Genomic DNA, 57,671 nt, shown 5'->3' with positions numbered 1-57,671 from the left:
TAAAGGGTTTTTCTTTGTTTTTATAATTTAAGCCAGACTTATAATAGCAACATGGGTATTGGTGTCATAAAAAATTATAAATTTGAGAAGACTTGAAGCATCATTATGTTATTAAAAAAAACACTATTACTTTTTTTTCTTTTCTATTGTTCCATTTTATGTGCACAGCAGCTTCCTAAAAACCAATTGTTAGATAGTGTTTATTTTTACAGAGCATTATCGGATAATGAGGACTATAATTTAAACGAGCGAGAGGCTTTTGTAAGGAAAGCTATTGAGTTTTCTAAAAAAACCAAGGAGGATTCCATAATTTTAAAATCAAAACGGCAATTAGCTACTTTATTTTTGCGCCAATTTGCAGTAGATTCACTTTTCGACCTAAATCATGAAAATCTGAAACTGGCAAAAAAACTTAATGATACCTTAGCGTTAGCTTATATAAACAACGTTTTGGGTTGGTATCATTCTGAAAAATATCAAGTAGATAGCTCGTATTCATACTATTATAATGCTTCAAAATATTTTGAAACCTTAAACATGGTTAAAGATCAGGCAAGTGCTGTGTCTTCCATGGCTAATATTCAGTTTGAAGAGCGCGATTATGTTGGATGCGAAAGTAATGCGTTTCGAGCTATTCGTTTATACAAACAGTTGCCAAAAACAGATGCAGTTTACGATAATTTATGGGGTTTGTATAATTTGGTGGCTATTGCAGCCGATGAGTTAAAGTTATATGACAATGCCATTCAATATCATAATGAAGCACTATCATACAGCAATAAAATTGAAGATAATTTTCTGTATACACTATACTCTAAAAGTAACATTGCGCTTATTTATAAAGAACTGAAGCAGTACGATAAAGCACTTGAAATTTATCAGGCACTATTTACAAAAGAGGATATTTTAAAACAAGAGCCAGAAAACTATGCGCTTATTCTAGGTGATTATGCGTTATTAAAACACCGTTCAGAAGGTTTTGATAATCAAGAAATAAAAGAGATGTTGCTAAAGGCTTATCGTATTAGCGATAGTGCCGACAATGAATTAAGTCGTATGTCTGTGGCCTTAAACGCTTCAGAATATTATCTAGACACAGGTGTTTTAGATTCTGCGCTAACGTTTGCTAATATAGCTTACAGTCAAGGAAAAGCATCTTTAATTAACGATGTAACATTAAATGCCTTATTACTGAAATCTAAAATTGAAAACCCTAAAAAGTCTGTAAATTATTTAAACGAATACATTCATCTTAACGATAGTTTAATAAATAAAGAACGTGCCATAAGGAATAAATTTGCGCGAATTGAATTTGAAACTGAACAGGTTGAGCTTGAAAACAGACAAATTTCTAGAGAACGTTTGTGGCTCATGATTTTATCTGCTGGTTTAATAATTACCTTGGTTTTATTGTACATAATTATAACGCAGCGTGCTAAAAACAAAGAATTGAAACTCATGCAACAACAGCAAGAGGCCAATGAAGAAATTTATAACCTGATGCTTACCCAACAAGATAAGGTAGATGAGGCACGATCAATAGAGAAAAAACGAATTTCTCAAGATTTACATGATGGCATCCTTGGCCGACTTTTTGGAACGCGTTTAAGTTTAGATAGTTTAAATATGAGTTCAACAGAGGAAGCTATCCAAACTCGTGAAAGCTATATTCAGGAACTAAAAATTATTGAGCAAGACATCCGTGAAGTATCACACGAATTAAATACAGATTTTATTTCTAATTCGGGATATCCAGATATTATTGAAACCCTTGTAGAGACTCAAACAACTGCCTACGGTTTAAAATTTACATTGCATAGCGATCCTGATATTTCTTGGGATGAGATATCTAATAAAACTAAAATTCATATTTACAGGATGTTGCAAGAGTCACTTCAAAATATTTATAAACATGCTCAAGCTAATCACGTAGATATTAGCTTTAATATGAAAAAAAATGTAATTTGGTTTGCCATTTCAGATGATGGTTCTGGTTTCGATCTTCAAAAAGCGAAAAAAGGAATCGGTTTGAAAAACATGAATTCACGTGTATCAGAGTTTGAAGGAGAATTAGATATCATTTCTGAAAAAGATAAAGGCACAACCATTACCATAAAAATCCCAATCTAACCGAAACATATCAATCATGGAAGAAACTATTCGTATTTTAATGACTGACGATCATCCAATTATTATTGAAGGCTATCAAAACACATTAATTGCGACCAAAAAAGAAAATCAAGTATTAAAAATTGATATAGCCAATACCTGCGATCAATCTATAAGTTTTATGCAACAAGCGGTTGATAGAGAGTTGCCCTATCATGTTTTATTTATGGATATCAGTTTGCCGCCTTCTAGTGACGGTGAGTTTATGTCTGGTGAAGATTTAGCAAAATATGCCAGACGCATCATGCCAAAAGCAAAAATAATTATGCTTACCATGTTTAACGAACCTTACCGAATTCATAATATTATAAAAGATATTGATCCTGAAGGGTTTTTAATAAAAAGCGATTTGACATCGCGTGAACTTGCCAGCGCATTTCAAGCGGTTATGTTTAAACCGCCATTTTATAGTGCCAGCGTGAGCACCATTATCAGGAAAACAATAACCAATGATATTAAATTGGATGATATAGATAGAAAAATTCTCTATCTGCTATCACAAGGCATTCGAACCAAAAGTTTAAAGGACCATTTTGAAATATCCTTAAGCGCTATTGAAAAACGAAAAAAACAATTAAAAGTTATTTTTGATGTGAGCGATGGTAGTGATGAAAGTTTACTAGCTGTGGCTAAAAAATCAGGATTTATATAGTGCATTAATGGGATTAGTGTTAAAATTTGATATTTTTTCATTTTTTTTTCATCTGCAAACGCTTATTATAACTGGTAATTACGGTTTTCCCGTAAAGGTGTTACGGTTTTCCCACAACAAGAAGTTAATTGTTATGGCTACATTTGAAATATCAACGACAAATTAATCCCTCATAAAATAAATTTGTTGAATTAATAGCATTTACACTAACCTCGTGGTTTTTCATTTTTAAATTGGAAGCCATGAGGTTTCTTCTTTTATATAGAAAATAGCTCTGATTTGTAGTCCCAAACCGTCCATAGAAAGAAGCCTAAATAAATAACCGCTACAACAAATTTAATAAAAGTGCCTGCTACAAATCCTAAAAACGATCCGAATGCGGCTTTTACAGCTATTTTGGAATCCGCTTTATGTATCATTTCGCCAATAAATGCACCAATAAATGGCCAAATTATGATACCTATAGGTCCAAAAACTGGGAATACTATAGCAACAATAAGACCTAATGTAGTACCAATAACGCCTTTTTTGCTACCGCCAAATCGTTTGGTTCCCATAGCTGGAATAATATAATCTAATACAAAAACAAGTAAAGCTACTATTAGGGTTATACCTAAAAACCACCAATCGTTTGGGATAGCTTGAGTTAAATAGAGTAGTAATAAGCCAATCCAACTTAATGGTGGTCCTGGTAAAACAGGTAAAAAACTCCCTACAATACCAATTAGCATAAAAATAAAGCCTAAAACGACTAATAATATGTCCATATATTTTTTCTTGTTAGACGAAGATATTTAAATAATGTTACAAATTTTAAACTAAAAAATTAGTTTAAACTAAAATATTAGTTATATTTGTTGAACTAAAGAGTTAGTTAAATAATAATTCGCAATAAAAATCATGATCCAAAAAAAGCCATTAACTAAAGCCGAAGAAGAAATAATGCAAGTATTGTGGCAATTAGAAAAAGCTGCCGTAAAACAAATTATTGCCGAGTTGCCAAAACCTAAACCAGCGTATAATACAGTTTCAACCATAGTCCGAATTTTAGAGAGCAAAGGATTTGTAGATTATGAAAAGCAGGGAAAAGGACATGTGTATTTTCCATTAATTAAAAAACAGGATTATAGTAATCAAAGTATAAATTCGTTGGTAGACAATTATTTTCAAGGGTCTTTTAAAAGTATGGTGTCGTTTTTTATGAAGAAAAATGATATTAGTTTACAGGAATTAGAATCTGTTTTAAAGGAGATTCATAAAGACAAAAAATCATGATACACTATATCCTTCAAGTCATTGCGTTTCAGTTGTTCTTTCTATTCATTTACGATTTGTTTTTAAGGAAAGAAACGTTTTTTAATTGGAATCGTGCGTATTTATTAGTTACAGTTATGCTTTCAGTGATTCTGCCATTTATTAAAGTATCTGGTTTTAAGGAAGCTATTCCAAAAGAATTTGTACTTAATTTACCACTCATACTGTCTCAAACACCTAATACTATTTACCTTGAAGAGGTCGTGATTACTGGTAGCAATACATCTCACAGCTTTTTATGGTATTTCTCATTGCTTTTAGTAGTTGGAAGTGCGTTAGCCGTATCATTTTTCAGTCTGCGTTTATTTAAAATTATAAAACTTATTTATCAAAACCCTAGGCAAAAAGATGGGGCTGTTTATTATGTGCATTTATTAAAAAGTAGGCTCGCATTTTCATTTTTCAACTATGTATTTTTAGGTGAAAACATAAAAGAAACCGAACGTGAGCAAATTGTTAAGCACGAATTGATTCATGTAAACCAAAAACACACTTGGGATTTACTATTTTTCGAGTTGTTTCGTATTGTATTTTGGTTTAATCCGCTTGTGTATATGTATCAAAATCGCATGGCAGATTTACATGAATTTATTGCGGATTCACAAGCCGTGAAACAGAATAAAAATCAATATTATGAAAATCTTTTAGCGCAAATTTTCGATACAAATCCAGTATCATTCATCAATCCATTTTTCAAACAATCATTAATCAAAAAACGAATTATTATGTTACAAAAAACAAAATCAAAACAAGTACAATTAATCAAGTACACTCTATTAATCCCTACAGTACTCGGAATGTTGTTGTATTCATCATGCTCTGAAGAAGCCACGCAACCGGAAGTCATTGAAGTAGTGGAGCAGGAGCTAACAATCCAAGACCAAATAGACATGCTAAAAAATTCTATTGAAGCAAAAGGAGATTTGTCAGAATCTGAAAAAGAAGCCTTGAAAAATATTTTAGCAAAAACATCTAACGGTGAGATTATAGAAGTTGTGGAGGTGGCTTCTTTAGCGTCTGATGTTGAGGTGCCAATCCATATGGTTGAAAAAGTCCCAACTTTTCCTGGCTGCGAAACTGAAACTTCTAACAAAGAAGACAAGTTATGCATGAGTAAAAAACTGAATGCGTTTGTAGCCAAAAATTTTAATACGGAATTAGCCAAAAGCTTAAATTTATCTGGTGTTGCCCAAATTAGAGTCTTCTTTAAAATAAATGAATTAGGTGAAGTTGTAGATATTAAGGCTAGAGCGCCTCATCCTGAATTGGAAGTCGAAGCCAAACGCGTTTTAAATATGCTTCCTAATTTAATTCCAGGAGAATACCAAGGTAAAAAAGTAACGGTTCCGTATTACCTACCTATAAAGTTTAAAATAAATGACTAGATTTATTGCGCTAATTAGTATTCTAGTAAGTTTTAAAACCGAAGCTCAAACTTCGGTTTTAAACGTTGCAGATAGTTTGTTTGTTAACGGTAATTATTCCGAGGCCATTAAAGCTTATGAATCTTATAATAATTTAAATGATGTCGCCTATATGTTGGCCAAATCCTACCAAGCAATTGGTAATTACGATAAAGCTTTACAGCATCTAGAAAGCAGTATTAACGCATTTTCAAACGATGCCTTGGTAAAATATGATTATGCCAAATTACTTTCTAAAACTAAAAATTATCAAACGGCTGCAGCTACTTTTAAACAACTAATTGCAACAGATTCCCTTAATCCAAATTACCATTATGAGTTGGGTTTGGTTTATGAACAATTACGAGATTCATTATCACGTAACGAATTTAAAACAAGCTTTCTTTTAGACAAGGGGCATCAAAAAGCCATTTTTAAATTAGCAAAACGGCACTTACAAAAACGCGAGTTCGATTCCGTAGATTATTATACAGATATAGGTTTAAAAACATACGAGAACAACGCAGAACTTATCAGTCTAAAAGCACAAAATTATTATTGGAAAAATGATTATCAAACGGCTTCAAAATGGTTTGAAAAATTGTTGGTTTTAGGTGAAGATTCTCAATTTGTTCATGAAAAATTAAGCTATTGTTATTCTGAAATGTCTGAAGTTGAAAAAGCCATTGAACAGCAAAAATTAGCGGTTGCTAAAGAACCCAGAAATTTCGATAATTTATTTATTCTAGGTCAGTTATATACACGAATGAGCAATTATGAACAGGCTGAATTGTACATCAGTAAAGCTATAGAATTAGTAGATTTACCATTGGATAAGGAGTTCATGACGTTAGGAACCATTCAAAATCATCGGAAAAATCATCAAGCAGCCATTCAATCTTTTGAGCGTGCATTAAAAGAAAACCCGAACAATATATATGCTGCTTTTTATCTGGTTTACACCAAGGATGATTATTATAAAGATGTCGATACCAAAATTAAGTTGTATGAAGACTTCGTGGCTAAATATCCTGAAAATCCGTTTTTATTTAAAGCTAAAAGTAGATTAAGTGAACTGAAACAAGAAAAATTTATGAATACTGATTAATGCCATTTCGTATCTTCCTGAATAGCAAAAAAAACATTCTTTTTTCTTTCCCACTTAATCTGTATATTTTTTAGAAAGATTTACAGTCATTCTACCCAAGATATGGTATAAAATATAAAAATATTGTATTTTTCGACTTCATAACAACCTATGAAACAGCTATATTTTATTTTAATGTGTTTGGCAGTTACTTCCTGTAATTATTTCGATGCTAAAAAAACATCGTCTGACGTTATTTTGGAAAATGAACTGTTAACATTTAATTGGAATGAAGTGGATGAATATCCCACCTTTGATAGCTGTGATGAAAACGCAACACAAGATGATAAAAAGCGTTGTTTTCAAAATACCTTAACGGAGATTATTACTCAAAAATTACAACAGGATACACTTATTGTTAAGCAAGACATCAATGACACGGTTTACATGAATTTTGAAATATCCAAAGACGGATTGCTTTCGCTTATAACCATAGAAGCCGATTCTATAACGCTTCAGGAAATTCCAAATATGAAAGAATTACTGCATAAAAGTGTAGATTCCTTACCAAAAATTTATCCAGCAATCAGACGCAGTCAACAAGTGAAAACAGCGTTTACCTTGCCGGTGATTATTCAGGTTAATTAGGTTTCTAAATTGTTATAAATCTTTAAATAATGTTAGGTTGGAAGCCGTTGAAACGTTATTTTATTTATCAAGTTCTGAAACGTATAAGTGATAGATTTTCGGGTTTAAATTCCGGTTATAACACCTTTAAAACCGAATTGCGAGTTTCCGCATGAGTCGTAATATTTCTGCATACAGCCAAATTAACGTCACCAATAATCCCCAAGTTGCTAGCCATTCTTTTTCTTTTGGCGCTTTATTTTTATGACGTTCTATATAATCAAAATCCAACAGCAAGGCTAATGATGCAAAAACAGCAGCTACTACGTTAAATCCAATAGCTAGCCATGATGTTCCCCAAAGAAAACTTTTTATCCCGAAGAAACTTAATATCCACGAAATAAGATACGTTACAAAAATGGTAGTACAAGCAGTAATAATAACACTTCGTAGCTTTTTAGTTACTATAATAATTCGGGTTTGATAGAGCATTAATACTACGACAAACGTAATGATTGTGACTCCAATAGCCTGGAACGGCAAATTAGGAAATTGTGCTTGAGCATAGCTGGTTATACCTCCTAGAAAAAAGCCTTTAGCAATAGCGTAAAGTGGTACTAAAAATTTGGCCCATTGCTTTCTGACAGAAATTATTAAACTAATAATAATTGCGGCAATCATGCCTCCTGTAGTAAACCATTTTATGTTGTTTCCATTGCTGTAATAATACCAAATAACTACTGTAATTCCCGCAACAATAGCAATGCAGAAAAACGATTTAATGAGGATGCCAGTCACCGTCATTTTTTTAGAGGATGTAGTGTTATCATCCCAAAAGTAATTGGAGAAAGCTGGATTGGATGTTTGGTTTAAACGCACTATAAATTCATCTTAAAGCCTAAAGCAAAATCAATTGGGAAATTATCGCTATTATCACTAAAAAGTGCATAAATATCATGATATGCAAAGGTGATATACCCATTTTCGGTGACACGAAAATCAGCTCCAATTCCTAAAATAAATGGAATATCAATTCCAGAAAATGAATCCTCATAAGTGCCAATTTCAGGTAGATTAGATGTGTATGTAGCGTTTCCAAAATCGTAGGTTACTAATTTTAAATTACCATACAAATTAAAACGATCTTTATTAATAACGCGATAGCGATACCCAATAGCAATTTGTGTGGATGTGTACTCAAAATCATCAGCTTCTAAAGCATGTCTGAAATGAAAAAACATCGCATGACGTGGAAGTTTGGTTGCCTCAAAGAGTTCAAATTCCAATCCAAAAAATGGCACACTAGCATTGTTAGGGTTTTCTACTAAAGGTTGATTGGTAATTCCTCCAAAAATGCCCAAACGTGTTTGTAATTTAGCACGAGGTTCATAATTATAGCTTAAATCGGTTGTAGCGTTGTAAGTGTTGAAAAAATCTTCCAAGCTATAAAGTGTTAAATTTACCTGGTCTGTTGGAACGCCATAGCCTTCAGTAAGTGCATTTAGTACCGATTTGTACTCTTCTTGATATTTACGCGTTTCCGCATTTTTAGTATTCACTAATTCTTGAATGTCACCTGAATTTGTTTTTACAAAATAGCGGTATGTACCGTTATCAATAGTCCAAAGTAAATCCAGATTGCCTTCTACAGCTGTATCCAGCTCCAACGTTTCATCATTTATAGTGTAAGATTGTTGTGAAAAGCTAAAAAATCCTAAAGATAAAAATCCAAACAAAAAGAAAGCCTTTTTCATGATATATGTAAAATTGGTTACTTGTAAAGCTAAAAAAATTAAATGATATCTAGGATAATATCGCCTTTATTTCTTGAATGTTCTACCTTTCCAAGTATAGCTTCTAAAAAACGAAATACTAATGATATATAGTGTAAAAAATGGGTAAAAAACACTAGATACAAGAAACGAAGTTAAAACGGATTCTTGATTTAAAAAGCGACTGGTTTTAAAAATGAGCAGAAAGTCAATTCCCATTTTAATTAGTAGTATATAGATGAAATCATTTAAATTCATGACGCCAAATGAAACAACTGGAATTAGGATAATGATAAGGAAATTCATTAGGAATACAACAAGACCCGTAATGATAGCAAAGAAGCTTTTGTAATTAGTGGCTTTTGCAGCCCATCTTAACCGTTGAGAAACTAATTGATCCCAGTTTCTTTGTGGTTTTGTCTCTACAGTGGCGTCAATGGATTTTAAATAGCAGACATCATCAGAATTATATTTTACGGCCTTTTGAAGTAGGAACACATCATCTCCACTGGCTATTTCTGTAGAACCATCAAAACCTGATAGCTCTGAAAATAGCGTTTTTTGATATGCTAAATTAGCACCATTGGCAAGAAATGGTTCCTTAATTCCAAAACCGCCAATAGTAGTTCCCATTAAACTTAATAAATCTAGGGTTTGAAAACGGTCTAGAAAGGAGGCTATATCATAATAATTTACAGGAGCAGCTATTAAGCGTAAATGGGTTTTTTGAATTATGTTATCAAAGCTTTTTAACCACAGTTTTGGAACGCGGCAATCGGCATCAGTTGTAATCACCCAATCGTATTGTGCGTTTTTAATGGCTTTGGCTATAGCTGCTTTTTTAGGAGATGAACTTTTTACTGTATTTTTTAAAATGGTTACATGTTTTAATCCATTTTCAATAAAGGTTTTAATAACGCGTACCGATTGATCTTCCGAGTGATCATCCACTAAAATAATTTCATACAAATCCGTTGGGTAGTCTAAATCTTTAATGGATTTTAAAAGTTGAGGCAAATTATTTTCTTCATTTCTGAAAGGAACAATAAGCGAGAATGCTGTTTTTGGAGGTGTATTGTCCAACTTAAATCTAGGTACCTTTTCAAACCCATAAATCAACACACCTATTAAAAGTAGGTATGCCAATGTGATTGATATGGCAATAATAAAAACCATAGTTAAGATTTATGTAGTTTAAATTTCAAAACAAATATACTACCAAAAACACTAGGAATCACCACATTTAATAGCCACATAATTGTTACAGTGCTTAAAACAGTAAAAGCATTCACTCCCACAATAGCAAAAAGGTAAACGGCTACACTTCCTTTTATAATCACATCGAAAATAAAAAGAGATGGAATAACAGATGCTAAAAAATACATACTGGTAATAATAATAAGCGCATTATAATAAGAAGCGCTCACGCCAAAAAGGGTTAAAATATAATAAAACTGAAAGGAGAAGATAGCATACCGAATTACGGCAAAAATAAATACGATACTGTAAATTTTAAAAGGTAATTGCCTAAAGTAGTTAGTTATTTTTTGTATTGAAAACCCTTTAAATAATACCTGACTTTTTGAAATAGCAATATAACCAACAACCGCAATAAATAAGATAATTACTCCAAAGCGCGCAATCTTGTGGTAGTTAATATCTGTTTCATATTCATTTAAAAATAAATATAAGCCAACACTACCTAGGAGAACAGTAACCAGCATTTGTAAGCCATTACCTAATAAATTGAGAGCCACCATGCGTTTGCGTTCTGGTGGGCTATAATACATGGCTTTTACGCCATATTCGCCAATACGGTTTGGTGTTAATAAGGACGCGGTTAACGAACTTAAACTTTGCTCCATAGCTTTATAAAATGAAATTTTTTTTAAGGATGATGCGAGAGCCTGCCATTTTAAAATTTCGAAAAACCAGTTTAAAAAACTTAAAATGATTAAAAAACTGATTGTTTTTAGTGAAAACTGATTGGCTTCTGCCAGATAATTCACAAAATCCTGAAAATTTAAATCAGGATTTGAAGTTAATTTGTTATAAATAAAATAAAAAGCACCAACAACGATGCTCAATTTAATAAGTACAAAAAAGAATTGTTTAGTTTTGTGTGGAATCTTTCCAAACATATTTTGCTATGGTTCGTTATCTAGGTAATAATACAAATTAAAACTTTAAATTTTTATGCATATAGTTTTTAAACAAATTAAGTTAGTAGGATTGGCAACAGTTTTATTTTTTTTGGTTGCAAACAGTTTTGCCCAAAGTGAAGCTAGTCGGTGGAAAGCTCAATTTACCGTAGGTATTAATAGCCCTAGTTCCAATGGTTTTGTCACAGGTTTTGAGGGTAAGTCTGTTAATTTTCCAACCATTCAGTTGGGTGTTCAACGGATGTTTAAGCCACAATATGGCGTAAAATTGGATTACGGATTTAATCGTTTGGAACAGGATTCAGGTTCGCCGTATTTTAAAATTAATTATTCAAGAATTAATGCCCAATTTGTTTATGATATAACACCTATAGCTAATTTTTTACCACCACATTTAGGTGTTGTAGCGCATGCAGGTCCTGGGTTTTCAATGGTAAAACCCTTGAGTGGTTATTCTGAAAACAACACCTCATTTTTAAATGCCATGGCAGGATTGGAGTTTCATTATACAGTTTCACGTACACTTTCTGTGTTTTTTGATACCTCATATATTTACGGATTTAGCTCCGAGTTTTCACCAATTTCTGATGGATTTGGGTCTTTTAACGGCAACCTATTTACAGCAACTGTAGGCGTTTCCGTGTCATTAAGTGGCTGCTATTATTGCGATTAATGGGTAAAGAAAAAATAATATTAGGAATTGATCCAGGCACAACCATTATGGGATTTGGGCTGATAAAAGTGGTGGGTAAAACTATGACTTTTATGCAGTTAAATGAATTGGATTTAAAAAAATACAGCGATCATTACTTAAAACTCAAACTCATTTTTGAGCGAACCATTGAGCTAATCGATACCCACCATCCAGACGAAATAGCTATTGAAGCCCCTTTTTTTGGGAAGAATGTGCAGAGTATGCTTAAGTTAGGTCGCGCACAAGGTGTGGCAATGGCTGCTGGATTAAGTCGGGAGATTCCCATTACGGAATATGCACCAAAAAAAATAAAAATGGCTATCACAGGAAATGGTAGCGCTAGTAAAGAGCAAGTTGCTAGAATGCTTCAAAGTTTATTAGGGCTTAAAACCTTACCAAAAAATTTAGATTCTATGGATGGTTTGGCTGCAGCCGTTTGTCATTTTTATAATGAAGGCCGCATAGAAATAGGGAAAAGTTATTCTGGTTGGGATAGTTTTGTAAAACAAAATGAAGATCGGATTAAGAAGAAGTAAATAGTGTCCCGTTTGCAGACACAGTTTTATAAGTATTTATTAATAATGATTTTGTAGGTCTTTTAAGACTGAACATAATATGAGAAAATTTCATGTTAGTCCAAACAACTTATCACTGAAACTAATTACCGAAAACTAACTATGGCTGGAATTTACATCCACATTCCGTTTTGCAAACAAGCGTGTCATTATTGCGACTTTCATTTTTCTACATCACTCAAAAAGAAAGGAGAATTGCTTCAGGCTTTAGCAACCGAAATTCAGTTGCGAAAAGATGAATTTAAAAACAAACAAGTTGAAACCATCTATTTTGGAGGTGGTACACCTAGTCTTCTAAATAAAGAAGAGTTGAAAGGACTCTTAGATGCCGTTTATAAAAATTATCAAGTTTCCAATAACCCTGAAATCACGCTAGAGGCCAATCCAGACGATTTAATTTCTGCAAAAGAGGCATCGACAACTGTTTTTCAAGATTACAAAAATATTGGTATAAACCGTTTATCCATAGGTGTTCAATCTTTTTTTGAAAATGATTTAAAACTCATGAATCGTGCGCATAATTCACAAGAAGCTAAAATAGCATTGCACGAAGCAACCCAATATTTCGATAATATTTCTGTCGATTTAATTTATGGGATTCCAGGCTCAACAAATACCCAATGGCAAGAAAATATTGAAACCGTTTTAGCTTTCAAGATTCCACATATTTCCAGTTACGCCTTAACGGTTGAACCCAAAACAGCTTTAGCTAGTTTTATTAAAAAAGGGATTATTGATCATGTAGATGATGCCTTGGCAGAACAACAGTTTCACATATTGGTTGATACGCTGACCAAACAGAACTTTGTGCATTATGAACTCTCTAATTTTGGAAAACCTAATTATTTCAGTAAAAATAATTCAGCTTATTGGCAAGGAAAATCGTATTTAGGAATAGGGCCTTCAGCCCACTCCTATAATGGCAACGAGCGTGGTTGGAACGTAAGAAATAATTCCAAATATATTCATGCTTTAGCAAATAACACCTTGCCTATTGAAATTGAAAAATTATCTCAAACCGACCAATATAATGAGTATATCATGACTGGTTTACGAACCATTTGGGGTGTTTCATTAGAAAAAATAGAGCGCGAATTCGGATTTCATTTTAAAGAATTATTGCTTAAAGAATCTGAAAAACACATCAATAATGATTTGTTATTTATTCATGAAAACACCTTGCGCGTAACCAAAAAAGGATTGTTTTTAAGTGATGGGATTGCGTCCGATTTATTTCTGTTAAATTAAAGCCTCTAGACTTGCATTTATGCGGACTTTTACGTTTATTATCAGCATATTGAATTCAGAAAAAATACATACATGATTGCAACCATTGAAACCAATTCTAAAAAATATAAAATAGATTTATCCAAGGCTTTAGATATTTCCATTCCCATGCGTGCTTCCGAAAAAAATGTGAATGCTTGGTATCAAAATCCACCAAAAATTGAACCGGTTCAGGATGGCGATTGGATAGCAAGCGTAGCAGAAGGAGCGGATATTAATTTTAATAATATTCATTTCAATCCGCATGCGCACGGCACACATACAGAATGTGTTGGCCATATTACTAAAAAGTTTCATTCGGTAAACCAAAACTTAAAACAGTTTTTCTTTTTAGCAGAAGTGATTACGGTTGCTCCTGAAAAACATAAAACGGACTTTTTTATTTCTAAAAAACAAATCCAATTTGCGTTGGGCAATAAAAAGCGTGAAGCTGTTATTTTAAGAACAATACCCAACACTAACGAAAAATTAAATCAGCAATACTCTAATACCAATCCGCCATATTTACTAGAAGAAGCTGCTATTTATTTACGTGAAAAAGGAGTGAAACATTTGCTAATTGATTTACCAAGTATTGATAAAGAAAAAGATGGTGGCGAATTATTAGCACATCGCGCTTTTTGGAATACAGCTGGAAGAAAGCGTATGGACGCAACAATTACTGAACTGATTTTTGTGCCAAACACAGTTCAAGATGGAACCTATTTTTTAAACTTGCAAATTGCACCTTTTGAGAATGATGCAACACCTAGCAAACCTGTTTTATTCGAAATTGAGTAAATTGCAACGTTACAATTAATGCATGCGTAATTATGGACATACTTTTTGGTTTAATTGTTGGCATTATCATAGCGCTTATTGCCGTATTTTATTATAGAAGTCAGCAAGTTAAGCAACAAACCCATACACAATCTGTTATTTTATTGGATAAAATAAAAATGGTTTGTAAGTTTATTTCGGTTGAAGGAGATTTTGCCGAAATATACCATTATGAAAATGTTAAGGAGCGTTTTTTAAGTCTTGTTAGTGGCAGAAAAAAAGCATTAGTAGTTATCAATGCCAAAGCACATGTGGGTTTCGATTTTTCTAAAGTGAAACTAGAAGCCAATACAGCCACAAAAACCATTATTTTAAAACACTTTCCGCAACCAGAAATTTTAAGTATTGAAACCAATTTAGATTATTACGATAAAAAAGAAGGGATGTTTAATAGGTTTCAAGCATCCGATTTAACAGGCCTTCAAGCTGAAGCTAAAAAACATATTTTAGATAAAGTTCCAGAAAGTGGGTTGTATAAATTAGCGCAGCGTGAGGCAGTTGAAGCTATTTCGCTTATCGAGAATTTAGTGATGACTATTGGGTGGAAAATAGATTATTCGGCCATCGAGTTACCAGATACCGATGCTACTAAAGAACTTAAAAAATAAACGGTGAATATAGAACAACTTCGCAATTATTGCCTAACAAAAAGAGGCGTTACAGAACATTTTCCATTTGACGAGGATGTGTTGGTTTTTAAAGTTGGTAATAAAATGTTTCTTCTAACGTCTTTGAAAAGTTGGGAAGAAAATGAAGCCGCAATAAATGTAAAATGCGATCCAGATTATGCTGTAGAGTTACGCGCAAATTATGAAAGTGTGGAGCCTGGTTATCATATGAGCAAAATCCATTGGAATACTATTAGGTTGTATAAAGGCGAATTAACCATTCCCTTGGTTAAACAATTTATTGACGATTCCTATAATTTAATAGTAAAATCATTACCGAAAAAAATCCGCGAAACACTTCAGTAAAAAACAGTATGTTTGCAGCCTGAAAGCAGCGATATTAATCTTCAACAAAAACCATCATGAGCTTATTACAAATGATTCAAGAACGCAGTAATAATACTTGCGAATTATGCACAGCTACAAACAACTTAACACAATATACGATTCCACCGTCCTTGAATGAAAACGTAGCAAATGATATCTTGGTTTGTAAAACCTGTTTGGATCAAATTGAAGAAAATACAGACATGGATCCCAATCATTGGCGTTGTTTAAATGATAGTATGTGGAGTGAGCATGTTGCAGTTCAAATTATGGCCTGGCGTATGTTACAACGTTTACGAGGAGAAGGTTGGCCAAAAGATTTGTTAGATATGATGTATTTGGATGACGAAGCTTTAGCATTAGCACGTGCTACAGGTGAGCATGAAGACGAAGCTAACAAAATTATTCATCGAGATGTAAATGGTGTCATCCTTGATAATGGCGATTCTGTGGTATTAATCAAAGATTTAAAAGTGAAAGGTTCTAGTATGGTTGCCAAACAAGGTACGGCAGTTAGAAACATACGTTTAGATCACGAAAATGCTGAATATATTGAAGGAAAAGTTGACGGTCAGCAAATAGTAATTATTACCAAATACGTAAAAAAAACCTAAAGCATATTGAGCACATTTTTAAACATTTATTGAAAACTATAAACTCGGGTTTTTACGATACGTATTGGGCGATTTTCCCTTTATTAATTTAAACTGTCGGTTAAAATTTGAAATATTATTAAAGCCAGATTGAAAGGCAATTTCCGAAATCGAACTATCAATTTGCGTCTGCATCAACTTACATGCATTTTCAATACGCAATTCGTTTAAAAATTGAAAATAGGTTTTATTAGTTCGTTTTTTAAAATATTTACAAAAGGCATTTTTTGTCATATTGGAAATTTCGGCAACCGCATCAAGTGTAATATCGGTTGTATATTGATTCATGGTAAAAGCTAAAACATCACGCATGCGTTTTCCTTCATTATCGGAGTATTTTTTGTCGTAAACAAAAGAAGATAGGCTTTGATAATTAGCTTTAGTTGCCATTTTCATCGTTTGAAGTAAAATAATAAACCGTTCTAACTTACTAGATGATTCAAGCTTTAAAAATAATTCTTTTAAAACCTTTTTATGAGATGTTACTTTAAATCCATGTTTACTACGTTTAAAAAACGATTGCAATTCTTGTAATTCTTCTAAATTAAAAAAATCAGTTCCAAACGACTCCTTTGTAAAAAATAAAGATAGCATATGTGAGTTTTTACAAGATGTTACATCACTTTTAAATACATGCGGCATGTGGCTGTCTAAAATTAAAATATCATTTTTAGAATAGAAATTAACCGTATCACCAACAATGAGCGTGCCCTCGCCTTCTAAAATAATACTGAATTGTATTTCTTCATGTTGGTGTAATTTATCATAAAAAGCCAATTCATAATCCGCTTGAAAGACAAAGGCATCTCGTTCTGGTTTCGGGATTTTAAAAGGAAGTACTTTCATGGTCTATTTTTATTTTAAGAGATACTAAAATAAACAAATACTATTCATAAATTATCTGTATTATTCAAATTAGGATAATATTGTATCTGTTTTGGATAAATTAGAATAAAAATGATAATGGTTATTGCATTAATTTTAACTGACTAAAAGTTTTAAACATGAGTATGCAATGGAAAGGCGTTATGCCAGCAGTTACAACCAAATTCACAAATGAGGATGAATTGGATTTAAAAGCCTTTGAAATTAATATTAAAGCACAATTAGAAGCAGGCGTTCATGGGATTGTTTTAGGTGGCACTCTAGGTGAAGCCAGTACCTTATTAGATGAAGAAAAAAGAAAACTTACAACTACCACAGTAAACTTGGTAAAAGGAAAAGTGCCAGTGCTTATTAATATTGCAGAACAAACCACTAAAGCAGCAATTGAAGCTGCTCAAAAAGCTGAAATGGATGGTGCAAAGGGATTGATGATGTTGCCACCTATGCGCTATAAATCTGGCGATAAGGAAACGGTGGCATATTTTAAAGCCGTTGCTAATAATACCTCATTACCTATAATGGTTTATAATAATCCAGTAGATTACAAAGTGGAGGTAACGTTGCCTATGTTTGATGAATTATTAAAATGTACAAATATAGAAGCTGTTAAAGAGTCCACACGTGATATTACAAATGTTACACGAATTAAAAATGCCTTTGGTAACCGATTAAAAATTATGACAGGTGTCGACACACTTGCATTGGAAAGTCTGCTTATGGGTGCCGATGGTTGGATTGCTGGTCTGGTATGTGCTTTTCCAGCAGAAACGGTTGCCATTTATGAATTGCAAAAAGCAGGTAGAATTCAAGAAGCCATAGAAATTTATCGTTGGTTTTTACCCTTGTTAGAATTGGATATAAACCCTAAATTAGTACAAAACATTAAACTGGCTGAAGTCTACACAGGAATTGGTACAGAAAATGTACGTCCACCAAGGTTGCCATTAGAAGGGTTAGAACGTAATCATGTAAAACAGGTAATAGAAAGTAGTTTAAAGAACAGACCGGTATTACCAAACTATAAAAATTTGTAATGGAGAACACATTAACATGGAATGAATTTACCAAAGTAGATATGCGTGTTGGAACAATTATTTCCGCAGAAATTTTTAAAGAAGTTAAAAACCCTGCCTATAAATTGTTAGTTGATTTTGGCTCTTTAGGCAAATTAAAAACATCTGCTCAAATCACCAATCTATACACTGCTGAAGGTGTAGTTGGCAAGCAGGTTATTGCAGTTGTAAATTTTCCTCCGAAACAAATTGCCAATATGATGAGTGAATGTTTAATTCTAGGAGGATTAGGTGATAATAAAGATGTGGTATTATTACAACCAGAACGAAACATGCCAAACGGAACAAAAATAGCATAAAACAAAACTGATGATTACAGGAAAAAATTATATTGGATTTCAACAAATAGCTAATGGAAACACAACGTACAAAACATTTAATTCACAATTAAATAATGCTAATGAGGTTGTTTTTACGGAAGCAACTTCAAGTGAAATAAATCAAGCAGTTGCACTGGCGAGTAATGCATTTTTGAGTTATAAAACTATGTCAGGTACTAAAAAAGCCACATTTTTAAATGCCATTGCAGACGAAATTTTAGCACTTGATATGGAGCTTATAAAAACCTATTGTTCAGAAACAGGATTGCTTGAGGGTCGTGCCAAAGGCGAACGTGGACGAACTGTTGGGCAGTTGCGTATGTTTGCCAATTTGGTAGCGGAAGGCTCTTGGGTTGAAGCGAGCATAGATACGGCTCAACCGATTCGGGAACCGATGCCAAAATCAGATATCAGAAAATTACTAATTCCATTAGGGCCTGTTGTTGTTTTTGGTGCTAGCAATTTTCCGTTAGCCTATTCTACTGCTGGAGGCGATACAGCTTCAGCCCTAGCTTCAGGTTGTCCCGTTATTGTGAAATCGCATCCCATGCACGCTGGAACTGGTGAATTGGTAGCTTCGGCAATAATAAAAGCGGCACAAAAAACAGGTATGCCAGAAGGTGTTTTTTCAAATTTAAATAGTAGTGGAATTGAAGTTGGTTCAGAACTCGTAAAACATCCAGATGTAAAAGCGGTTGGCTTTACAGGAAGTATTAAAGGTGGTCGCGCTTTATATGATTTAGCGGCAAAGCGCGAGGAACCGATTCCTGTTTTTGCTGAAATGGGTAGTATTAATCCAGTAGTAATTTTACCTGAAGCATTAAAAGAAAATGGATCAGATTGGGCAAAAACGTATGCAAATTCAATTACATTAGGAACCGGACAATTTTGTACCAATCCAGGTTTGCTTTTAGGAATTACTGGCGAAACCCTCTCAGCATTTATTAATATGCTTTCAGACGAAATACTAAAAATAGAACCCTCTTGTATGCTGCATCCAAACATTCACGATGCTTATGAAACAAATCGGAAAAAAGCCTCGTCGCAAGCTAATTTAAAAGTGGTGGCAGAATATGGCTCAGTACTAAAAGATAATTACGCCAAACAAACAGTTACAACAGTTTCGGGAGATGTGTTTTTAAAGAATCCTTCTTTACACCATGAAGTCTTTGGGCCTTACTCAATGGTTGTAGCTTGTAAGGACGTGGAACAATTAAAGCATATCATTTCAAAATTAGAAGGACAGCTTACGGGAACTATATTAGCTAGTAATACTGAAATTGAAAACTTTCCAGAGGTAGTTTCGGCTATGCAAAATCGTGTTGGACGCCTTATTTTTAATGGTGTGCCAACAGGTGTTGAGGTTTGTCCGTCCATGAACCACGGTGGACCATATCCAGCATCTACTGACAGCCGTTTTACTGCTGTCGGAATCCATTCAATTAAACGATGGGTTCGCCCATTTAGTTACCAAGATTGGCCAAATAATTTATTGCCAGATGCTTTGAAGAATACTAATCCTTTAGGGATTTCTAGACTTGTCAATAATAAACAAACGCACGATGTTATTACATAAATGATTAAAGGTACTTTTGCTTGTATAGACGCTCACACCTGCGGAAATCCCGTTCGTGTTATTGTGGAAGGTGGTCCTGAATTGTTAGGGGATACCATGAGTGAAAAACGTCAGCATTTTATCAAGGAATTTGACTGGATTCGTAAGGGTCTCATGTTTGAGCCTCGTGGTCATGATATGATGAGTGGCTCAATTTTGTTCCCACCGCATCACGTAGAAAACGATTTTTCAATCTTGTTCATTGAAACCTCTGGTTGCTTGCCTATGTGTGGACACGGAACTATTGGCACCATAACCATAGCTATAGAAAAAGGTTTGGTAACTCCTAAAGTGCCAGGTAAAATACGTATGGAAGCACCAGCAGGTTTGGTAGAAATAGAATATCAACAAACAAACGGTAAAGTAGATTGGGTAAAGTTGATTAATGTGAAGAGTTTTTTAGCTGCCGAAAATTTACTGATAGATTGTCCAGAATTAGGTTCTATATCTTTTGATGTGGCTTATGGTGGGAATTATTATGCCATTATTGATCCGCAAACGAATTTTTTTGGGGTTCAAGATTTTTCGGCATCAAAACTTATACAATATTCTCAAATTGTTAGACAGCGCATTAATGAGAAATATCCTAATTATTTTATACATCCAGAGGATGAAACCATTCGCGATGTAACACATTTGTTATGGACAGGAACATCTATTGATCCCTCTTCATCTGGACGAAATGCTGTTTTTTATGGAGATAAGGCAATCGATAGAAGTCCTTGTGGTACCGGAACATCTGCACGTTTAGCGCAATTGCATGCCAAAGGGAAGTTGGACGTTGAAACCGATTTTATCCATGAAAGTTTTATTGGGAGTAAATTTATTGGTCGTATTGAACAAGAAACCACTATAGGAGGCAAATTAGCTATCATTCCAAGCATTACCGGTTGGGCAAAAATTTATGGGCACAACACCATTACAATAGATGATGAAGATCCCTATGCATTTGGTTTTCAAGTTATATAATAAGATTAAATTAGGATGAAACATCTCGACTATGCTCGATGTAACAAAATTGAATTCAAATGAGTAAAAAAATTATCATTATTGGAGGTGGAATCATCGGTTTGTGTTCAGCATATTACTTGAAAAAAGAAGGACACTCCATTAGTATTATCGATCAATCCAACATGGATTCAGGTGCTTCGTATGTTAATGCAGGTTTTCTAACACCAAGTCATATAATCCCTTTATCAGCTCCAGGCGTTATGAAAAAAGGGTTTAAGTGGATGCTAAATCCTGCTAGTCCTTTATATATAAAACCGCGTTTAGATGTAGATTTTCTAAAATGGACTTATGCATTTAATAAATCGTGCACTGCTACAAATGTTAAAAAAGCCATTCCTTTAATTAAAGAATTAAATTTACTTTCTCAAACCTTATATGATGCTATTAAACAAGACGAAAACTTTACTTTTCATTTAGAAAAGAACGGTTTGTTAATGCTTTGTCAGACAGATAAAATGTTGGAAGAAGAACTGCATACAGCAAGAATAGCCAAAGGTGAAGGTTTGGATGTTTCTGAAATATCGCTGGACGAATTAAAAATTTTGGAACCCAAAATCTCTATTTCTGCAGTAGGTGCTATTCATTATAAATGCGATTCGCATTCCACACCACAAGAGTTTATGATGGAAATGAAAACCTACTTAAAAAATGAAGGTGTTCAGTTTTTAACAAATGAAAAAGTAGAAGATTTAGTGTTGGTTAATCAGAAAATCGTTTCTTTAAAAACAAATAAACAAACTTTAGAAGCTGATGAGTTTGTATTGGCTGCTGGTTCGTGGAGTGCTTTTTTAACTAAAAAAATAGGTCTTAATTTATTGCTTCAAGCAGGAAAAGGCTACCGAATAAATACGCATCAATCAACAGGAATTTCTATTCCAGCAATTTTAGCAGAAGCCAAAGTCGCGGTTACGCCAATGAATGGTTACACGCGTTTTGCTGGTACTATGGAAATTGCAGGTATAAATAATGCAATAAATACCGTTAGAGTAGAGGCTATCTCAAAAGCCGTGTCTAAATATTATCCTGAAATTAAGCTCAATGACTCTGAAAAAAATGAAGCAGCTTCAGGACTTCGACCTATTTCACCTGACGGATTACCTTACATTGGTAAATCTACTAAATGTTCAAATTTAACTATAGCAACAGGTCATGCCATGATGGGTTGGAGTATGGCACCTGCTACAGGTAAGTTGGTTTCAGAAATAATTTCAGAGAAACACCTATCAATAGCCATCCAAAACTGTCATCCTGATAGAACATTTTAAATTGTAACGCTCTAAAAAGCAGTCGTTTGTCGATTTTTTTTGCAATTAGATAACGGTAAACCAAAAGTTTTACCATATATCGAAAACTAAAGGCGTAATTGTTTTAAGATATTATATTTACGGTATCCCTCATATGATTAGTAGCACATTATTTATTGTTTAATATTTAAAAATCATATGTTATGAGCTTAATAATTTCACATTACAACAACTTTTTTAATGTAAAAGGTACGCTTGATAAAAAGTCTGTTACCGAGTTTCAAAATCAGTTTGAAAACGTTTTCGAAAAATTACAATCTGTAACTATTAGTATTGAAGAATTAGATAGTATTGATAAGTTTGGTGTTATGGCTTTAGCAAAACTACATAACGAATCTTTATTAAAAAAGAAACAATTATCCATTGTGGGTTTTGGTTGTAAAGATTTGTACGATCATTTTAAAACCAATGATGCTGCTTAATTAGCTGGACATATCAGCAATTATTTTCCATTCGCCATCTATTTTCTTAAGTATAATTAGGAATTCACCTCGTGCATCACCAACTGAGCGTTTTAAATAGTACTGACCCATAACATAATACGATTGATTTTCAATTGGTGAAATGGATTTTAGTGTGAATTTCAATTCGCCAGTATGCTCTTTACTAGGATACCCTTTTTTATAATTATCTAATGTTTTTTGCCAACCTTTTGTAACGCCACTGCTTCCGTAAAATTTCAAGGAATCACTTTTCCAGTAACCTTGCATAAAACCTTCCAAATCAAAAGCATTCCAAGCATCTTGTTGTGTTTTTAAAACTTGACGAATAGCATTAGTATCCGCAAGGTATGTTTCTGATGTATTAGTTTGCGCAAAGATGCCAACTGAAAATAACAGGCTTAAAATTAAATAAATAGACTTCATGAAGTTTCGTGTTTATCCTTTAAAAGTACAAACAAAAATTTAAAGAGACTTTTTTTGATGTTGAAAAAATGCATCAGCTTGTAATTGCATGAGTTCACGTGCTTTTTTACGTTTATAGTTGTAAAGCTCGTCTTCTTCTGAAATATCTTTATAAATGTTATTGTTTATAATCATATCGGTTTTCAATATGGCATTGCGTTCATTTATTTTTTGAGTTGCCCAAACATTAACCGTGCTTTCAGCGTCTTCTAATTTATAATCGTAAGGTCCTTTTGGTGCTAATAATTTAGCAATAATGGGCGATGTTTCTATTGCTAAAAATAGCAGAAAGATAAAAACCGACGGTAACCAAGATAGTTTACCCAAAGCATTTACGCGAGCCATTAAACCATCAAAACCATCAATAATGGGTTGTGTGTTTTGAATTTGCGACTGCTGATTATTTTTTAAATTAACAATTTGATTTTCAATGTTTGCTATTTTAGCATTATTACGTTCTTTCAATGCCTGAAGTTCCGCTAAAGCGGCATCATGTTTATCGCGTTTTTCTTGATAAACTGGTCCTTTTCCTAATAATTTGGTGCCAGCCGTTCCTTCAGCTTCTTGAATATACGTGTCGTATAAACCATTAACCTCGGTTTCTTTTACCATAATTTGGTTTTTAAGAGCTGAAATATCTGTTTCTAAATTCCTGATGTTTGGTGAGAATTGTTTGGCAATTTCCTCTTGATTTTCAAGTGTCATTTGGTTCTTCTCAGTTAAAAGTACTTGGTCAATTTCTTTTTCAAAAATTTTAAGTTCCAATGGTTTTGAAATAACAATAGCAATGATAACAGCTAAAACAAGTCGTGGTGTAGCTTGAAGAAATTCGTTTATTTTACTATCCTGTTTCTTAATAGTCGACACAATAAAACGGTCTAAATTAAAAATGAGCAAACCCCAAATAATACCAAAAGCCATGGCTATAAAATAGTTGTCAAATACAGTATAAAGCGCATAACTAGCAGCAATAAATGCCATAACAGCGGTAAAGAATACCGTTGCGCCAATACCAGCATATTTATTTTGTTCGCTATTGGAACAGGTTTCTAAAATGTCTTGGTCAGATCCAGAACACAGGATAAAAAATTGTTTTAACATGATTGATGTTTTGATTGATTGACTATTAGAACGTTGAATAGTGGTTTTTGTTACAGTTTGATTTGGTTTATTTTTTAAATAAAAAAAATCTCACAGGTTTTTAAAACCTATGAGATTTGAATTATGCTTGAAACTCTAACCCTTGAGATTAGCAAGGAACTTTAATTTTTTACTATAATATTTATTTCGAGTTTTATTTTACAGAGGTAAAATGAACAGTTCCTTTGCCATCTGTAATCTTTGTGGAAACGTTTATATGTGGTTCCTTTTTGGTGATTTCTAAAATGTCATTATATGAAACCTGTTTATCATTATAAAAATATTGAATATCATCATCTTTTAAACTTTTTACAAAGTCGTAAGCGGATTCTGGTGTTTCTGAATCCAATAAATCTGCTGGTACTTCCACGATTTGTATAGTTTCCCCTGATTCTGATTTTTTTTGTGTTACTTTTTCAGGATGTTCTTTAGCATATGCTGCAGATATTTCTTTATTCTTTATACTACGTTGAATTTCTTCAGATGTTGCAGTTCCTTCTAATCTATCATTGATTTTTACTATAGCTTTTTGCGTATCAGTACTTTTAGAAACATAAATATGTAAGTTTGAATTTATTTGTGTTAGTATGATAGCTTCTACACCAGTAATGTTTTTTCCGTTATACGAAAAAGAGGCTCCTTCGTTATTGAGCTGTTTCATGTGCTCGGTTGGAACAGGTGGATTTTCAGGTGTTGTAGAATCAGATTGTTCATTTGTTGCAACGGTTGTAATTCCCCATGGGTTTTTTTCTTTGTTGGTTTTATTATTCGTTACTGTTCCTAAAGAATCATAATATGCTTGATCTATTTTTTTACCAACAGCCATGGTTTTTGGTGGTGCAGGTGGTGCCGGAGGAGGTGGTGGCTGTAAACGTTCGCTAACTTTTCCGTTTTTTACTTTATACTTTTTATAATATTCGTTGCTAATCTTTTTATATTTCGCTTTTTGTTCAGGTGATGCATCTGCTGGAACGGGTGGTGGTGGCGGTGGAATAGATAAATCGTTTTCATCAACAATGACCTTTACAATTTTACCATCGTTGTTTTGATATTGGTATGTGTAGCTTTCACCTTTTTTAGACTTATTTATTTGGTTTTTATAGTCCTGTTCTTCACTTTTTGTCATGCTTTGAGTTGGAGGTGGAGGCGGTGGTGGGAAAGTTGGTAAAGGTTCTGCATTTTTCTTCTGCTCTTGAGTCATTAAATTATATAAATGGTTTAACCGCTTCATGTCAGTTAACTTTATGACTTTATTTTTTAGGTCTTGCGAATTATAATATTTCGCCAATTTATTATATTCTGCAATTTGCTCTTTCGAAGCTCCGTTTTGACGGTTCTCAATTAAATTATTTTCAGGATTCTCGCCATGTTCTATTGTGTACGCGTTAACTTGTTTTAACTCATCTGATAAAAGTTCTTTTGGTGTTTCACTCAAAATAACATCTGGCTCTATTGGTATAAATACTTCTTTTCTACTACTAAAACTGTAAATTAATACAGCCAATACAGGAAGGATGATGAGTCCTTTTACCCATTTAACGGTGTTTGATGTGTGTGATTTCATAACTGTAAATCGTTTTTTGATTAATGAATAATTAATGGCATTCGCCAGATGATGAGTCTGTGCGTCTTCCATGGTCTTGGAAGCTGAAAACGCCAATAAGATATGCTGATAGGTTTTGGTGTCCGTTCCCGTTTTAAGAACAGCCTGATCTGCTAAAAATTCGTGGTTGAGTTTGATGTCTTTTTTAATAAAATAAAGAAGCGGATTAAACCAAAATATAATTTGCATAAGCTCTATAAATAAAATATCTAAAGCGTGTTTTTGCTTGGCATGTGTTTCCTCGTGAAGCAGAACTTCGTGTGGGATTTTATGCGCTTCATATTTTGATTTATTTAAAAATATGTATTGTAAAAAGGTGTGAGGATAAATTAAATCCGACAATAAAACATGTACAAAACGACCCTTTTTAAATTTTGGATTTTGTTTAATGCGTTTTACAAGTTGGTATAAGTTAGAAGTAAAACGACCAGAAAAAACAAGAAGACCTAAACAGTAAATAGCCCATAAAATGCTTGGTAAATAGTCAGAAAATGTAGGTGCTATTTCTGTAGTTTTATTAATAGTTCCAAAATTGCTAAAAACAATTGTGTTTTCTATTGGTGTGGGTTCAACAAAGGTGGTGAAGGTAATAAATGGTATTGCTGCCGAAATTACAAGTGCTGCTAATAAATAGAAGCGTTTAAAGTGATGAATGTTTTCACGTTCCAAAACCAATTTGTAGAATAGCATAAAAACAGCCAAGCAAGCGCTAAATTTTAGGATATAGATGACCATAATTATTTGTTTTTAATTTGTTGATCAATCAGTTTTTTTAATTCTTCCAATTCAGTTTTAGATAAATTGGTTTCTTTAGTGAAAAAGGAGGCAAACTGTGATGCGCTATCATTGAAAAAGTCTTTTATCAACCCATTAACATGTTTCGAGAAATAGGCTTTCTTTTTAACAAGCGGAAAATATTCGCGAGATTTTCCGAAGGTATTATAAGCAACAAACCCCTTGTCTGTCATACGTTTTAAAAGCGTGGCAACGGTTGTTGGAGCAGGTTTAGGATCTGGGTAGGCCTCTAGTAAATCTTTCATAAAGCCTTTTTCCAATTTCCAAAGATGGTTCATTAATTCTTCTTCCGATTTTGATAACTGCATGTTCTACAAATTTAGATTGTGTTCTACAAACATAGAACAAAAATTGATATTCTACAAATGTAGAGCAAAAAAAGTGGATAAAAAAAATCCGTTCACTAGGAACGGATTTTTTATTTTATTTAGAAAGTTCGGTAAAATATTTATAAAACAACGGAATGGTTTCAATACCTTTTATATAATTCCAAACACCAAAATGTTCGTTTGGAGAATGTATGGCATCACTATCTAACCCAAATCCCATTAAAATAGTTTTGCTTTGTAGTTCTTGTTCAAATAACGATACAATGGGAATACTACCACCTGAACGTTGTGGAATAGGTTTTTTTCCAAACGATTCTTCATAAGCCTTACTGGCTGCTTGGTAGCCTAAACTATTAATTGGTGTTACATAACCTTGCCCACCATGATGAGGCTTAACCAATACATTAACACCTTCAGGTGCTATGCTTTCAAAGTGTTTTTTGAAAAGTTGCGTTATTTCTTCCCAATCTTGATTAGGCACTAGGCGCATAGAAATTTTGGCAAATGCCTTACTAGCAATTACGGTTTTAGCGCCTTCACCAATATAACCACCCCAAATACCATTCACATCTAATGTTGGACGAATGGAATTACGCTCGTTAGTTGTAAATCCAGCTTCACCATAAACGGCATCAATATCCAATGATTTTTTATAAGCATCCAGTGAAAAAGGTGCTTTGGCCATTTCCGCACGTTCTTCTTTGGATAATTCTTCTACGTTGTCATAAAAACCAGGAATGGTAATATGATTGTTTTCATCGTGTAAAGAAGCTATCATTTTGGTTAAAACGTTAATGGGATTTGCAACGGCACCACCATATAATCCAGAATGTAAATCGCGGTTGGGACCCGTAACTTCCACTTCAACATAACTTAATCCGCGCAAGCCTGTTGTAATACTGGGCACATCTTTCGCAATCATGCCTGTATCTGAAATTAGAATCACGTCATTTTTTAATTTATCGTGATTGTTTTTTACAAAGGTTGATAAGTTAACCGAGCCAACTTCTTCTTCACCTTCAATCATGAATTTCACGTTGCAAGGTAATTGATTTGTTGAAGTCATGAATTCCATGGCTTTTACATGCATGTACATTTGGCCTTTATCATCACAAGCACCACGAGCAAAAATGGCGCCTTCAGGATGGATATCTGTTTTTAAAATTACAGGTTCAAAGGGAGGAGAATTCCACAATTCAATAGGGTCCGCTGGTTGCACATCATAATGTCCATAAACCAAAATAGTTGGTAAATTTTCATCAATTATTTTTTCGCCAAAAACAATGGGATATCCTGCCGTTTCACAAATTTCAACATGATCACAGCCGGCTTTTTCTAAACTAAACTTGACAGCTTCAGCTGTGCGAAGCACATCGTTTTTGAAAGCTGAATCAGCACTAACTGATGGTATTTTAAGCAGTTCAATGAGTTCATTTAAAAACCGTTGTTTATGTTCGGCTACGTAACCTTGTATGTTTTCCATATTTGAATGTTTTGATAATTCTGAAAAGTTAGAACTAATTTAATTGTGTTTCTTCAAAAGTACAAAACAGCCTGAACTTTTTATGATAAGATGCGTTTGATTATTCAAACTATTGTTTATATTTGCATCCCGATTGTGGAATTTTACAATCTTATTTATTGCGGGCGTGGTGGAATTGGTAGACACGCTAGACTTAGGATTAAACCAAATAAAAAGTGTTAAAATATTAAAAATGCGGGCGTGGTGGAATTGGTAGACACGTCAGACTTAGGATCTGATGCCGCGAGGTGTGGGAGTTCGAGTCTCCCCGCCCGCACAAAAGCCGAAGAGAAGTCTTCGGCTTTTTGCATTCAATAATCTGTCCAAATTTTAGGACAGGTACAACATAGGTACAACATTTTGCTTTTTTTTGGTGCTAATATAAAATGATATGCTTTTTAATTTTTTGACATTAAGTGTTATGAAAAACTCTTTATTTCAATAAAGTCTAGCGTTTTTTTATCATTCTATTCAAAAAATATTCTCTCTCAGTTACTTTACCCTTGTCTCAAAAAAAGTATAAATATGGAACAAATTCTTGTATTTAAACATCTACATTCTTCAACGAATAAAAGTTAGAATTGACTATACTTTAGGGTGAAGTTTATTATCATACAATATTACCGCAAGATAAACTCGTAAAATACTTCCATCAAAAGACTACGGCATAAAGCCACCGCTTCTTCCACTACTCATTTATTCCGTTTCCTTTTGAGCCAAGATTTTATCTTCCGTTTGGTTTCTGCTCAAATATTGTTTAATCAAAAATTTGAGTATTATGACAACAAAAGCGAGTACCACAAAAAAGCGCATTCGAACAAAAGTAGCTGCCAAAAAAGAAGTGAACGGAAAAAAAGTCCAGGCACTTAAAATTGAGAATCTGCCTATTGCAAAGGTCAATCCCGACCCGATGCAACCCAGAAAAACGTTTGATGAAAAGTTGCTAGAACAGCTTTCAGAAAGTATTGAGAAGCACGGCGTACTACAACCTATTACGGTAAGGAAATCCAAAAAAGATTATATCATCGTAATGGGCGAGCGTAGGTATCGTGCTAGTAAGTTAGCTGGCAAGAAAACGATACCCTGTATTGTAAGAACGTATAAGGACGATGATGTTCTGGAAATTCAAATTATTGAAAATCTACAAAGACAGGATGTTGAACCTACCGAAGAGGCCGAAGCAATTGCCTTTCTGAGTAAAAAGTATGCACCTGCTGAAATTGCAAAGCGATTGGGCAGAACAGACAACTTTATAAGACAACGCCTAAAGCTGGCAGGATTGATAGAGGGCTTTAAGCACTTTGTCCGCAATGGCGAAATGACCATTTCATTGGGTGTCGGTGTCGCACTTTTTGAACCCGAAGAACAGCAAATGATGTTGGAAACGATGGGCGAAGATTTTAATGCACACCAGATAAATAGGATGATTAAGGACCAGACCTATGATTTGGAAAAAGCATCCTTTGATGTCGCAGATAAAGAGTTAGTGCCACAAGCTGGGTCTTGTGTAGAATGTCCGTTCAATGCAGCAAATCAAGGAAATCTGTTTGGTGAAGATAAAATGGTCTGTACCAAGTCAGCTTGTTTTGAGACCAAGAAAACGAAGTCTTTCTTGAACCTGATTGAGAAATCGAAGAAAGAAAACATCTTGTTAATTCCTGAAATACGACGGTATTGGGCAGACGATGAGAGTAACCAGCTCACTATATCCCAACTGGAAAAGAATGGATTGAAGGTCTATTTGCTGGATGATGTTGAAATAATTGAAAATTCGATTGAGCCAACAATTGATGACATCAAAACAGAGTATCAACATTACGAACTTTCTGATGATGAATTAAAAAGAAAATTACGGGAAGCTGTACAAGATTATGAAGAAGAATTAGAAATATATTTTTCAGCTCAAGAGAATGGATTTGTAAGCGGTATCGTATTCCATCCTGAAACATACCAAAATAAAGAAGTTTATGTAAAGGTCATAGAGAAACCTAAAAATAAATCAAATGATTATTCGGCACCATTGACTGATAGGAAAATGGCGGATTGTACCCCTGAAGAACAAATCGTTAAAATCAACAAAAGGGAAATTCGTAAGAAGCAAATTGACAACAACAAGCAGTTTGAAGAAGTTGTTCAAATGATTAGAGAGACCAAATATATCAATACCAAGAAAACACTATCGGTAGATGAAATGGTTGCTTTTTCAATATCACTTTTTGAAAATAATGTGGATTATATGAGCCAACAAAAATACTTTTCTGGATTGTTGGGCGATACTTCAAAGATGACCAAAGTTGAAATTGTCGAGAATTTCAAGAAGAAATTCAAAAAAGAAATCTTTCATAAGCTGATACGGTATATGCTCACCAAGCAAGTGCATTTTGGCGAAAGCAATCACGTTAATAATCTGACGAACATTTCATTCTACAATGCGTTGCAAGGATTTTACAAATCCAAGATTGCCGGTATTGAAAAGGAATACGCTGAAAAAAGAAGCAAGCGTGAAGGACGTTTGAAAGAGCGAATAGGAGTTCTTGAAAAGAAAATTCAGGAACTCAACGAGTAGCTTTTGTTGTTCTGAAGAAGGGTCGGCATTCGTGCTGGTTCTTCTTCTTTTTTATTCTAATACTGTATTGGCGATGAGAGCTAAAAAATAGAGAGTTATCAATCAATATCAACGCAAAGGTAAACTCGTAAAATACACCCATCAAAAGACTACGGCATAAACCGTTCGTACCTTCACTATTTATTCCGTTTCCTTTTGAGCTGAGATTTTAGCTTCCGTTTGGGTACTGCTCAAATATTGTTTAATCTAAATTCAAAAGCTATGTATTTACAAAATTTGCAACTGGACAACATCTTCGTACCATCAGAAATGAAATCGTTAAAAACCTTGACACAGATGGAATCACGACGTGGACTTGAAAACGTCATAATTTCCAATGGAAAAATTGTCAATGTAGTATCGAACAGCTATGGCCACATTCCGAATCAATTGTTCTTCAAGCAAGCCGAAGAAATGCTAACCGATGCACAACTGAATTTCCACAAACGCACTATCAATAAAAATGATAGGTCGTTCATTACCGACTTCATAATCGATGATAAAAGCCAGTTTACAGTAAAGAACGATAAGGATTTAATACTGCCGATGCTTCGGTTCAAGAACTCGTATGACGGTAGTGAAAAGACCTCTGGCCACTTTGGCTTTTACAGAGAAATATGTTCTAACGGATTGCACGTCTCTAAGGCGGAAATAGAGTTTTCCATAAAGCATAGTAAGAATAATACGCACCTTATTATGCCGAGATTGAACAACCTCTTCGATAAATTTCTGGACAATGAGTTTTACACCATTACCAAGAAATTCGATAGGATGAAGGAATTTAAAATCATCGATACACAAGAGTTTGTCAAGGCCATTCTGGATAAAACTAAACTGTTCAGATACGAGTGTAGCGATAAAAATAGCGACCCTTCGAAAAAGTCTCGTGAAGTTCTTGAAATTCTTGATAATGAAGCTGTGTTGCTCGATGAAGCCCCCAATTTATGGATAGGCTACAATGCTTTTAACCAAATGCTTCATAATACTTTGAAGAAAAGCTTTTCCCAACAGGAACGATTGGACAAAAAACTGTTTGATGCTGTCTATGAAATGGCTTGATGTGATTAAAGGTTTACCCAGTACCTTAAACTGGATTTTTTTCCTGTTTTTAGCAAAGGTTTTGATTTGAAAATTTGGTTTTGCAATCCCATTCAGCCCATTTCTCTACATTACGCAGAAAAAGCTACATTCCGGAAAAAGAGCTTCCTTCAAAAAGTCTTGGACACAATCCCCAGTTTCGCTTTTCATTCCGTTGACCTGGTCCGCTGGGCTGGAACGGTACACTTCATTCCCAAACTAAAATTGTGAATTAAGTCCGCTAAGATTAAAATAATAATCAATCAATATCAGTGCAAAGGTAAACTCGTAAAATACTTCCATCAAAAGACTACGGCATAAAGCCACCGCTTCTTCCACTACTCATTTATTCCGTTTCCTTTTGAGCCAAGATTTTATCTTCCGTTTGGTTTCTGCTCAAATATTGTTTAACTAAAATTTTAGAATTATGAAACAAGTATCTGAAAACCCAACCATTGCCCTTCAAGAAGCAGAAGAACATTATCGATTAAGTAGTGAAAACTACATTATTAAAGGTGCGGAAAGTCACTTAGCTTACTACAGAGATAAGCATCCGCTATACTACCGAACACTTTTAAATCATTATTCAAAATAAAATATCACATTATGGAAAATTTTAATTTGGTACAACTTGATTTTGGGTTCGACTGCGAACCTTTACAAGTACAGAAGAAAACATCAAAGTCAAATACAAAGCAAATGAACGATTTCGTTTTCAATTTTATGGATTGTCTTACGAGTCCCATTATTGTTTTTAAGTCTGCTTGGCAAGATATAATTCCAGAAGATATACTTAAAAACATAAAACCGTCACGACTGTTATGTGCTGTGCAACAAGAAGAAATGGCATCGCTTACAGAGACTTTGGTATACATAATGCCTAGAACTTATGAAGCACCAATGCCTACCGAATGGGTAAATATTTACACTTGGTTAGGTATTCAATATGCCATTCAGTTCAAGAATAATGACCAACTGAACGAAATGACTGAAATCGCACCAAGCAAACTTTCAGAATATGAAACGAAACTTTTAAATGATTTGAGAAGATGGATTTATAATAAAAGAAGAAAGGCTTTAAAAGATAGGTTGAAAAGTGCAGAAAAATCTGAGATGAAGATATTATTTGAAAATCAGAAAGGACTTTTTGAAGACTGAATCAATAACTCACAAAAGTGTTTTTTAGACCTTTATTGAATACAGCTTTCATAACCCACTCAGCACATTCCCCTACATTCCACGCTTCCTGCTGAAAAAGCAGAAAGCTCTACATTCCGCGAAAAGAGCTTCATTGCACAAATCTTGGACACAATCCCCAATTTTGCTTTCCATTCCGCTAAGCCTTTTCGCTACGCTGCCAAGGAACGCTACATTCCCAGCTAAAATTGTGAATTAAGTCCACTTTAAGTTCATCTACATTTTTCAAAATCGGTAATTGTTTTTAATCTAATTATATTGTACCAAATTTTAGGCTCAAATGGAAAAACTGACAGAAAATAGAACCATTGAATTATTGATGTCTTATTTAGTTCAACAGGGATATCAAATAGAGAGTTTTTGTTTAGGTCAAACTAGAGGGTACGATATTGTGGCAAACAGAAAAAATGAAAAGTTGCTTATTGAGGTCAAAGGTGCAAAAGCTCATAAGGATTCACCAACGAAGCGACGAGATTTTTTCAATTCTGGACAGATTAAGACTCATTTAGGTAAAGCAATCATTAAATGTTTAGAAACAAAAGTTGCTTTCCCAAATGCGAAAATCGCCATTGCACATCCCGAAGATGAACAAATAAGAAAAGCAATTGCCAGTATTATTCCAGAACTAAATAAGATAGGGATACAACATTATTGGGTTAATTCTAATGGAACAGTAATTCTCGAAAATTAATTCGTTTTGAATACATCAATAAACTCTAAACTAAACTCATTGTTTCATTTCTTGAATGAAAACAGGGGTTATAATAAAAAAGTTCAATCAAATTCTTATAATTTATTTTTAGCACCATTTGATTCACTCGAAGATAGATTATATTCAGTTCTTCATCACATAGCGAATACACAAAGCCAACCTAAAATTGATATTCTTGCTTCTTTTTTTCAGAAAGTTTATTCAAATAAATCACAGTTGCACAGTTTTAAAACGTTTATCAACTTTTTAACAGATAATGACAGTTGTGTTCCTAATTACGAATCACTTTACTATGGTATGTTGAGACAGGCTGGTTGGGGCAATAAAACTTCTGCATTATTTACCAAAACCATTTATCATTTGCATAATGGAAAGTATGGATTCCAAAATTCAATTTGGGAAGATGCACCAAAAGTGATAAACCAAAAAGAAAAAATTTTCTTACCTGTCGATGCGGTAATTGAAGCAGTTTTTCATCGGATTGACTCATCTACTAAATGGAATTTCCATAAGATAAATAAACTTCTACAGAAAAACTATACTTCTGAAGATATGGAAGTTTGGGATGACCTTTGGTTCTGGGGCTTTATTAATCAACGTGGTTCAGGACTTACAAGGGAATTTATTTGGAACGAAGCTAAATATTGGGCACTTATTGAAACTGCAAAAGACAAAAAATCAATTGATAGAGTAAAAAATGAATCAACGAGATTTTTGAAAATCTTTGATAAAAAACAATCTTAAACCCACTCAGCACATTCCCCTACATTCCACGCCTGCCTGCCGAAAAAGGCAGGCAACCACTTCATTTCGGGAAAAGAGCCTCACTACAAATATCTTGGACACAATCCCCAATTTCAGCTTTTCATTCCGTTAACCCTTCCCGATGCTCTGGGAAGGAACACTTTATTCCCGAGCCAAAATCGTGAATTAAGTCCGCTTTTCATCGGAAAGCCATCACTTCGGTTTTCTTAACAGGATTTACGGCGAAGTCTTCTTGAGCCTTCCCTCGAAAATCCCTAAAAACCAAACCGCTGTCTTACACATTTTAAGGGGTTTATAATGGATAAAGCCTTTATTGTTTTTCGGGGCGTCGAAAAACAGGCAGTACATAACCAATTCTACATTAAACCCAGCCACTCATTTCGCTTAACTGTCGGTACGCTCAAATCGTAACCTGCTTTAAAAGAATTGCTAATGCCCTTATGGAACTTGTCAAGACTGTACAAAGTTTTAGTGAAAAATAAGGAATCTACTTCCTTGAAATTCCAAGGAATTTACTACGTCGCAAACACACCTGATTTGTTCCCTAAAAGTCTTGACAAAACCCACTCTATCCATTGTGCGATGCACGAAAGAAAAGAACAAACACCCCTTAAAATTTAATCTGAATTGAAAAGGGAAATATTAATCAAGCCTGTAAAGGGCATTTAAAACCATTTAGTTATGAGTACTATTAGAAATCACGTACAGTTAATTGGAAACGTTGGTCAAGAGCCAACCATTACGAACCTTGAAAGCGGTAAGAAAGTAGCCCGCTTCTCACTTGCTACAAACGAGTATTACAAAGACAGCAAAGGCGAAAAGCAAACGGACACCAACTGGCATACCGTTGTGGCTTGGGGCAAGACCGCTGAAATCGTTGAGAAGTTTGTAGAAAAAGGGAAAGAAGTAGGAATAACGGGAAAACTAAAGACCCGAACCTACACCACGGATGACGGAAACCAAAGGTATGTTACCGAAGTGGTAGCTGATGAAATCCTTTTACTTGGAAGCAAAAATGACAAGTAGAACTTAAAATGAAAGAGGGCGTTCCTCTCAAAAGTTACGCCCTCTTTATCATTAATCTTTAAACTTTTTATTATGAAAACTATTAAAAATCACGTACAGTTAATCGGGAACATTGGGCAAGACCCACAGGTTACAAATCTTGAAAATGGAAAAATTGTGGCGCAGTTCTCAATGGCGACAAATGAAAATTACAAAGACTCAAAAGGACAGAAGCAATCGGAAACCCATTGGCATAGTGTTGTTGCTTGGGGAAAACTGGCTACAGTTATTGAGAAATATGCAGTTGTGGGAAACCAAATTGCCATCGAAGGAAAACTGGCGCAACGCTCTTATAAAACCAACGAAGGCGAAAAACGATATTATACCGAAATTGTAGCAAGGGAAGTTCTTTTTCTTGGAAGCAATAGCGATAAATAACCATTAAAAATTAAGAGGGCGTTCCCGTCGAAAGTTGCGCCCTCTTATCATTATTAACTTTTTAAATCAAATTAAAATGAAAGCACAAGTTAACGAAATTAAAGAAGGATTGCAACATTTTCACGGAACGGAAATGTTCTATCAAATCCCATTATTGAGAACACGTTTTGCGGACGGATTAAAATACCTTGCTAATGTAGCGGATTGTTTTTGGCTCATTACTGATACGTCCGTAATTGCAAAAAGTCTGATGAACCGAAGCGAATTTATCACAATCGACTTTAAGAGATTGTCCGAAGAAAAACAAGATTTTACAGGCTACGAAGCCGAAATAATTTACAGCGATGGCAATGACAATATTTTGGAAAAACACGGCTACCGAGTTACGGATTTTCCACTCGATGAACTGCGGTTGTTTTTTGTAAATGATACGCTGATGTTACCAAGTGAATACTAAAATTTAGAAACTATGATTTATCTAAACTTTACCGATTTGAACGAGGAAACACAAGAGCGATTAATTGCCAATTCCAAGAAAGATGTAAAGGAAAAATATGGCAAGGCTATAATGGATTATGCAACAAAGCATAACACTAATTTGGACAAGATGCTCGACGAAGAAGCGCTGCGGAATTTATATTCTTATACCTATGTGTTTAACATATAAATTTCAGAACCAAAATGAAAAGACACCTCTAAATTTTAGGGGTGTTTTTTATATGTAATTAATATCATATCAAAAAAAAGCGTATCTTTATCTTGCTGAAATTCAGCATTAAATTTTAAGTAAGGGTTATCCACTTTTCGACTTTCGCCGATAACCGTACACATCTAAAAATAACATATCGGAAAATTATTTTCCTAAAATCGCAATCGGTTTTTTCAACCGGATTGTATGGATTTTTGTCACGCTTGCGCGTGACGAAAAGGAATAGCAAGAGGGTAACACGCTGCGCGATGTTTCGGATTTCTTTTCGTTTTCAAATAGCTGATTACCAGCAATTTGTATATATTTTAAAATCCTGACAATCAACGATTTGCGACAAACGGGCTGAGAACGCCCATTTTTAGGGAAGATTTTGCGACAAATCGGCGAAATATGGACTCATTTATCGGAATTAGATTTAAAAAGGAAACTGCAAAGCGTTTCCAAACTTTCTCACGCACTTATTTTAAATCGCACACAGAAGCTATGGCAGCAATGCTGGATTTTTTCTTCTATAATGAAATTTCGCCAAAGGAAAAATTAGGACCGACAGGACGCACCATTGAAGCGAAACTGCTCAAGAGAATCAATGCGGTCATTGCCATAATGCGAGATGTGGAAAAGACGCAAACCAAACCTACGGTGGCAATGATTCAATCTTTATTTGAAGCAGAAGAACCAGAAAAAAAACCACTCATTTTAGAGAAAAAAGTGACTGAGGAAAAGAAAAAAGTTCGTTTCCAAGAGAAGCGAAATTTGAAGAACGAACTATAAATTTTTAAGTTATGCACATTACAATCACACCGCAAAAATTGGATGCAAATTACAGTCAGAGTTCAGCAGATTTTGTGGGCTATTTAGAGAAAGAAAATGAGGGATTAAAGGAAGCTGAAATGGAACATTTTTTTAATCAATATGGCGATGAAATTTCCGCAGAAGAAGTGGTCAAAGAAATTGACGGGAACACCGCAAAATTAAAAAAGAAAGAACCCAAGTTTTATTCAATTACGGTCAGTCCATCTAAGTATGAATTGAAGAAATTGCAGAACAACAGTCAAGATTTAAAAACCTATACTCGAGAGATAATGAAAGATTATGTTGCATCCTTCAATCGTGAAATAAACGGACGACCCATAACAATTGATGATATAAAATATTACGCCAAAATTGAGCATCAACGCACCTTTAAAGGAACAGATTTTCAGATTAAAGAGAACCAACCTTATGCTACAAAAATATTGCAGCTTAAAACCGAAATCCGAAAAATCCAAGAAGGGCGAGCTGAAGGGAATATTAAAAAAATGAAAAAAGAAATTTCCAAACTGGAAAGCCAAGCACCACATCAACAAAATGGAAAACGGATAGTCCAAGGAATGAAAAAAGATGGAAACCAAAGCCACATCCATATCATCGTGAGTAGAAAAGATGCTTCCAATTCCGTCAGTCTTTCCCCAGGAAGCAAGCACAAAGCTTCCGAAGTTGAAATGCACGGTAAGAATGTAAAACGAGGTTTTGACCGAGACCAATTTTATGAGAAAGCAGAAAAGACTTTTGATAAGACATTCGGCTACAAGCGAAACTTTGCCGAGACCTACAAAGCACGTAAGGATTTTGTGAAAAATCCCAATCTTTATTTTGCTGCCTTGATGAAACTACCAGCCAATGAAAAAGCATTGACTTTTAAAATGATTACCAAAACAGGATTGCCAGTAATTCCGACTATACCAACAAATCAAGCTCAAATCGCACTTCGGATTTTTAAACGGTTAAGACGTGGCGCAGAAGTGGCCATAAAATCAAGTTCCATCGGAATCTAATGACTATGCAGATAGATAATCTAATAACGATACTTTCAATTATTGGTTTGGTCAGTACGGTTTTCTATGCGCTATTTCGACTAAGTAGATATGCGTTTCTTTTAAATATCCTGCTACTTTCAACTTTGATATTCTATATGTCAGATACAATTGAATTAGTACCGCTAATGCTTTATTTGGTTTGCCCGCTTATGCTAATTAATATAGCGTTGTATGTTTTTCTGCACAAAACCGTAAAGCCTCAAAATGGCGATACCAAATATCAAGTCAGTTTTTCTACGAATAAAGGAAATTTCAAATTGGATAATATAAAACGTGGTGCATCCGTCATCGGTTCTGCGGGAAGTGGCAAGACCGAAAGTGTTGTGTATGGATTTTTGAAACACTTCCAAAAAGAAGGTTTTTGCGGAATAATCCACGATTACAAAGACTTTGAATTGACAGAAATGGCATATCCACTTTTTACGGATAGCGATATCCCGTTTAAGGTCATTTCCTTTGATAAAATCATCCATAGGGTAAATCCCATTGCACCACGCTATTTAGAGAATGAGGAAAGCGTAAATGAGGTTTCACGGGTGCTAATTGAAAACCTTTTGGAACAAAGAGAAAGCGGAACAACCGGCACGACAAAATTCTTTAACGATGCTGCGGAAGGATTGATTGGTGGGTTGATTTGGAAACTGAAAACTACCTATCCGCAGTTCTGTACACTTCCCCATTTAATTGCCATTTACCAATATCTTGATACGGATAGCTTAATCCAATTCTTGGAAACTAATACCACATCAAGGGCAATGGCAGATTCCTTTATTAGCGGAAAGGATTCAGATAGGCAAACCGCTGGTGTGAAAAGTACCTTGGCAAATGCGCTGAAACGAATTAGCACACAACGTATTTTTATGGCATTATCTGCAGACGAAGTGCCATTAAATATAAACAATGAAGATAATCCTGCTATAATTTCGGTAGTCAACAATCCTAAATATGAAACGTCTTATTCGCCTGTTATCGCTACTATCATTCACACCATCACAAAGCAAATGAGCGTGCGAAATTCTAAACCTTCATTTTTATTGATGGAAGAAGCACCGACCATACGATTATTAAATATGCACCGCATTCCGGCAACATTGCGTAGTTATGATATTGCGACCATATATGTAATGCAAGACAAAATCCAGAACGATATGATGTATGGCGATAAAGCAAGCAAGGCGATATTAAGCAATCTGTCCTACCAATTTTTCGGAAAGGTAAACGACCCAGATACTGCCAAATACTACGAACGCTTTTTTGAAATTATTAAAGACCCAACTAAAAGTATAAGTCGAGGACACAACTTGGATTTTGACACTCGAATCACAACTGGCGAAAAGGAAATTCCGAAGATTAGAGCTGATGTTTTCTTCCGTTTGAAGCAGGGCGAATTTATAACCTATGCTGATGGGAAGGATAAAAAAGTGCAGTTTAAATTACGATCAATTAAAAGAGAGCTTCCACCCGAATCCAACCAATTTTCTCAGGCGGATTTGACTGCTAATTTTGAGAGGGTTTATGATGAGGCGAGGTCGATTTTCAAATAAATTAAAGTGGTGCAATAGGTGGTGCAATAGGTGGTGTAATAGGTGGTCAAATGGCTTATCCAGTAACAAAATAATTAAATGAGGATTCTTCTTTAATCAAGTGTACACTTTATAAAATACCATTTGGCTTTAAGCTAGTGTTAGAAAATAATTTTTACTTTTCTAGTTAATCGCTAATTCCAAACATCCGTTTAGAAGTACCTGCCAAGTTCTTCCGTGCGTTGCTACAATAATCAGCCTCAATCTCAAAAACGATACAGTTCCTATTTGTTTGCTTGCTGGCAATAGCAGTAGAACAACTTCCGCCAAAGGTATCTAAAACTAAATCCCCAGGATCTGTACTTTTTTCTATTAGATAGCTTATTAAATCAACAGGCTTTTCGGTAGGATGGTTATTGTTTTTGGTTTTAGAAGATTTTAGGATATTGCAGTCACGCCTACCATTCAATTTTTTGTTTCCATTGCTACAAAATAATATCATTTCATATTTTGGCGCATAATCGCCTTTCAGGTCGCCAGTTCCGTGATTTTCCTTTTCCCAAATCAAGATGTTCTTTATTCTAAACTCTTTACCAAGGAAAAACTTAAAGACTTCTACATTGTGCCAAGAGCAGAATACGTAGAGATGTGCCTCTTCTTTGCAGACTCGTTTTATTTCTTTTACCCAACTATTTAGCCAGTCCAGATTATTATCATTAGGCATCCTTTTATGGCGGTTATTCCTCTTATTACTTCTGTAACTTATGCCATAAGGTGGGTCTGTCAATACTAAATCTACACTATTGTCCGTAACTTTTTTAATACCGATTTTCCAGTCTATATGTAGTATTTTTTGCATCTGTTACACTGATTGATTTAGTTATAATTAAAGCATAGCTATGGCTGTTCAGTATCTTTTGGATGCTGATGATTAGTTCAATAAATACAGAGAAATAATTGCTTTAAAAAGGTGCTTTATCCTTTGACCCTCTTGCGGCAGCTAACCACTTGCCTTCCTGCTTAACCAGTTTAAAAACACCAGGCGTTTTATCGTATGCTGTGGTGTATTTTACCCAAGCCACATTGCCCATAATCGTATCTTGCAAAACAGTAAAGTTAGAATCATCCTTTGGCGTAGCGTTGAATATATTTATGGTGTTCATATAGTTGGAATACGCCTGTGGTGTAGAATGTGCTTTTAAGGTTTCCTTATCTTTTTCATAAAAACTTTCGATGACGATTTGAGCTGTGGCACTTGGTCCTGAAATTTTAGTTGTAGAATCAGCACAGGAAAGGAACAGTAATACGAGCGAGCAAACAACAATTTTTTTCATAACGGTATTAATTTGGGTTATTGATATATCTGTGCGATAGTTTCATTTCAATATTTCGTTCACCATCTTTTTCATTTAGTTCTAAAATTGCCCTGCGGTCATTAGACAATGAAAACTTGGGCAATACATAAACGAAGCGAACCGTTTCGTGTTCTGCAATTTTAGATGGCAGGTTATATGTGTAAATAGGTTCTAGATACAGTCGCTGTAAAGACTTTCTTTTGCCCTTTTGCCGAGTTTCAATCGAAAGGTTCAAAAAATTCAAATCGTAATCCAAACTGGAATTATTCCTAATCTGAATAACAAAATAAAGCTGTTCTTTATCAAAAACGATATTCTCAAGACTTAAAATAACTCTCTGTTTACGCTTAGTAAAATAACCAAAATGTTGTTTTAAACTAAGAAGATAAGAGCAGAATTTTTCATAGTAATATGTGCTGTTATCAATGCTTTTGCCAACTAATTTTGTCTGGACAGAATCAGTTATTTTAGGCTTCTCATTCCCAATACTATTTGTTAGTGGAATGAAATAATTGAGTTTAGAAAGCTGTTTTTTATACCTTACAATATACGAAAAAATCGAACCATTTTTGTTGACTACCAAAAGATTACTTTCTTTTCCAGGCTGTGCCTGAAGCAGCCCGAAATACTGTTCTTTTTCCCGAGAGTAAGTAAATACAAAATGATCTGAACCAGTTATGCCTTGCCTAATGGGTTCAGGAAAGAACAAAGCGACGTTTTTTGTGTCATTTGCATAAATGGTGTCGAGTATATGTGGTTGTTGAGAGTTCGTTTTAGCCTGTGCCGAGCAAGGTCGAGGTGCTAGAGCAAAAATCAACACAATTGTCAATAAAGCTGTTGTTTTCATAGTCGTGGTTTTAGGATTAATCTGTAGTTATTGAGTACCGTAACTTTTACATTACGATTTCTTCGTTTGAGTACTTTAGTGATTCCACCAACTTGTGGAACTGTGGGAATATTAATGTCGCCGATAATATCATCGAGAACCTCGTTGGTTGCTTCTGCCCTAAAGTTGTTTTCTACATAGATACCTTCGCTTCCGTCCTGTAAATCGAACGCTTTAAGTTTAGTGGGATGATGTTTGATGTTCTCAATCTCAATTAAAGCGCGATTGGGTTGAAAACTGATAAATCCGAATATGAGCGTATTCTTGGCCATTAACTTGCCATTTATAGTCGCAGCTTTTGTCAACCGCATTCGCAGTCTCGAATTAACCTTAACAATTTGGTCGCCATCCACGACGACGTAAATGGTTTCGTCAGTATTACCGAGAATTGAAACTTCGTTAGGTTTGGGTGCAGCAGCAAAGAAGAGTTGATGTTCCAGACCCAATTCTTTGGCTTCGATTTTTTGTTCTCTTTTTATTTCAGCGGAATCAATTGTTGAAGTTTTCGTTTGAGCTACTCTTTTCCTTCCAAAATTCCGATAGCGTTTTTCGGAATATTGAATCTTTCCGGCATCATAAATACTATCGACGATGCGTTCCTTTTCACGTTCCGGCAAGTCTGGGTCGTAAAAACCCAAAGAATCAATCAGTTTTTCATCGTAGATGCTGGGTGCATTGTTTTCGCGCACTTCCTTCAAATCATTAATGGCATCTAATTTAGATTCATATTCTTTTTGGTTTTCATCCAAATCGGGCACTAAGGTTTGTTGCAGGCTTTCCGTTTCACTTACATCATCGCCCATAACCATTACAGAATAGGAAATGAGAAATATGAAAATCACTGCCAAGACAGCTGCAAATACTATTTTGTTTTTTTCTACTTTCATAAGAGTATATTTTTTAAATGCCGATTACCAGCCTACCGTCAGGCAGGTCGGCTCAACTTTTATCATTTAGTTTTTTAAGGGTGTTCTCAAAATAATTGGTAATTAAAAGTCCGTGTGGATTGTTGGGAAAATTTCGGTCCACCATAATAAGGTTTCCAGTGGAAACCAATTCGTAAGTGTCAATTATAGAACCTCTATTGATTTCAAAAACAGTAACCGTCCTAAAAACATACGTCCCGTTTTGTTCTTCTATTTGCGAATCGATGCTCAACACTTTCTGCACAAGCGAATATTGTAAGAGACGGTTGTAAACACCATCTGCTTTTTTCTGACGATACAGGTTGTCCACAGAACTGTTTCCCAACCAAAGTGCCTTTTTTAAATTACTTTCATAATTACTCGCATCAATATTGTAAAAATAATTGTGGAACAAGTCTAAATGTGCCAAGGCTTCAACCCTAAAATTTTCTTTTTGGGTTACGAGCTTCAGCGGAATAATGCTGCCATCGGTATTTATGGCAAAAGCGCTATTTAGTGCTTTTTGATTTGTGGAATATGCCATCCATAAAGCGAAGGTGCTGGATAGTAATGCTAGGACCAAAACTGCCAAAACGATAAACCGGTTTAATTTTAAGACGTTGTAGATATTCTTGTATGGTGTTTTCATTCTGAATTGAATTAGTTGGTAAATAATCTGAGCGTAAAAGATGTGGCACGTTTATACAATTTGAATTTTAGGAATACGATAAAAGCCACAGAACCTAATTGAACGACAGGTGCAAAAAAGCCTTGACCTGTATCGGTTCCGAAAAGGTTTGTCCAAAAATTGGTATTGATTTCCGTATAAATAGCATTGATAAATACATTGACCAGAAAGAAGGCAGGCACCAACATATATACAGCCGCATATAATTTGAAAAATGTATAAGCAAGGGAACGGAATTTTTCAAAAACCGCTAAACTTATAACCAATGGAAAAAATGCCTGCATTATTCCCAACAGGAAAAAGCGTTCGGCTAAAAATAAAGGGTATATAAATAGGTCGAGAATCCAAAGAATGGTGCTTAAGATAAATGCTAATATTTTAAAGCCATACAACGGTGTTACCAATGCTTCGTACAAAAGCGTCATCGCTGAACTTGCAGCATCAAAAAGACTTACATCTTCCTCTAAAGGAATATCCTGCATTTGCAATGGAAGTAACGCAGGTGCTGTTCCCCTGTACTGTCCCTCGATGGCTACCAATATCCCATCAAAGAATCCTAACACCTGCGTTGAAAATATTACTAAAAGGACGATGGCAAAATTCTTTGCCAATTCGCCGGGACTCAAGCCCCAAGTATAACCGTCCTTATCGGCAATGCCTTCATTATACTTTTTTAAGATGTTGATCAAAAAGAACAGGACAGCAAGTGTTTTCATTCCTGCAATGGTATATTGTGAAAAGTTGCTTGCCTGTATGGTCTGGAACACCGTATCGATGTATTCCAACCCAATCCCTAAAAGTATGGTTGCGGTCATTATTAATAGTCTGTTTCTCGATTATTGACTTTATCCTGCATCTTTCGGAAGGAAATAATATCACGATAGCGTTTGGTTTTGGTTGTGATGCTGGACACCATTTGCTTTGATTCCTTCTCTTTTTCCTTGAGTACTTTTGCACGTTCGGCATCGCTCATTTTTAGGTAGTCGCTAGACAGAACTTCGTCAATAAAATCAACCGTTTCCAATGAGTTTTGTACAATGGCATCAAAGGATTCCACCACTCTACTGATTTCATCGGGTTTGATGTAAGGCGAATTCAAAATATCCTGCAAATCGGTTTGCATTACATTGATGAGTCGTTGATTGTTGTCTGCAATTTCTTGGACAGCATTAAGCTGTTGTACCACACTCGATACTTTCTCGATGGCTTCTTTTGCATCTTTCAGAAATTTCACAGACTTGATAAGTTGGCTCGTCTGTTTGGCAGATTCTACCAAGGATTTTACCAAGCTGATAAAGTTGGTGTTGTCATACACTGGCATTCCTTGGGCAGTAGCTTTGCTTGTCATAAATAAAGTCAGGGCTACGGTCATTACTAAAATTTTGATTTTTGTCTTCATAATATTTGTTTTAAGATGTAAATTGAATTATTGCTTTTTCCATATCGTAATGCTCGTCGTAGAGCTTCATAATTTCCTCATTTTCCTGTCCATCGGTTAAGTAAGCCGCATAAACTTCTTTTGGCACTTCCAACCGGAAAATGTTGCTTTCCCTACCGATTTTGATGAACATTTCGGTGTATTTCCGTGGACCGGAAAGATTGTTTTTAATAGACTTTAGTTGGTTTAAATCGTGACTGGATAGATTGAGCCTTTTTACTAATTCATCATATCCCTTTTCATTATTCAAGCTGTAAATAACCTGTGTGTTTTCCAAAATACTCGCTGAAGTGGAATTGTTTGGAAGCTGATTGATGGATTGTAGAATAATCCCAATCGCACCGTTTTGTTTACGGATGGCTTGATAGTAGAACTCCACGCTTTCCAGTACATTTTCAAACTTCAGTTGCTTTGCAAACTCATCAAATAAGATAATGCCTTTTTCAGCACGGTTTTTCCAAATGGTTCTTTGGATGGCAGATTTAATCAGCTTCAACATTACGGACAGGATTTCCTTATTGTCCTTGACTTCATCGAGCTCAAAAACAATCAATCGTTTATCTTCGATTTTATAGGTTTGGTCTTCGCTTACTTCAAAAAGGAAGCTGTATAGACCATCGCCGACATATTCGGACATTACGTGCAAAAAGCTCGTTATGTTGAAGTAGTCGGGATGGATTTTTAGGGTATCTAAAAGGTCTTTTTGTTTCCTTTCTATAAAGCTGTAAAAACCATCTAACGAATGATTTTCTGAGGTGTTATTATAATAGTGACGCAATATCTTTTTAACCGAGACTGATTGTGCTTTTGTAACTTTTAAATCTGAAGCGAACAGTTCAAAAAGGAAAACAGATAGGTCTTCCAAACGTTCAGGTGTCAAGTCTTTAACATCGCTGATGTAAAATGGATTGATGCCTAAGTTTTTACCGCTTTCATATCTGAGAACCGTATATTTTTCAGGATAGAGCTTGGCGAATTTGGTGTAAGAACCACCTAAATCAATAATGACCAACCGTACACCACTTTCAAAATATTGGCGCAGAATATTGTTTGCCAAAAAGGATTTGCCTTCGCCTGTTGGTGCAAAAATGGCAAAATTCCGTGCCTTTATCCGTTTCTTTTTTTCATCCCAAACATCTTTTAGCACTGGAATGTTATGTTCTCTATCATTGAAGATGATTCCGGTGTTATCGGATTTGTAATTGGTATTGTTAATGAACAGACACAGAGCGTGCTTTAAATCTGTTACATATAAATCGTTATTTGAAAAGTTGGAAGAAAAGCAGCAGTAACTATTAAGAATATAGTTTTTACGCTCTTCGCCACGTGGATAATATGGGATGATATCCAGTTCCTTAAATTCGGTCTTGATTTTGGATGTGATTTTGTCCAGTTTTTTGGCTTCCTTTGCCCAATAGACAATATTGAGATGACCACGAATAATCCGTGCATTATCATCGGCATTGATTTGGTCAAGAATATGTTGGATTTTACCCAGAATCACTTTGTTCTGCGAACCGAAGTTGGAACTTTTATTCAATTCTTCAACTTTTTTATCGAGCAGCTTGCGCCACTTTTGTTTGTCATCGAGATATAGAATTTGATTGACAATATGATTTTCGTTAAGCGTAAGCCCTAAGCCATCAATAAACCCTTGATGAAACACAAAATCGTCTGAAGTGAATTTCTCATTGGTTTTGCTGCTCTGCACACTTTCGCCAAAGCACAGTTCGCTGTTGATGGCCAGGGCATCAAAATGGTTTTCGCCAATATTGACGCTTTTCTTTTCAAGTATAATATCTGTATCAAAGCCTTCGTTGAAACCATTGAAATAACCGTTGGTTAGTTTCTGAATTTTCTCAGCATTGAGTGGTAGAAATTCCATTTTTCGGCTATTATTGATAAAAGAAACGGAATCGCTTACCGAGTTGGCAAAGCTTTTTACGTTATCGTCCAGTTTCTGAACGATTCCCTTTGAAACCTTTCGGAAAGGGTTAACGTATTTGGAATTGTTGAGTGCCTTGTTTTTAGTCAGAATAAAGAACAGATAACATTTATGTTCAATATGCCCACGACCTTTAAAATGCTCGTGTGTAGCTTTTTCTAAAAAGGTTGAATTCGGAAGTTGTCCTGAGGTATATGATTTCTTCAAATAAATATCCTGTTTATGAACAACCGTAGCAACTGGCAAAGATTTTAAGGCCTGAAACCAGGCACCGTGCATATCTTCAAAATCCTTTTCGGAAAGCGAGTAGATTTCCGGTAGATTTCCCTCATAGCACAATATCACATTGCCATTGTTGGCAAACACGATATTGTCCTGAATATCCGCAATGGGTTGATATGCCGAAAGGTTAATCTTGTTCATAATCAAAGCCTGAATTTCTTTTGTTACTGATGATTCTTGGGAAGGCTTTCGCCATCTGAAATAGTTGTGGATTGTTTGTGATTCTAGTTAAGGCGATATAAAGCGCAGCATTAAAAATTAAGACACCTATGATTATCCCGAAACTGAATGAAAAAATAATAATCATTAAGGATCCAAGTATGGACATCATCATTAGGGCAAACAGGGAAATGGGCAGCCCAAAAATGACCGCCTTTTTCCTAATATTTCTATAGACCTCGAACCGCTTCATTATACCACGATTCCAATTAGATAAGTAAATATTCCAACAACAGCACCCGCAATTAACACGAATACCAGAACTCTAGTAATACCTTTTTTTAAATCTGCGTTCTCGCCAAAGAAATGTCCTGCATTAAAGAGGAAACCGACTAGAAAAATGACACCGAGCAGAATTGGAAAGATGGTTCTTATAGTATCGCCTACATCATTTACGGAATCTTCAATGCCACCAATTTGTGCGAATAGCGATGTTGAGAGCAAAGACAGAAAAGTTGATAGATAGATTGAATTTTTCATAACGTAACGGTTTAAAATTTTGTGTTGTTTTTGTTATTGGAAATTTACATATATTTGCTTACAAATAACTGAAAATCAAATATTTGTGAATAAAATATTATTTGATATTGTTTGAATTCCGTTGTTGTTATTTGGTATCAAATTTTATGATTTTTGGAAGTTGAATTGTTAATAACCCAAAACTTGAAAATGAAAAAAGTGCTCAAAAACGTCAGTTTTGTGATTTTGCTTCTAAAAATGTGCTTCATTTTTGGGCAGGAAACCACAACCCAAAAACGAATTGTAATTGATGTTGGGCACGGTGGAAAAGATGCTGGTGCAATAGGTGTAAATGGCATCCAAGAAAAGAATGTGGTTTTGGCTATTGCAAATGCCATTTTGAAGCAGAATGATGATTTGGAAAATCCGCTCGATATTTATCTGACCAGGTATAGAGATACACTTATTTCTTTATCGGATAGAACGAAGCTAGCAAAAGCTCTAAAAGCTGATTTGTTTGTGTCGTTGCATTGTAATCATTCGGATAACCCTAATGCGAGAGGTGTGGAAGTATATGTGAGCAATAAGCAATCAAAATATCAAGATGATTCCATATGGTTTGCTTTTCGAATGCAAGATGCACTCAATACGAAGCTTGGTTTTGAGAGTAGAGGTGTGAAGTTTGCAAATTTTCAGGTGTTGCAAGAAACAATAGCTGAATGTCCTTCTGTGCTTTTGGAATTGGGTTTTTTGAGTAATTGGGATGAAGGTCATTACTTATCAAGTTCAAGCCACATAAAACGTCTAGCCTATTTGATTTTTAGAACCTTAAACCAATAAGATGAAAGAACTATTTAATGAAGTTTTTGTTTGTTTAAAGTCACTATTTCGTTTGTTATATACCGAATTAAAGCTTCTGCTTAACAAAAATGCGAATAACTGTAAATAAGGTAAATTCAATTAATTATATTTATAGGATTTTTCACTAAAAAAAACGATTGAATATTAAAATTGAACGAAACAGATAAAATAAATTTTGACTTTGTAAAAGAGATTAAAGAACCCGGTGTTTATCAACTGCTTTTTCCTAAGAAAGAAGTAGGGTTGGCAGTTATGGTTTTATTTGAGAAAATTGAAAATAAATCACTGCCTGATGGAAAATTCATCGAAAAAGACCTTCACGATGCATTTGCACAGATAAGCAAACCAAATGAAAGGTATCCAAAGGAAATTTACAGTGCGCACATTGAAGAGCTTCAGGAATACTTTTTAGACTATAATCAAGAAACCCAAAAATACTATTTTAAAGATTATGCCTATAGATTTTATACTTACGCAAAGGAAACCTTGGAAGGTAATTTTAGTCCTACTCATATCGAAAAGATTTGTAGTTTGCTCACGGCTTCATTAAGGCAAAGGGAAACCTTAGAGGATTTAAAATTTTGGCTCACATCCGAGTTCAGAAAATATGAACCCGACCTCAGAGAACAGGTAGATTTTTTGGACAGACAGATTATAGAATCGGTAAATAAGCTTAAAAATAATCCCACTAATTCCGATAAAAAATTTATTGATCTTCTAAAAGAAGTTGAAAACAACTTGGATAAAGCACAAGAGCAAAGCAGAGAACTTGCATCAGCATATAGCGAAACCAAAATTATACGATCAATCCTAGAAAAGCGAGAAGACACCGATTCTGAAACAGACGATTTAATTGCAGAGGTTCATTTCTTTATAAAATATCTCAACGAAAGGTTAGATTCCATTGATAGAAAACTAGATAGAATTCAACCAAAAATCAGACAGTTGTTCGCTATTTTAAACAGGCCACAGTTTAATAGTAAAATTGAAAAATTTCTACATTTCTTATTAGATAAAAGTACAGTCAATGGTAGGAAAGAAACACTTTTGCCAAAAAATATTAATAATCCTGCTTTGCATATAGATACACCCAACTTTACAATTATTGAGCGTGAAAGAGAATTGTTCCCTTCAAAACCAAAAAAACGAACTATTTACAAAACAAATAAAGTTAAGATTAAAGAAAATACGCAAGGTATTTTAAGGATACTCAGTCAACAGGATTTGATTAGGAAATGGGAACAACACATTATTGCCGAAATAGAATTGAGAGGAACTATTGACCTATCTGCAACTTTCTTTAAAATAATGGAAGAGACTAACGATGGACAAATAGCTGTAAGTGCAATTTACAGTTCAATTCAACAAGCACGTAAATCAAATGATTTTGATTTTAAAATGTACAAAATAAAGCAGACCAATAGTAAAATAGAACACATAAGTTTATGGAAAATGAACATACAGAAGATATAAGGGTACAATTTTTAAATCATCCGGACACCCAAGAACTATTTGCCTCTCTGGACTATATGTTAAAAGATGGTGTACATTTTCAAAGGGAAGGCAATCAGGCAAGGTTCTACAATTATATCTATTCAAACATTGATAGTTTAAAGGCATATTATCGATTTTTATTCAATGTTGAATTGACATTTGGTGGTACAGAAGCGAGTGGTTACTATTTTTTGGATTTTATTGGTTCCTCAAGAGGTAAGATAGATGCAGGACATAGACATCATATGAAAAGTGAGCACGTTATAATCGGGTTTGTTATTTACAAGATATTTTTCATTGACAACCAAGTTGATGTGGTTTCGGTAAAAGACCTACAAAAAAAGATAAGGATTGATTATGAAGATTTAAAACCTGGTATTTATAGGTTGATTGCAAAATCAAGGAACACCAATCCTGGTAATTTGAACGATGAAACTATAGATGCAACCGTAGAATCAGCACTCAGGGAATTTAAAAAGATAGGTTGGGTAACGCTAAACGATGATGAGTTCGATTTGTTACCTGCTTTTGACAGGTTGATTGCCATTCACGAAGATTTAATAAACAATATGGACGAAACACTAAATGAATTGAGATGAAACGATACCCTAGAATAAAAAGGCTATCTACTTTGGGCATTGTGCATCATCAATCGTTTGATTATGATTTTAACCCATTTAGAACAGACTTTGTTGGCGAAGGCGGTTCTGGTAAGAGTATGATTGCAGATCTTTTGCAACTCATCTTTGTGGGTTCTGGTGCATTTCATTCGCCTACGGATAGTAGTGAGCCAAGAAAACCAAAAACAATGGTGCTGAGAACTTCTGGTAAAGGCACAGATATGGGTTATACCTTTATAAATATTGAACTTAAAAAAGATGCTTTTGTAGTTATAGGAATATATCTTGAAAGCATAGGAAGTTCGCGGTCTTTTATAATTCAACAAGGCGAAAAATTTGAACCAGAGGACGAGTTAGTTCCATTCAACCATCCTCTTGGTTTTTCAGATTTTTTAAAGGATAACAGTTTGTTGCCTATTGAAGATTTAAAAAATCACATATTCGATACTAAAGGATTTGTCTGTGAGTCGTGGACTCGAATGGATACATTTCACAAGCTATTGTTTAAAAATTTTATCATTCCAGTGGACTTATCCATCAACCAAGAATCCTTAAAAAGTTATGCTAAAATCATTCAAGCATTTTCAAGAGAGTCATTGGACATAAAGAAAAGCGAACGTATTCAAGAATTCCTTTTTGGAAATGAAAAAGAAAAAGAACTAAAGCACGAGTTTGACAAAGCTGTAGATGAACTGAGTGGCGATATCCGTCAATTTGAATCTAATAAAGATGAGATAGATAGGTTGACACATAAACAAACAGAACTGCAAGAACTGCTTAATCTAAAAAAGGAAAGGGATAAAGCTAAAACAGAATTTATAAACACAAAATACCATTATTTAAATTACCAGATATCATCATCTTATAATGATATGGTGCAAAGTTTGGATGCTTTTTTTAATAATCGAGATAAGTTGAGCGGACTTAGAAATTTTGCCGAAGCCAAAGTTGAAAAACTAAAATTGAACACACCTGCTTTGGATGAGGAATTTGAAGAGGCCTCTAAAGAAAAATTATTATGGAAAGGGAAAAGCGACGACTTGAAAAAGTACTTTTCTTGGATGGAACATTTTGAAAAAAATGGACAAGAACTTTCAGAACATTATAACAACTATCATAAGAACAAACAAGACATTGAGCGAATAGAAGAGTTCAAATCACTCTTAAAGGAAAATGGTATTTACGTTTTCTTCGGAAAAAATGACAAACTCAACAAAAACACCATTCAAACTATCGCCGAAACCCTAAAAGGATTTGAGTCTTCACTCGAAGAAAAAAAGAAATTAAAAGTTCTCAATAATTTAGATGACGCTTCTTCGCTTGCACATTGGGCGTTAAACCTTAAAAGAAAATTGAGCCGGAAAGAAGAAAGTGTTGTACATAAATATCAAAACGATAACATTACCACCAAAGAACCAACAAATGGAATCAATTCACGTTACATTCCAGAACCAAAACTGTTAATTGAAAATCTACAGGTTACAAAGGATGAGGAAAATGGTTTTTGGTTGGATTTAGGTGGTGTGCGTGAATACATCCCTTATGTAAAAGATCCTATATTCGATACTGGTAATTCAGATAAAATCAAGGACTATTTTTTAAACCAAAGGATAACGTTAGAAAATGACATCAAAGATTTAGAAAAGGAACTAAAGAATTGGACAATCTTAAATAAAATGCTGACTGCACTCGAAAATCCATCAGCATATTTTTCGTCTTGGGAATTAAAAGATGTTAATGCCAAGTTTAATAAGCACGAGTTGTTTGAGGAAACCTCGGATGCTATTAAACGATATTTAAAACTTCTTGATGAGCACGAAAAGATTGATGACGGTCTAAAAAAGGCGAACAAAGCATACAGGCAAATAGACGAAAAGCGTACTGACAATTCTTCTCTAATTAAAGGATTAGAGACGAGCCTAAAAACAATTTCAATTCCTGAAATTAATGCTGATGTTCAGCAATTAATTACAAAATATAATTTTGAGACAAAAGATACGGGTGGTTTTAAAAACCTAAAAACTAAACTTAAGAAACAAAAGAATTTATATGATACTTTTATTTCTATTCTAACAGAAGAATCAAAAAATGGCATCGCAGTAGAGGACTTGAAAAATGCAGATAGAGAGATAGATGCATTTAAAATTGAATTAGAAGAATTAACTTCAGGGAGTTCTAAACTTGTTTCAGAAGCTAAAATCCAAGAAGCCAATATTTCATCAGATTTTTTGGAAGAAAAAAGCATATATCATTCCGAATGTCAAAAACAATATAGTATCAAATATGATTTGGTGGTCAAGGAATTTTTAAAGCAAAAGGAAAACCGTTATTTAGGAACAGATGATTTTAAACAGATTTGTTCAGAAATTTTACCACAAGAGATTTTTTCGGAAAAGGATTTAGAAGATGATGAAATAATTCCACGCATCAAAAAATTGCTTGACGATATAAATATCAAGAACAAAAAGCTAAACATTAGAAAACTTCAGAAGTTAACAAGTGTCGTTGACAAAGTGAATACCGAAGTAAGTGAACAAATATATTACTCTAAGAAAATAAGAGATTTTATTGATGCCGACGATAAAACAATTACAGGTGGCCACAGGGCAAAACTGTCTATTTACTTTGAAGGCAGTTATCCCAGAAGCTGGATGGAAGATTTTATTGAGAAAATACGTGAAGATATTAAGGTATCGAGCGATAACAACCTTTTTAATGACCTACAGGGCGTTTCTAATGAATTGGAAAAATACACGTCTCTCGAAGAAAAAATGCAAGAAGCTTTTTACAGATGTGGTGGCTCTAGGAATCTAAAGCCCAAGGTATGGGAATTGCTTAATCCTAAATCTTACTATGGACTCAATTTTACCATTCAGTCTTTACACGGAAAAAGAAACCCAGGAAGCACAAGCCAAACCTATGCAGCAATTGCACTTTTGTGTATTGCTAGACTTTCATTAATTAATAGGGATGCAAAAGATAAGGTTAGGGATGGAATACGATTTATGCCAATTGATGAAGCAGCTGGACTTGGAAGCAATTTTGATATGCTCTACGATATAGCAAAGGCAAATGATTACCAAATCATATCACTATCAATACAACCTTATAAAGTTGATATGCTAAACCAATACATTTATCTGCTGCATAACAATTTGGAAGAATCCGATAAGGTCAATTACGAACCAGTTCCAATTTTTGGCGATTTTGGCAATAACAACAACTAATTTATAAAGAACCTAATTCGCACCTAACAAGAATGAGAAAAAACGTTGAATGGAAGTATTTGATTGGTCTTAACCAACTGTATGAAAAAGATAAAACCCATCTAAAAATAGGTAACAATAGCTTTGTTAAACAAGTTTTGATGAAGCAAAAAAAGTTAATTAAACCTAAGATGGGCAATCCTAAAATTCTGGAAGCCAAGTATGGTTTTAAGGAATATTATGAAAAAGAGTTTTTGGATTATTTTGAATACTATTCTAATTTTTTTCAAAAAGCAGGTTTAGAAAGTAACGCCCATAAAACGTATAATGAAGACGACTTAAAAAGTTTAGCTTTCATTTTTTATCAAAAAGACGAACTTAAAAAGAATCTTACAACTGAATATACTTTTTCGGCAAGAGTCTTTAAAGGTAAAGGTGCAAAGTATTTAACAAATAGACCGAGTTTACGAAATGCGGTATTACAGCTTCTAGAAATAGACGAGTTCCCAGAAAAAGACCCAAAAAACGCACAATGGCGTTTTGTGGTGGATTGCGAAAACTCTAAAATGATTGTTATTTGTGAAAATTTAGCTTGCTTAAAAGTACCTTATGAATACAAGCAGAATAATATAGAACTGTGGCACGTTGGCGGTAACAATACCAATCCATTAAAAGCTATTCCATCAACAAAACTAAAGCTACCGCTCTTTTATTTTTGTGATTGGGACCACCACGGACTTTCTATTTTTTCAAGAGTTAAAAGTATCTTTCAAGAAAAAGACAAATCAATTACATTAATTGAGCCTATATCGTTAAGCGAAGCCTTACCTGTAGATTCGCCACATCATTATAGCAAATGGCGCAAAAAAGAATTTTCTGGATTAAAAAAAGATGATTTTTCAGAACAACAACAAAATAAAATATGTAGTCTAATTAATGACAATAATTGGGTTGAGGAAGAATCTATGGATTTATTATCCTCACTACGGAAGTTTGGTTTTATTCAATAAAACATAAAATATATGTTTGTTAAATTTTTATCTTTGGAAAGATAAACTGTCTTCTACAATGCAAGGTTACTTTTGTTAATAGCATATTTAAGACAATAAATTTGAAATGCCTTTACCTTAATGACATATATATTTATTGACGAAATACTAAATAGCTACGCCATTGATTTGGAAATCTTAAGAAGAAACACTAATCTAAACAGTATATCACTATTACAGCATAAAGGTGTTTTTCATTTTGACGACAATTTTTTTGGAAACCAAAATAGTGAAGCTGAAAGCATAAAGTTTGATGATTTTTTATCTAAAGCAAGAACCAATAATTCCTCATTGGTAATAACGCCAGAATATTCTTGTCCTTGGGCAAGTGTGAGAAACATTTTAGACGATATAAATCGATTTCCCAATAGAGGTAAACTGTGGGTTTTAGGTTGTGAATCCATTACACCTGAAGAAGTTGTGACTTTTCAAGAAACTTATAATGGATTAGATAATATTGAGGTAGTTTATAACGATGTCATCGATGATGCACCAGGTGGTATATTATTAGACCCTTGCTTATATATCTTTAAGGCAAACAATCAGGAAGGACAAGAAAAGCTGATAGTTCTAATGCAATTCAAGACTCAACATATGGGTGTTTGGAACAACGATTTAGAACAGCAAAAAATTATTTCTGGAGAACATTTATATATACTTCGTAACTCGGAAGATTCAATAAATTTAGCGACAGTAATATGTTCAGATGCAATGATTTTTAATGGTGCAGCTATTTTTCCAAATGCACCGGGATTTTGGGATACGAGACCGTTTATAATCCTAAGTATTCAAATGAATCCAAAACCAAGTCACAGCGTATTCCGAACATTTAGAAATAATATATTAGAAAAATCAAACAAAGATGTTATATCCTTAAATTGGAGTTCTGAGGGAAGTGCAACTGGTATTCCTAATTTTTTTGCTCATTATTGTAAATCTAATATTGCTATTACAACAGAGCACATAATCAATGAAAGTCCTCTTGAGGAAAAATTAATTGATGATAACCACAATAAAGGTCTTTATTATTTATATAAAAAATCAGGAATACATAACTTCTATTTTACACCTGAAATTGAATTCTTTTATTTGAGGATTCGTAAGCCGGCAGTTGGGTTAACGCCATTACCAGTAAATCGAAGAAGAGGGCCTAAATTAGAGGAAATTTACACTTACAATGAGCAGTTAGAAATTTTCGAACCAATACCTAATACAACCGATGGGTTCCGAGATTTTATAGATAGTATCCAAATTCAAAGTAAAAATATAACAAGTGAGGGTTTAAGTGTTATAGATAAAGAGCGCCTAATTGCCCTTACTACTGGAGAACTTTCAAAGTTTAAAACAGGTTCAAATTGGCACATAGTAAATAAGCTCAAAAGTTTTTTATTGGAAGATACAGAAGCCATAAAAAGATATACAGTAACATTTGATAATGATGGTAAAGAATATCGTACTACTCAGATTGGAAGAGTCGAAGACCTCAATCTAAATATATTGACCAATAACGATTTATTCCCTGATATCATAGCATCATTTAAAGACAATTGCAATGAAGTTATGTTCTTTAACAAAAACGGAATGAAGTACAATTATAATTTAGTCAGTAATGACGACCAAATAGCAACCGTTGCATTTATAGGCCACAAATCAAAGGCTGATGCAC

General features: G+C 34.3%; 58 protein-coding genes and 1 tRNA gene (1 of these 59 only partly in view). 39 read left to right on the top strand and 20 right to left on the bottom strand.

Annotated elements, in window-relative coordinates; genetic code table 11:
- Positions 1–105 precede the first annotated feature (105 nt).
- On the top strand, positions 106–2,130 hold the full coding sequence (locus BM239_RS01390; RefSeq protein WP_092205860.1) for a tetratricopeptide repeat-containing sensor histidine kinase: 2,025 nt from the start codon (positions 106–108) through the stop codon (positions 2,128–2,130).
- A gap of 16 nt (positions 2,131–2,146) precedes the next feature.
- Positions 2,147–2,821, top strand: coding sequence for a response regulator (locus BM239_RS01385; protein ID WP_177208957.1), 675 nt, complete (start codon positions 2,147–2,149; stop codon positions 2,819–2,821).
- A gap of 257 nt (positions 2,822–3,078) precedes the next feature.
- Here BM239_RS01385 and BM239_RS01380 read toward each other — a convergent pair whose 3' ends face one another.
- Positions 3,079–3,588, bottom strand: coding sequence for a DUF456 domain-containing protein (locus BM239_RS01380; protein WP_092205859.1), 510 nt, complete (start codon positions 3,586–3,588; stop codon positions 3,079–3,081).
- A 133-nt stretch (positions 3,589–3,721) separates the two neighbouring features.
- Between BM239_RS01380 and BM239_RS01375 the strand changes: the two genes are divergently transcribed.
- The 4 genes from BM239_RS01375 (at position 3,722) to BM239_RS01360 (ending at position 7,273) form a co-directional block, all read left to right on the top strand.
- Entirely contained in the window at positions 3,722–4,096 is a 375-nt protein-coding gene (locus tag BM239_RS01375; RefSeq protein WP_092205858.1) for a BlaI/MecI/CopY family transcriptional regulator, read from the top strand.
- Positions 4,093–5,520 (top strand): M56 family metallopeptidase, encoded by a 1,428-nt coding sequence (locus BM239_RS01370; protein WP_092205857.1) that lies wholly within the window; start codon positions 4,093–4,095, stop codon positions 5,518–5,520. Before BM239_RS01375 ends, BM239_RS01370 begins: the two co-directional genes overlap by 4 nt.
- Complete coding sequence (locus BM239_RS01365) at positions 5,513–6,646, top strand: tetratricopeptide repeat protein (protein WP_092205856.1); 1,134 nt, start codon at positions 5,513–5,515, stop codon at positions 6,644–6,646. The genes BM239_RS01370 and BM239_RS01365 overlap by 8 nt, the downstream gene beginning before the upstream one ends.
- Before the next feature lie 150 nt (positions 6,647–6,796).
- A complete protein-coding gene (locus BM239_RS01360) occupies positions 6,797–7,273 on the top strand; it encodes a hypothetical protein (RefSeq protein ID WP_092205855.1) in 477 nt (158 codons plus the stop codon).
- 126 nt (positions 7,274–7,399) lie between these two features.
- Here BM239_RS01360 and BM239_RS01355 read toward each other — a convergent pair whose 3' ends face one another.
- From BM239_RS01355 to BM239_RS01340, 4 genes are all read right to left on the bottom strand, one after another.
- Complete coding sequence (locus tag BM239_RS01355) at positions 7,400–8,131, bottom strand: Bax inhibitor-1/YccA family protein (RefSeq protein ID WP_092205854.1); 732 nt, start codon at positions 8,129–8,131, stop codon at positions 7,400–7,402.
- Entirely contained in the window at positions 8,131–9,006 is an 876-nt protein-coding gene (locus BM239_RS01350; protein ID WP_092205853.1) for a hypothetical protein, read from the bottom strand. Before BM239_RS01350 ends, BM239_RS01355 begins: the two co-directional genes overlap by 1 nt.
- 66 nt (positions 9,007–9,072) lie before the next feature.
- Positions 9,073–10,200: a glycosyltransferase gene (locus BM239_RS01345; protein WP_092205852.1), complete on the bottom strand. Its 1,128-nt coding sequence runs from the start codon at positions 10,198–10,200 to the stop codon at positions 9,073–9,075.
- Positions 10,201–10,202: 2 nt separating this feature from the next.
- Positions 10,203–11,165: a lysylphosphatidylglycerol synthase domain-containing protein gene (locus BM239_RS01340; RefSeq protein ID WP_092205851.1), complete on the bottom strand. Its 963-nt coding sequence runs from the start codon at positions 11,163–11,165 to the stop codon at positions 10,203–10,205.
- A 55-nt stretch (positions 11,166–11,220) separates the two neighbouring features.
- Between BM239_RS01340 and BM239_RS01335 the strand changes: the two genes are divergently transcribed.
- The 7 genes from BM239_RS01335 (at position 11,221) to BM239_RS01305 (ending at position 16,170) form a co-directional block, all read left to right on the top strand.
- Entirely contained in the window at positions 11,221–11,859 is a 639-nt protein-coding gene (locus tag BM239_RS01335) for an outer membrane beta-barrel protein (protein WP_092205850.1), read from the top strand.
- Positions 11,859–12,416: a crossover junction endodeoxyribonuclease RuvC gene (ruvC, locus tag BM239_RS01330; protein WP_092205849.1), complete on the top strand. Its 558-nt coding sequence runs from the start codon at positions 11,859–11,861 to the stop codon at positions 12,414–12,416. The genes BM239_RS01335 and ruvC overlap by 1 nt, the downstream gene beginning before the upstream one ends.
- A gap of 141 nt (positions 12,417–12,557) precedes the next feature.
- Positions 12,558–13,703: a radical SAM family heme chaperone HemW gene (hemW, locus tag BM239_RS01325; RefSeq protein WP_092205848.1), complete on the top strand. Its 1,146-nt coding sequence runs from the start codon at positions 12,558–12,560 to the stop codon at positions 13,701–13,703.
- Positions 13,704–13,775: 72 nt separating this feature from the next.
- The gene (locus BM239_RS01320; RefSeq protein WP_092205847.1) at positions 13,776–14,522 is read left to right on the top strand and encodes a cyclase family protein; all 747 of its coding nucleotides are present in this window, start codon (positions 13,776–13,778) and stop codon (positions 14,520–14,522) included.
- Positions 14,523–14,554: 32 nt separating this feature from the next.
- A complete protein-coding gene (locus BM239_RS01315) occupies positions 14,555–15,169 on the top strand; it encodes a DUF4230 domain-containing protein (protein ID WP_092205846.1) in 615 nt (204 codons plus the stop codon).
- 3 nt (positions 15,170–15,172) lie between these two features.
- A complete protein-coding gene (locus tag BM239_RS01310) occupies positions 15,173–15,535 on the top strand; it encodes an MmcQ/YjbR family DNA-binding protein (RefSeq protein ID WP_092205845.1) in 363 nt (120 codons plus the stop codon).
- A 56-nt stretch (positions 15,536–15,591) separates the two neighbouring features.
- On the top strand, positions 15,592–16,170 hold the full coding sequence (locus BM239_RS01305; protein ID WP_092205844.1) for a PhnA domain-containing protein: 579 nt from the start codon (positions 15,592–15,594) through the stop codon (positions 16,168–16,170).
- Positions 16,171–16,206: 36 nt separating this feature from the next.
- On the opposite strand, the gene BM239_RS01300 is transcribed toward BM239_RS01305, so the two are convergent.
- A complete protein-coding gene (locus BM239_RS01300) occupies positions 16,207–17,055 on the bottom strand; it encodes an AraC family transcriptional regulator (RefSeq protein ID WP_092205843.1) in 849 nt (282 codons plus the stop codon).
- A 158-nt stretch (positions 17,056–17,213) separates the two neighbouring features.
- On the opposite strand from BM239_RS01300, the gene BM239_RS01295 reads away from it, so the two are divergent.
- The 6 genes from BM239_RS01295 (at position 17,214) to BM239_RS01270 (ending at position 22,839) form a co-directional block, all read left to right on the top strand.
- Entirely contained in the window at positions 17,214–18,128 is a 915-nt protein-coding gene (locus tag BM239_RS01295; RefSeq protein ID WP_092205842.1) for a dihydrodipicolinate synthase family protein, read from the top strand.
- Positions 18,128–18,466: a tRNA-binding protein gene (locus BM239_RS01290; protein ID WP_092205841.1), complete on the top strand. Its 339-nt coding sequence runs from the start codon at positions 18,128–18,130 to the stop codon at positions 18,464–18,466. Before BM239_RS01295 ends, BM239_RS01290 begins: the two co-directional genes overlap by 1 nt.
- Positions 18,467–18,476: 10 nt before the next feature.
- Positions 18,477–20,063 carry an aldehyde dehydrogenase (NADP(+)) gene (locus BM239_RS01285; RefSeq protein WP_092205840.1) on the top strand — a complete coding sequence of 529 codons (1,587 nt, stop codon included), beginning with the start codon at positions 18,477–18,479 and terminating at the stop codon, positions 20,061–20,063.
- Positions 20,064–21,071 (top strand): 4-hydroxyproline epimerase, encoded by a 1,008-nt coding sequence (locus tag BM239_RS01280; RefSeq protein ID WP_092205839.1) that lies wholly within the window; start codon positions 20,064–20,066, stop codon positions 21,069–21,071.
- A gap of 59 nt (positions 21,072–21,130) precedes the next feature.
- Positions 21,131–22,378 (top strand): NAD(P)/FAD-dependent oxidoreductase, encoded by a 1,248-nt coding sequence (locus BM239_RS01275; protein ID WP_092205838.1) that lies wholly within the window; start codon positions 21,131–21,133, stop codon positions 22,376–22,378.
- A gap of 182 nt (positions 22,379–22,560) precedes the next feature.
- Positions 22,561–22,839, top strand: coding sequence for an STAS domain-containing protein (locus BM239_RS01270; protein WP_092205837.1), 279 nt, complete (start codon positions 22,561–22,563; stop codon positions 22,837–22,839).
- Here BM239_RS01270 and BM239_RS01265 read toward each other — a convergent pair whose 3' ends face one another.
- The 5 genes from BM239_RS01265 to BM239_RS01245 all read right to left on the bottom strand — a co-directional run bounded on the left by BM239_RS01265 (position 22,840) and on the right by BM239_RS01245 (position 28,672).
- On the bottom strand, positions 22,840–23,283 hold the full coding sequence (locus BM239_RS01265; protein ID WP_092205836.1) for a YybH family protein: 444 nt from the start codon (positions 23,281–23,283) through the stop codon (positions 22,840–22,842).
- Positions 23,284–23,322: 39 nt separating this feature from the next.
- On the bottom strand, positions 23,323–24,423 hold the full coding sequence (locus BM239_RS01260; RefSeq protein WP_092205835.1) for a DUF4407 domain-containing protein: 1,101 nt from the start codon (positions 24,421–24,423) through the stop codon (positions 23,323–23,325).
- A gap of 193 nt (positions 24,424–24,616) precedes the next feature.
- Complete coding sequence (locus BM239_RS01255) at positions 24,617–26,800, bottom strand: M56 family metallopeptidase (protein ID WP_092205834.1); 2,184 nt, start codon at positions 26,798–26,800, stop codon at positions 24,617–24,619.
- Between the two features lie 2 nt (positions 26,801–26,802).
- The gene (locus BM239_RS01250) at positions 26,803–27,168 is read right to left on the bottom strand and encodes a BlaI/MecI/CopY family transcriptional regulator (RefSeq protein ID WP_092205833.1); all 366 of its coding nucleotides are present in this window, start codon (positions 27,166–27,168) and stop codon (positions 26,803–26,805) included.
- Between the two features lie 115 nt (positions 27,169–27,283).
- Entirely contained in the window at positions 27,284–28,672 is a 1,389-nt protein-coding gene (locus BM239_RS01245; RefSeq protein WP_092205832.1) for a dipeptidase, read from the bottom strand.
- Between the two features lie 234 nt (positions 28,673–28,906).
- Between BM239_RS01245 and BM239_RS01240 the strand changes: the two genes are divergently transcribed.
- From BM239_RS01240 to BM239_RS01180, 14 genes are all read left to right on the top strand, one after another.
- Positions 28,907–28,988, top strand: a tRNA-Leu gene (locus BM239_RS01240).
- 501 nt (positions 28,989–29,489) lie between these two features.
- Positions 29,490–31,277 carry a ParB/RepB/Spo0J family partition protein gene (locus BM239_RS01235; RefSeq protein ID WP_092205831.1) on the top strand — a complete coding sequence of 596 codons (1,788 nt, stop codon included), beginning with the start codon at positions 29,490–29,492 and terminating at the stop codon, positions 31,275–31,277.
- Positions 31,278–31,538: 261 nt separating this feature from the next.
- The gene (locus BM239_RS01230; protein WP_092206740.1) at positions 31,539–32,375 is read left to right on the top strand and encodes a DUF932 domain-containing protein; all 837 of its coding nucleotides are present in this window, start codon (positions 31,539–31,541) and stop codon (positions 32,373–32,375) included.
- A 445-nt stretch (positions 32,376–32,820) separates the two neighbouring features.
- Positions 32,821–32,988 (top strand): hypothetical protein, encoded by a 168-nt coding sequence (locus BM239_RS15360; protein ID WP_177208956.1) that lies wholly within the window; start codon positions 32,821–32,823, stop codon positions 32,986–32,988.
- A 128-nt stretch (positions 32,989–33,116) separates the two neighbouring features.
- On the top strand, positions 33,117–33,551 hold the full coding sequence (locus tag BM239_RS01225) for a hypothetical protein (protein WP_143094866.1): 435 nt from the start codon (positions 33,117–33,119) through the stop codon (positions 33,549–33,551).
- A gap of 319 nt (positions 33,552–33,870) precedes the next feature.
- Complete coding sequence (locus tag BM239_RS01220; RefSeq protein WP_092205829.1) at positions 33,871–34,281, top strand: protein NO VEIN domain-containing protein; 411 nt, start codon at positions 33,871–33,873, stop codon at positions 34,279–34,281.
- 6 nt (positions 34,282–34,287) lie between these two features.
- Positions 34,288–35,046, top strand: coding sequence for a hypothetical protein (locus tag BM239_RS01215; RefSeq protein ID WP_143094865.1), 759 nt, complete (start codon positions 34,288–34,290; stop codon positions 35,044–35,046).
- Between the two features lie 702 nt (positions 35,047–35,748).
- Positions 35,749–36,093: a single-stranded DNA-binding protein gene (locus tag BM239_RS01210; protein WP_092205827.1), complete on the top strand. Its 345-nt coding sequence runs from the start codon at positions 35,749–35,751 to the stop codon at positions 36,091–36,093.
- A 72-nt stretch (positions 36,094–36,165) separates the two neighbouring features.
- Positions 36,166–36,510: a single-stranded DNA-binding protein gene (locus BM239_RS01205; protein WP_092205826.1), complete on the top strand. Its 345-nt coding sequence runs from the start codon at positions 36,166–36,168 to the stop codon at positions 36,508–36,510.
- A 76-nt stretch (positions 36,511–36,586) separates the two neighbouring features.
- On the top strand, positions 36,587–36,967 hold the full coding sequence (locus tag BM239_RS01200; RefSeq protein ID WP_092205825.1) for a DUF6876 family protein: 381 nt from the start codon (positions 36,587–36,589) through the stop codon (positions 36,965–36,967).
- Positions 36,968–36,979: 12 nt separating this feature from the next.
- The gene (locus BM239_RS01195; protein WP_092205824.1) at positions 36,980–37,177 is read left to right on the top strand and encodes a hypothetical protein; all 198 of its coding nucleotides are present in this window, start codon (positions 36,980–36,982) and stop codon (positions 37,175–37,177) included.
- Between the two features lie 432 nt (positions 37,178–37,609).
- On the top strand, positions 37,610–37,990 hold the full coding sequence (locus BM239_RS01190) for a BfmA/BtgA family mobilization protein (RefSeq protein ID WP_092205823.1): 381 nt from the start codon (positions 37,610–37,612) through the stop codon (positions 37,988–37,990).
- Positions 37,991–38,001: 11 nt separating this feature from the next.
- Positions 38,002–39,033, top strand: a complete 1,032-nt coding sequence (mobB, locus tag BM239_RS01185) for a MobB family relaxase (RefSeq protein WP_092205822.1) — start codon at positions 38,002–38,004, stop codon at positions 39,031–39,033.
- Positions 39,034–39,038: 5 nt separating this feature from the next.
- Entirely contained in the window at positions 39,039–40,619 is a 1,581-nt protein-coding gene (locus tag BM239_RS01180) for a type IV secretory system conjugative DNA transfer family protein (RefSeq protein WP_092206739.1), read from the top strand.
- A gap of 166 nt (positions 40,620–40,785) precedes the next feature.
- Here the strand turns inward: BM239_RS01180 and BM239_RS01175 are convergent, their stop codons facing one another.
- The 9 genes from BM239_RS01175 to BM239_RS01130 all read right to left on the bottom strand — a co-directional run bounded on the left by BM239_RS01175 (position 40,786) and on the right by BM239_RS01130 (position 48,796).
- Positions 40,786–41,457, bottom strand: a complete 672-nt coding sequence (locus tag BM239_RS01175; protein ID WP_092205821.1) for a DNA-methyltransferase — start codon at positions 41,455–41,457, stop codon at positions 40,786–40,788.
- Positions 41,458–41,560: 103 nt separating this feature from the next.
- Entirely contained in the window at positions 41,561–41,932 is a 372-nt protein-coding gene (locus BM239_RS01170) for a hypothetical protein (RefSeq protein WP_092205820.1), read from the bottom strand.
- 7 nt (positions 41,933–41,939) lie between these two features.
- Complete coding sequence (locus BM239_RS01165; protein ID WP_092205819.1) at positions 41,940–42,800, bottom strand: DUF4138 domain-containing protein; 861 nt, start codon at positions 42,798–42,800, stop codon at positions 41,940–41,942.
- Positions 42,797–43,726, bottom strand: coding sequence for a conjugative transposon protein TraM (traM, locus tag BM239_RS01160; protein WP_092205818.1), 930 nt, complete (start codon positions 43,724–43,726; stop codon positions 42,797–42,799). Before traM ends, BM239_RS01165 begins: the two co-directional genes overlap by 4 nt.
- A gap of 52 nt (positions 43,727–43,778) precedes the next feature.
- Complete coding sequence (locus BM239_RS01155; RefSeq protein ID WP_092205817.1) at positions 43,779–44,393, bottom strand: conjugal transfer protein TraK; 615 nt, start codon at positions 44,391–44,393, stop codon at positions 43,779–43,781.
- An 11-nt stretch (positions 44,394–44,404) separates the two neighbouring features.
- Positions 44,405–45,247 (bottom strand): hypothetical protein, encoded by an 843-nt coding sequence (locus BM239_RS01150; protein WP_092205816.1) that lies wholly within the window; start codon positions 45,245–45,247, stop codon positions 44,405–44,407.
- Between the two features lie 2 nt (positions 45,248–45,249).
- A complete protein-coding gene (locus BM239_RS01145; protein ID WP_085767703.1) occupies positions 45,250–45,831 on the bottom strand; it encodes a conjugal transfer protein in 582 nt (193 codons plus the stop codon).
- A gap of 10 nt (positions 45,832–45,841) precedes the next feature.
- A complete protein-coding gene (locus BM239_RS01140) occupies positions 45,842–48,238 on the bottom strand; it encodes a TraG family conjugative transposon ATPase (RefSeq protein ID WP_092205815.1) in 2,397 nt (798 codons plus the stop codon).
- 270 nt (positions 48,239–48,508) lie between these two features.
- Entirely contained in the window at positions 48,509–48,796 is a 288-nt protein-coding gene (locus tag BM239_RS01130; RefSeq protein ID WP_092205813.1) for a hypothetical protein, read from the bottom strand.
- A 189-nt stretch (positions 48,797–48,985) separates the two neighbouring features.
- On the opposite strand from BM239_RS01130, the gene BM239_RS01125 reads away from it, so the two are divergent.
- The 6 genes from BM239_RS01125 to BM239_RS01100 all read left to right on the top strand — a co-directional run.
- On the top strand, positions 48,986–49,615 hold the full coding sequence (locus BM239_RS01125) for an N-acetylmuramoyl-L-alanine amidase family protein (RefSeq protein ID WP_092205812.1): 630 nt from the start codon (positions 48,986–48,988) through the stop codon (positions 49,613–49,615).
- A gap of 171 nt (positions 49,616–49,786) precedes the next feature.
- Positions 49,787–51,109, top strand: a complete 1,323-nt coding sequence (locus BM239_RS01120; RefSeq protein WP_092205811.1) for a hypothetical protein — start codon at positions 49,787–49,789, stop codon at positions 51,107–51,109.
- Positions 51,082–51,729 (top strand): condensin complex protein MksE, encoded by a 648-nt coding sequence (locus BM239_RS01115; RefSeq protein ID WP_092205810.1) that lies wholly within the window; start codon positions 51,082–51,084, stop codon positions 51,727–51,729. The genes BM239_RS01120 and BM239_RS01115 overlap by 28 nt, the downstream gene beginning before the upstream one ends.
- Positions 51,726–54,977 (top strand): rhoptry family protein, encoded by a 3,252-nt coding sequence (locus tag BM239_RS01110; protein WP_245758170.1) that lies wholly within the window; start codon positions 51,726–51,728, stop codon positions 54,975–54,977. The genes BM239_RS01115 and BM239_RS01110 overlap by 4 nt, the downstream gene beginning before the upstream one ends.
- 170 nt (positions 54,978–55,147) lie before the next feature.
- Positions 55,148–55,966, top strand: a complete 819-nt coding sequence (locus BM239_RS01105; protein WP_245758169.1) for a Wadjet anti-phage system protein JetD domain-containing protein — start codon at positions 55,148–55,150, stop codon at positions 55,964–55,966.
- A gap of 120 nt (positions 55,967–56,086) precedes the next feature.
- Positions 56,087–57,671, top strand: partial view of a hypothetical protein gene (locus tag BM239_RS01100; RefSeq protein WP_092205809.1) — the 5' portion only. 173 nt of this gene lie beyond the right edge of the window; the window shows 1,585 of its 1,758 coding nt (coding positions 1–1,585); the start codon lies at positions 56,087–56,089; its stop codon lies off the right edge, out of view.

This window comes from Algorimicrobium echini (genome assembly GCF_900115185.1).
Lineage (GTDB): Bacteria > Bacteroidota > Bacteroidia > Flavobacteriales > Flavobacteriaceae > Algorimicrobium > Algorimicrobium echini.
Note: the sequence above shows the minus strand (reverse complement) of the source record. Positions and strands in the feature narration are given on the sequence as shown.

Excerpts from the sequence above, each read along its gene's own strand:
- traM (WP_092205818.1), bottom strand. The coding sequence starts at position 43,726 with ATGAAAGTAGAAAAAAACAAAATAGTATTTGCAGCTGTCTTGGCAGTG.
- BM239_RS01270 (WP_092205837.1), top strand. The coding sequence starts at position 22,561 with ATGAGCTTAATAATTTCACATTACAACAACTTTTTTAATGTAAAAGGT.
- BM239_RS15360 (WP_177208956.1), top strand. The coding sequence starts at position 32,821 with ATGAAACAAGTATCTGAAAACCCAACCATTGCCCTTCAAGAAGCAGAA.
- BM239_RS01155 (WP_092205817.1), bottom strand. The coding sequence starts at position 44,393 with ATGAAAACACCATACAAGAATATCTACAACGTCTTAAAATTAAACCGG.
- ruvC (WP_092205849.1), top strand. The coding sequence starts at position 11,859 with ATGGGTAAAGAAAAAATAATATTAGGAATTGATCCAGGCACAACCATT.
- BM239_RS01245 (WP_092205832.1), bottom strand. The coding sequence starts at position 28,672 with ATGGAAAACATACAAGGTTACGTAGCCGAACATAAACAACGGTTTTTA.
- BM239_RS01190 (WP_092205823.1), top strand. The coding sequence starts at position 37,610 with ATGGACTCATTTATCGGAATTAGATTTAAAAAGGAAACTGCAAAGCGT.
- BM239_RS01220 (WP_092205829.1), top strand. The coding sequence starts at position 33,871 with ATGGAAAAACTGACAGAAAATAGAACCATTGAATTATTGATGTCTTAT.
- BM239_RS01290 (WP_092205841.1), top strand. The coding sequence starts at position 18,128 with ATGGAGAACACATTAACATGGAATGAATTTACCAAAGTAGATATGCGT.
- BM239_RS01235 (WP_092205831.1), top strand. The coding sequence starts at position 29,490 with ATGACAACAAAAGCGAGTACCACAAAAAAGCGCATTCGAACAAAAGTA.
- BM239_RS01370 (WP_092205857.1), top strand. The coding sequence starts at position 4,093 with ATGATACACTATATCCTTCAAGTCATTGCGTTTCAGTTGTTCTTTCTA.
- BM239_RS01335 (WP_092205850.1), top strand. The coding sequence starts at position 11,221 with ATGCATATAGTTTTTAAACAAATTAAGTTAGTAGGATTGGCAACAGTT.
- BM239_RS01360 (WP_092205855.1), top strand. The coding sequence starts at position 6,797 with ATGAAACAGCTATATTTTATTTTAATGTGTTTGGCAGTTACTTCCTGT.
- BM239_RS01300 (WP_092205843.1), bottom strand. The coding sequence starts at position 17,055 with ATGAAAGTACTTCCTTTTAAAATCCCGAAACCAGAACGAGATGCCTTT.
- BM239_RS01230 (WP_092206740.1), top strand. The coding sequence starts at position 31,539 with ATGTATTTACAAAATTTGCAACTGGACAACATCTTCGTACCATCAGAA.
- BM239_RS01285 (WP_092205840.1), top strand. The coding sequence starts at position 18,477 with ATGATTACAGGAAAAAATTATATTGGATTTCAACAAATAGCTAATGGA.
- BM239_RS01315 (WP_092205846.1), top strand. The coding sequence starts at position 14,555 with ATGGACATACTTTTTGGTTTAATTGTTGGCATTATCATAGCGCTTATT.
- BM239_RS01305 (WP_092205844.1), top strand. The coding sequence starts at position 15,592 with ATGAGCTTATTACAAATGATTCAAGAACGCAGTAATAATACTTGCGAA.
- BM239_RS01170 (WP_092205820.1), bottom strand. The coding sequence starts at position 41,932 with ATGAAAAAAATTGTTGTTTGCTCGCTCGTATTACTGTTCCTTTCCTGT.
- BM239_RS01210 (WP_092205827.1), top strand. The coding sequence starts at position 35,749 with ATGAGTACTATTAGAAATCACGTACAGTTAATTGGAAACGTTGGTCAA.
- BM239_RS01295 (WP_092205842.1), top strand. The coding sequence starts at position 17,214 with ATGAGTATGCAATGGAAAGGCGTTATGCCAGCAGTTACAACCAAATTC.
- BM239_RS01125 (WP_092205812.1), top strand. The coding sequence starts at position 48,986 with ATGAAAAAAGTGCTCAAAAACGTCAGTTTTGTGATTTTGCTTCTAAAA.
- BM239_RS01265 (WP_092205836.1), bottom strand. The coding sequence starts at position 23,283 with ATGAAGTCTATTTATTTAATTTTAAGCCTGTTATTTTCAGTTGGCATC.
- BM239_RS01375 (WP_092205858.1), top strand. The coding sequence starts at position 3,722 with ATGATCCAAAAAAAGCCATTAACTAAAGCCGAAGAAGAAATAATGCAA.
- mobB (WP_092205822.1), top strand. The coding sequence starts at position 38,002 with ATGCACATTACAATCACACCGCAAAAATTGGATGCAAATTACAGTCAG.
- BM239_RS01195 (WP_092205824.1), top strand. The coding sequence starts at position 36,980 with ATGATTTATCTAAACTTTACCGATTTGAACGAGGAAACACAAGAGCGA.
- BM239_RS01390 (WP_092205860.1), top strand. The coding sequence starts at position 106 with ATGTTATTAAAAAAAACACTATTACTTTTTTTTCTTTTCTATTGTTCC.
- BM239_RS01150 (WP_092205816.1), bottom strand. The coding sequence starts at position 45,247 with ATGACCGCAACCATACTTTTAGGGATTGGGTTGGAATACATCGATACG.
- BM239_RS01340 (WP_092205851.1), bottom strand. The coding sequence starts at position 11,165 with ATGTTTGGAAAGATTCCACACAAAACTAAACAATTCTTTTTTGTACTT.
- BM239_RS01110 (WP_245758170.1), top strand. The coding sequence starts at position 51,726 with ATGAAACGATACCCTAGAATAAAAAGGCTATCTACTTTGGGCATTGTG.
- BM239_RS01200 (WP_092205825.1), top strand. The coding sequence starts at position 36,587 with ATGAAAGCACAAGTTAACGAAATTAAAGAAGGATTGCAACATTTTCAC.
- BM239_RS01345 (WP_092205852.1), bottom strand. The coding sequence starts at position 10,200 with ATGGTTTTTATTATTGCCATATCAATCACATTGGCATACCTACTTTTA.
- BM239_RS01130 (WP_092205813.1), bottom strand. The coding sequence starts at position 48,796 with ATGAAAAATTCAATCTATCTATCAACTTTTCTGTCTTTGCTCTCAACA.
- BM239_RS01225 (WP_143094866.1), top strand. The coding sequence starts at position 33,117 with ATGGATTGTCTTACGAGTCCCATTATTGTTTTTAAGTCTGCTTGGCAA.
- BM239_RS01105 (WP_245758169.1), top strand. The coding sequence starts at position 55,148 with ATGGGCAATCCTAAAATTCTGGAAGCCAAGTATGGTTTTAAGGAATAT.
- BM239_RS01115 (WP_092205810.1), top strand. The coding sequence starts at position 51,082 with ATGGAAAATGAACATACAGAAGATATAAGGGTACAATTTTTAAATCAT.
- BM239_RS01165 (WP_092205819.1), bottom strand. The coding sequence starts at position 42,800 with ATGAAAACAACAGCTTTATTGACAATTGTGTTGATTTTTGCTCTAGCA.
- BM239_RS01380 (WP_092205859.1), bottom strand. The coding sequence starts at position 3,588 with ATGGACATATTATTAGTCGTTTTAGGCTTTATTTTTATGCTAATTGGT.
- BM239_RS01145 (WP_085767703.1), bottom strand. The coding sequence starts at position 45,831 with ATGAAGACAAAAATCAAAATTTTAGTAATGACCGTAGCCCTGACTTTA.
- BM239_RS01205 (WP_092205826.1), top strand. The coding sequence starts at position 36,166 with ATGAAAACTATTAAAAATCACGTACAGTTAATCGGGAACATTGGGCAA.
- BM239_RS01175 (WP_092205821.1), bottom strand. The coding sequence starts at position 41,457 with ATGCAAAAAATACTACATATAGACTGGAAAATCGGTATTAAAAAAGTT.
- BM239_RS01250 (WP_092205833.1), bottom strand. The coding sequence starts at position 27,168 with ATGCAGTTATCAAAATCGGAAGAAGAATTAATGAACCATCTTTGGAAA.
- BM239_RS01385 (WP_177208957.1), top strand. The coding sequence starts at position 2,147 with ATGGAAGAAACTATTCGTATTTTAATGACTGACGATCATCCAATTATT.
- BM239_RS01180 (WP_092206739.1), top strand. The coding sequence starts at position 39,039 with ATGCAGATAGATAATCTAATAACGATACTTTCAATTATTGGTTTGGTC.
- BM239_RS01140 (WP_092205815.1), bottom strand. The coding sequence starts at position 48,238 with ATGAACAAGATTAACCTTTCGGCATATCAACCCATTGCGGATATTCAG.
- BM239_RS01350 (WP_092205853.1), bottom strand. The coding sequence starts at position 9,006 with ATGAAAAAGGCTTTCTTTTTGTTTGGATTTTTATCTTTAGGATTTTTT.
- BM239_RS01255 (WP_092205834.1), bottom strand. The coding sequence starts at position 26,800 with ATGGTCATCTATATCCTAAAATTTAGCGCTTGCTTGGCTGTTTTTATG.
- BM239_RS01365 (WP_092205856.1), top strand. The coding sequence starts at position 5,513 with ATGACTAGATTTATTGCGCTAATTAGTATTCTAGTAAGTTTTAAAACC.
- BM239_RS01260 (WP_092205835.1), bottom strand. The coding sequence starts at position 24,423 with ATGTTAAAACAATTTTTTATCCTGTGTTCTGGATCTGACCAAGACATT.
- BM239_RS01320 (WP_092205847.1), top strand. The coding sequence starts at position 13,776 with ATGATTGCAACCATTGAAACCAATTCTAAAAAATATAAAATAGATTTA.
- BM239_RS01280 (WP_092205839.1), top strand. The coding sequence starts at position 20,064 with ATGATTAAAGGTACTTTTGCTTGTATAGACGCTCACACCTGCGGAAAT.
- BM239_RS01275 (WP_092205838.1), top strand. The coding sequence starts at position 21,131 with ATGAGTAAAAAAATTATCATTATTGGAGGTGGAATCATCGGTTTGTGT.
- hemW (WP_092205848.1), top strand. The coding sequence starts at position 12,558 with ATGGCTGGAATTTACATCCACATTCCGTTTTGCAAACAAGCGTGTCAT.